This is a genomic window from Kribbella sp. NPDC031520 (assembly GCF_055580825.1).
Genome location: NZ_JBVIKS010000003.1, coordinates 555,493 through 611,748 on the forward strand (window position 1 = coordinate 555,493; position 56,256 = coordinate 611,748).

Sequence of the window (56,256 nt, forward strand, 5' to 3'; positions counted from 1 at the left end):
GTCCAGCAGTGCGCCCAGCTCGGGTACTCCGGCGGCGGCACGTACGCGCTCGGCGCCGCCGCCCTCCTCGGCGATCGGGTCACCGCGGCCGCGACGCTCGCCGCCATCGCGCCGTACGACGCGGCGGGTCTCGACTGGTACGACGGCATGATCGCCTCCGGTCTCGCCTCGCTGCACGCCGCGGCGGACGGCCGGGAGGCGCGGATGGCGAACGAGGCCCTCGAGTACGACCCGGAGTTCACCGCGACCGATCTCGCGATGTTCGACGGCCCGTGGGGCTGGCTCGGGTCGGTGGCCGGCGGACCGCACGGACCGGACGGCCCGGTCGACGACGACTGTTCGTACGTGCTGCCGTGGGACTGGGCAACGATCACCGCGCCGACGCTGCTCGTCCACGGCACCGCCGACCGGATCATCCCCTGCTCACACGGGCGCTGGCTCGCGGAGCACCTGCCGACCGCGACCCTCGACGTCCACCAGGACCTCAGCCACATCACGATCCTCGGCCAGGCCGAGCACGCCCTGCGCTGGATCTGGGAGCAGTCCGGCTGAATCGAAGGCCGTCCGCGGGGTACCGGGTGGGGGTGCTACTTGCGCAGCGCTACCGCACCATCGAGATCCTCGGCCATGGCGGGATGGGCGAGGTCTATCGCGGGTGCGACGAGCGTCTCGGCCGCCCCGTCGCGGTGAAACTGCTGCGGCCCGACCTGCGCGATCCGCTCGCAGCCGAACTGTTCCGGCACGAGGCGCGGGCCGCCGCGGTGGTGCGGAACCCGCATGTCGTCGCGGTCTACGACTTCGGGCACTCCAACGGTGCGTACTACCTGGTGATGGAGCTGGTGGAGGGCCGCACCGTCGGCCGCGAACTGACACGGCACGGGCCGTACGACCCCGAAGCCGCCCTCGACATCGTCCGCCAGGTGGCCGCCGGACTGACGGCCGCGCACCGCAACGGCATCGTGCACCGCGACATCAAGCCGGACAACCTGCTGATCGATGCCGACAGTTCGGTGAAGATCGCCGACTTCGGCGTCGCCCGCTCACAGGCGGATCCGATGACCACAGCGTCCGGCCTGATCCTCGGGACCAGTCTCTACCTCGCGCCGGAGCGGGCCCTGGGGCATCCCGCCACGCCGGCCTCGGACGTGTACGCACTCGGCTGTGTGCTGTACCAACTGCTGACCGGACATCCGCCGTTCGAGGCGGACAACCCGACCGAGATCATGTCCCAGCACGTCGAAGCCGAGCCGGTCTTCCCGGACGAGCTCCCGCCGTCCGTGGCGGACCTGCTCCAGCGGATGCTGTCCAAGGACCCCGACGACCGGCCCTCCACGGCCGAGGTCGCCACCTGGACGTACGACCCGACCTCCGATGCACCGACCGCGGAACTCGCGGCCCTCCGGTGGAGGCCGAACTGGCGCAAACTCCTCGCAGTCGTGGCCGCGCTGATCGAGCACCACGGCAAAGCCAAGTCGAAGCCGAAGAAATCCGGCGAGCACTGATATTCCAAGCAATGCCTTGACATCTCATTCAGCCCGGCGCATATTCCAAGCATGTCTTTGGAGAAGGATCCACGCCGGTTGCGGTTGCTCGACGATCCACTGGCGATCCGGGCGATGGCGCACCCAGTACGGCTGGACCTGCAGTCGCTGCTCGGACGCGAAGGGCCGATGACCGCGGCGGACGCGGCGCGCCGGCTGGGGATCAGTCAGGCGCTGGCGTCGCACCACCTGCGTCAGCTGGCGAAGTACGACTTCGTCGAACCGGCGCCGGGCAAGGACAACCGCGAGCGGCCGTGGCGGCTGGTGTCGACCTCGCAGTCCTGGGAGGACGCGCTGAAGACGCCGGACGGCGCCGCGGCGGCCGAGGTACTCGAGCAGCTGATGGCCGAGCGCGCCCTCGACTCCCTGGCGAAATGGCAGCAGCGCCGGCCCGACGCCGATCCGGTCTGGCGGGACAACTCGGGCATCGGGCGGACCGGGATCTACCTGACCGGCGAGGAGCTCGCCGAAATCGTTGGCCAGATCAACGACCTGCTGCAGCGCTGGGTCGACGAACGCCCGATCGACGACAAGTCCACCCGCCCGCCGGGCAGCAAGTACGTCTCGTTCACCCAGATCGTCACGGTCGCCGAGGAGGAGTAGATGAAGGACTTGTGGGGCGTCCTCGCCCGGCAGCGCGACTACCGGCTGATGCTCAGCGCCGGACTGATCTCGCTGGTCGGTGACTGGTTGCTGCGGACCGGGCTCGCGTTCCAGATCTACGTACTGACCGGATCCACGCTCGCCTCCGGCGGGTTGCTGCTGGCGTCGTTCCTGCCCGCCGTACTGCTCGGCTCGCTGGCCGGTGTCTTCGTCGATCGCTGGAACCAGCGGACCACGATGATCGTGACGAACGTCCTGAACGCGATCGTCCTGCTGCCGCTGATCGCCGTCCACGACGCGAGCATGATCTGGATCGTGTACGCCGTGGTGCTCGCGCAGAGCTGCCTGCAGCAGTTCTTCACACCCGCGGAGCAGTCGCTCGTACCGCTGCTGGTGAGCTCCGAGCAGCTGGTGACCGCGAACGCGTTGAACAGCCAGATCCGCGACCTCGCCCGGCTGATCGGGGCTGCACTGGGCGGCGTACTCGCGGCCGCCGGCGGGCTCACGCTGCTCGCCCTCGGCGACGCGGCCACGTTCCTGGTGGCGGTCGTACTGATCGCGACGATGCGGCACCGGCAGGAGCGGCCGGACCGCACCGAGGAATCGGCCGGGGGTGCGATCAAGCGGCTGAAGCAGGAGTGGACCGAGGGGCTGCGGCTGTGCGTCGCCGGGCCGGCGATGCGGCTGTTCTTCGTGTTCTGCCTGGTCACCGGGGTCGGTGAAGGCATCATGAGCACGCTGTTCGCGCCGTTCGTCAGCGCCGACCTCGGTGGCGACGGGAAGGTGTACGGCCTGATCGTGTCCTCGCAGGCGATCGGCGGGATCATCGGCGGCCTGGTCGCCGCCGCGATCGGCAACCGCCGGCCGGCCGCGACACTGTGGGGTGCCGGCGCGTTCGCGTTCGGGCTGATCGACACCGCGCTGTTCCTCTATCCGCTGGCGTCGGACAGCCTGATCCCGGCGTTCGTCTGCATGATCGTCGTCGGCCTGCCCGGCGCGCTCACGATCGCCGGGATGATGACGGTGTTCCAGAACCTCACCGTCGACGGCACCCGCGGCCGGATCTACGGCGCGGTCGGCGCCGCGGAGAGCGTCGCGGTGCTGATCGGCATCACCACGGCCGGTGTCCTCGGCGACGCCGTCGGCATCATCCCCGTCCTGGTGTTCCAGGGTCTGGGGTACGTCGCGGGCGGGCTGGTGGTGCTCAGTCGGCGGCGGGTGCTGGTTCCCCGGGGTGTTGCTCAGCCGGTGTGACCCGGTGCAGGCGGACCCGGGCGACCCGGCGGCCGTCCATCTCGGTGACCGTCAGCGTGTGAGCGTCGATCGGTACTTCGTCACCGGTCGACGGGACCTTCCCGAGGGCGGCAGCGAGGAACCCGCCGACCGTCTCGTACGGGCCGTCGGGCAGCTCGATCGTGGTCGCGTCGGCGAAGTCGTCCAGGTTCAGCAGGCCGTCCATCTCGATGTCGCCACTGCGCAGGTGGGTCGTCTCGGCCGGTTCCTCGTCGTACTCGTCCTTGATGTCGCCGATCAGTTCCTCGACCAGGTCCTCCAGCGTGACGATGCCGGCCGTACCGCCGTACTCGTCGAGGACGATCGCGAGGTGCGTACTGCGGCGGCGCATCTCGGTCAGCGTCGGCAGCAGTTTCGCGGTGTCCGGCAGCATCAGCACCTCGCGGGCCAGGTCACCGACCCGGACCGAGCGGGTCGCGACCGCCGGGTCGAACAGGTCCCGGACGTGCACGAACCCGACGATGTCGTCGGCCGAGCCGTTCATCACCGGGTACCGCGAGTGCGGCCGTTCGGCGGCGAACTTGACCGCCTTGTAGGCCGGCATCTCGGCGTCGACGAAGTCCACCTCGGTGCGCGGCAGCATCAGCTCGCGGAGCTGGCGGCTGCCGGCCTCGAAGACGTCGTCGACGATCTTGCGCTCTTCCTCGCCGAGCGACTCGCTGGCGGTGACCAGGTCGCGGAGCTCCTCGTCGCTCATCACCTCGCGGTTCGCGTTCGGGTCGCCGCCGAGCGCGCGGACCACCAGGTCGGTGGACCTCGACAGCAGCCAGATCACCGGGCGGGCGCCGGACGCGAGCCGGTCCACCAGCGGGCCGAGCGCGAGCGCGAGGACCTCGGCGCGCTGCAACGCGAGACGCTTCGCCGCCAGCTCGCCGATCACGATCGACACGTACGAGATGCAGATCGTGATCAGCACCAGCGCGACCGTACTCGCCACCGACTCGGGCAGGCCGAGCTTCTGCAGGTGCGGCGCCAGGCCGTCGGCCAGTGTCGCGCCACCGAAGGCCGCGGACAGGAAGCCCATCAGGGTCACGCCGATCTGCACGGCGGACAGGAAGCGGTTCGGGTTGGCGGCCACCTTGGCGACGATCTCGCCGCGCCTGCCGCGGTGCGAAAGGGCCTTCAGCTGGCTTTCCCGCAGTGACACGAGGGCCATCTCGGCGGCGGCGAAGACGCCACCGATCAGCACGAAGACCAGGATCAGAACGATGTTGAGCAGGGTGTCGTTCATGGCTCGGAGTTCCTAGCGCCCTCTCGTCAGATGGCGAGAGGGCGTGCGTTGGGCGTAGTCGTCCATTTATCTACTCTACCGGCGAGGGGTGGCACGATGCATGTTCGAGTTTGTTGGTTTACGATGATTCCTGGCCGGACACGTCGTACGGCCGGGAAGGTCACACGATGAATACACCCCGCGGTGTCCGCCGTACCGACGCCACCCTGTCGGACGGCCGCGAGCTGATCTACTACGACCCGGCCGACACACCTCCGCGAGTGCCGCTCGAGGACACCCGTGGCCTGCCCGCACCGCAGCCGCAGGTGGACATGCGTACGGACCCGCTGACCGGTGACGTGATCACGTACGCGACGCATCGCAACACCCGGACCTACCTGCCGCCGGCGGACCAGTGCCCGCTGTGCCCGAGCAAGCCCGGCAACCCGACCGAGATCCCGGACCACGACTACAACGTCGCCGTCTTCGAGAACCGGTTCCCGTCCTTCGCCGGTCCCGGCCGGACCGAGGTGGTCTGCTTCACCAGCGACCACAACGGCTCGTTCACCGGCCTCTCGCAGGGTCAGGCCCGGCTGGTCGTCGACACCTGGGCCGACCGGACCGCCGAGCTCGGCGCCCGCGACGACGTCGAGCTGGTGTTCCCGTTCGAGAACCGCGGCCGCGAGATCGGCGTCACGCTGAACCACCCGCACGGCCAGATCTACGCCTACCCGTTCGTCCCGCCGCGGATGGCGAACCTGTTGCGGCAGGCGCGCAAGCACCAGGAGGTTGCCGGGAGCAACCTGTTCGCCGACGTACTGGCCGCCGAGCGCAAGGAAGGCACGCGCGTGATCGGGGAGAACGGCAACTGGACCGCGTTCGTCCCGGAGGCGGCGCGCTGGCCGGTCGAGGTGCACCTGTACCCGCACCGTCAGGTCGGCGGCATCGACGAGCTGTCGGTCGGCGAGCGCGACGACTTCGCCGAGCTGTACCTGGACGTCCTGCAGCGCCTCGACGGCCTGTACGGCGAACCCCTGCCGTACATCGCCGCCTGGCACCAGGCCCCGGTCCGGATCGACCGCGAGCTCGGCTACCTGCACCTGGAGGTGTTGTCGATCCGCCGGGCCAAGGACAAGATCAAGTACCTGGCCGGCTCGGAGTCCGGCATGGGCGCGTTCATCAGCGACACCCGGCCGGAGGACGTGGCCGAGACTCTGCGGAAGGTTGGCTCGTGAGCTCTTCTTTTGAAGCCGTTTTCGGTACGGCACCTGACGGCAGCTGGCGGGCCCCGGGACGGGTCAACCTGATCGGCGAGCACACCGACTACAACGACGGCGTCGTACTGCCGATCGCCCTGCCGAACCAAATCGTGGTCACCGCCGGCCGGCGTACCGACGGCCGGGTGGCGGTCGCGTCCGGCGGGCACGCCGATGTGATCGAGTTCGCGCTGGACGAGCTCGCACCCGGATCGGTCGGCGACTGGGCGGCGTACCCGGCCGGTGCGGCCTGGGTGCTGCGCGAGGCCGGGTACCCGATCGGCGGCGCGAACCTCCGCTTCGAGTCCGACCTGCCCTCAGGCGCGGGGCTGTCGTCGTCCGCAGCGCTGCTCTGCGCGACCGCCATCGCGCTGCTCGGACTCGCCGGCGTGGACGTCGATCCGGCCGAGGTGGCCCGGCTCGCCCAGCGCGCGGAGAACCAGTACGTCGGCGCACCCGTGGGCCTGATGGACCAGACCGCGTCAATGTGCTGCACGGCCGGTCACGCGCTGGCCTTCGACATCCGTTCCGGCGCCCTGGACCAGATCCCGTTCGACCCCGAGGCCGACGGGCTGCGGTTGCTCGTCGTGGACGTGAAGGCACCGCATCGGCACGCCGACGGTGAGTACGCCGCCCGCCGGAAGAGCTGCGAGCACGCCGCGGCAGTGCTCGGCGTACCGGCGCTGCGTTCGGTGGACTACGCCGAACTGGACGCCGCGCTCGCGCGGCTCGACGACGACGTCGACCGGCGCCGCGTCCGGCACGTGGTGACCGAGATCAAGCGCACCGAGGACGCGATCGCGCTGATGCGCGTCGGCCGGCTGCGCGACGTCGGGCCGCTGTTCACAGCGTCGCACGTCTCGCTGCGCGACGACTTCGAGATCACTGTGCCCGAACTGGATGTCGCGGTCGACGCCGCTCTGGACGCCGGCGCGCTCGGCGCCCGGATGACCGGTGGTGGTTTCGGCGGGTGCATCATCGCGCTGGTCGAGGAGTCTGCGGCCGAGTCCGTGCTCGCGGCGATCGAGAAAGCCTTTGCGGAACACGGTTTCGCGGCCCCTTCGTCGCTCGCGGCAACTCCGTCGGCGGGCGCTTCCCGGGTCAGTTAGCGGTCAGTTAGCGGTCAGTTAGCGGTCAGTTAGCGATCACCAGGTCGCAGCCCGTGTCGCGCATCGCCTTGCGGGCTGCGGCCGACAGGCCGTTGTCGGTGACGATGACGTCCAGGTCGGACCAGGTGGCGAACGTACTCAGACCGACCGTGCCCCACTTCGTGTGGTCGGCGACCACGACCACCTCACGGCTCGCCGCGATGAAGGAGCGGTTGGTCTCCGCCTCCATCAGGTTCGGCGTACTGAGACCGTGCTCCGCGTCGACGCCGTGCGCGCCGAGGAACAGCAGGTCCAGGTGCAGCGAGGCCAGCGCGGCCGTGGCGATCGGCCCCACCAGTGCGTCGGACGGCGTCCGGATGCCGCCGATCAGTACGACCGTGCGGTCCGAGCGGCCGTTGCCGTGGAACACGTCCGCGATCCGGGCCGAGTTCGTCACCACGGTCAGGTTCTCCACCCGGAGCAACTGACGGGCCAGCGCGTACGTCGTCGTACCGGCGCCGATGCCGATCGCGCTGTCGGGCTGCACCCGGGTGGCGGCCTCGGCCGCGATCGCCTGCTTGGCCGCGGACTCCTGCGTCAGCTTCGCGTCGAAGCCCGGCTCGTGCGCGGACCGGAGCCCGACCGAGGTCGCGCCGCCGTGCACCTTGTGCAGCAGGCCGCTGGAGTCCAGGGCGTCCAGGTCGCGCCGGATCGTCATGTCCGAGACCCCGAACCGGTCGACCAGTTCGGCCACCGTGATCGCACCCCGGCTGTTGACCTCGGCAACGATCGTGGCCTGCCGCTGGGCGGCCAACTGGCCACCGCGACCGCGGGGCGGCTCTGCTCCGGCTGCGTTCACGTGCCCAGCCTAGTTCCTCGACGAGGTACTCGGTGTCGAAACGTCTTCGTGTCAGTGAAATGCGTTGCCGACGCGGTGGCGGCGCGGCACCCTGAAGCATGCGTTTTCCCGAAGATGTTCCCGTGCTGACCGACGACGCAGTGACCCTGCGTGCGCACACCGCCGACGACATCGAGCCCGCGTACCGGATGTGCCAGGACCCGGTGATGCAGCAGTGGACCACGATCCCGGTCCCGTACCTGCGCGAGCACGCGGTCGGCTACCTGACCGAGGTGATCCCGGCCGGCTGGCGCGCGAACACCTCGTGGACATGGGCCATCACGTACGCAGGGAAGTACGTCGGCGCCATCGACCTGCGCGACGGTGAGGGCGGTGCCGGCGAGGTCGGGTTCGCGGTCTCGCCGGAGGTCCGCGGGAACGGGGTGATGACCCGGGCGCTGCGGCTGGTGGTCCGGTACGCGTTCGACGAGCTGGGCTGGGAGCGGGTGATCTGGCGTGCGTACGTCGGCAACTACGCGAGCCGCCGGGTCGCCTGGAAGGTCGGTTTCCGCGGCCTGGTGACGATCCCGGGTGGCGGCCTTTCGCGCGGGGTCCGCAAGGACGAGTGGGTCGCGACGGTCGGCCGTGACGACAAGCTCGAACCGCAGGGCAACTGGTGGTCCGTGCCGGTGCTGGAAAACAACGGGATCCGCTTGCGGGAACTGCGGGAAACCGATGCGCAGCGGGTGATGGAGGCCTGCAACGACGAACGTACGCAACGGTGGCTGTCGGGCATGCCGTCGCCGTACGGACTCGACGACGCGAAGGGTTTCATCGCGGGCCGTCCGCACGCGCAGGCCGTCGGCGAAGCGGTGTCGTGGGCGATCGCCGACGCGGCCACCGACGAGTTGCTCGGAAACGTCAGCGTCTTCAGCCTGAACGACCGGATCGACCGGACCAAAGGCGAGATCGGGTACTGGATGCACCCGGACGCGCGCGGCCGCAAGGTGATGTCGACCGCTGTCGAGCTGGTGATCGCCCACGCGTTCCGGCCGATCGAGGACGGCGGCCTGGGCCGGCGCCGGCTGCTGGTGAAGTGCGCCGATGCGAACACAGCGTCCGCGCACGTTGCCGAGATCAACGGTTTCACGCTGGTCGGCAACGAACGTCGGGCCGACCCGCGGCGGGACGGCAGCTACGACAACCTGCTCACCTACGACCTGCTCGTGGACGAGCGCACCGGCCGCTGACGTCAGGGGTTGACCCCGGCCGAATGGCGGAGTATTGGTCACTGCCCGCAGGCAGTGATTCACGACCAGTTGGTGTCATCCGACACCGGTTCCCCTCGCCGTTGTGCGGCCTTACTGCTTGAATCGACGGGTGAGAGATCGTGAGGAACTCGTCCGCCGTTGGCAGGCCGGGTGGTCAGTCTCGCGGGGCTGGACCACGGTTGAGGAGGACAACGACGGCATCCTGATCGTCCGGGCAGGTGAGGAGAGCCGGCCGACCGAGTACGTCGTACTGGACGCGGACGGGAAACCGGAGCGGGTGGAACGCGCCGCCCAGCTGGCCCTGGCCGACGGCGGCGGACGTGGCTCGGGCTGGATCACGCTGGCCACCGACGACAAGGAAGCCCGGATCGAGCAGCTGGAGGAGCTGGGCCTCGAGGTCCAGCAGGATCAGGACTGGCTGATGACGATCCAGCTGTCGGAGCAGCCGGCGCTGAAGCTGCCCGAGCGCTATGCGTTGCACACCGAACTCGAGGACGACCTGATCATCAGCCGCGCGACGCTGCACGGCGGCGTGGTGTCCAGCGGCCGGATGGCCGTGGTCGGCGAGGACGCGGTCGCGGACCGGATCGAGACCGACCCGGCCCACCGGCGGCGCGGGCTCGGCAGCGCGGTGATGGCGTCACTGGTGGAGACGGCCGCCGCGAAGGGCGCCAAACGCGGCATCCTGATCGCGTCGATCGACGGCCTGCGACTGTACCGGAGTCTGGGCTGGAAGGTGATCGCGGACATCGTGATCGCCCGCTCGCGGTAACCCTTACGAGCTCTTTCAAACGCTTGCCATCGTCAGAGCTGTGTGAAGTGCTTGGCTTGTTGGAGTTGGCAACCGCTGACCTGGGCAAGGCTGCTCAGCATGACGAACCACAGACGGTCACCAAGTAAAGGTGTGGCCGGTCCCCTCCTCGCGTCGTTGTCCGCTCTTGTTCTGCTCGCGGGCGTCGGGTGGTTCGTCATGCGGCAGACCGGCACGCCCCGGGCGACCAGCCAGGACACGCCGATCACGACCCCGCTGCCTGCTGGCGGCGCCTCGTCGGCTCCGGCCGCCACACCGTCTGTGCCGTCCACGCCGTCGTACACGCCACCCCGCCGTACGTCGGCGACACCGACGAGGTCCACGACCGCGCCGAGCCGGGGTAATACGCGGACGCCTGCCCCGTCGACGTACGCACCGACGCCCCGGCACACCGCGACACCGACTCCTACGCGCACAGCCACACCGACGCCGACCAAGACCACCAAGCCGGCGAAGACGCCGAAGCCGGCCGGCGGATCGGGTCCGGCCGAGGAGCAGGTGCTCACGCTGACGAACCAGGAGCGGGCGAAGTCGGGATGCGGTCCGCTGAAGTTCAACCAGTCGCTGATAGAGGCCGCCGAGGCGCACGCCGCCGACATGGTCGACCAGCACTACTTCGCGCACGACAGCCTGGACGGCCGCAGCCCGTTCGACCGGATGAAGGCCGCCGGGTTCAGTGGTGGTTCGATGGCCGAGAACATCGCGGTCGGGTACAGTACGCCGGCCGCGGTTGTGGCAGGGTGGATGAAGAGCCCGGGACATCGTGCGAACATCCTGAACTGCGCGTACACGATGATCGGCATCGGGTACGACCCCGGCCAGGTCGAGCCGGCCTGGGGCAACGGGAGCTGGGTGCAGGACTTCGGCGGCTGACTTTCGGTCGTCAGCCGATTTCAGTCAATCGTTTTCTTCAGGAATCGTTAAGAGGGCTTACGCCCGCGTAACGATGACCTCGCGCGTCGGTTAAGGTCGCTGTTCGGTGACCAGGGGGGACCTGGCTGTACCACGGGGAACGACGCGCAGTTTCGGTATCACGAAGAAACGAAGAGGATTCGCCCACCCATGACGGATTCGCCAACCCCCCGGCGGCACCGCGGCAGTAGACGAGCTCCCCGGCGGAGCCGTGGCCTGGTCGGCCCGGTTGTCAGCGCGCTCTCGGTACTGGTCGCGATCGGCCCTGTGGTCTGGCTGATGTCGCACGACAACACCCGTACCGACGACGCCGCCAAGGTGCTGAACGTCTCCGAGGACACCAGGCTGAACGGCGGCTCGTCGGTGGAGGCCACCACGACCGGGGCGCCGCTGATCACGATCACGAAGACGCTGCCGAACGGCGTGACGACCACCGCCGTCGTCGGTACGCCGGCGCACGGCGCGAGCGTCGTGACGGGTACGCCGAGCACACCGGGCACGCCGAGCAGCTCGCTCACCACGCCGGCCACGCCGACCGTCGGGGTGACGACGGTGACCGTTTCGCCGACCGCGGCCCGCAGTACCAGCCGTACTCCGAGTGCCACGCCGACGGCCAGGCCGGCACACAGGCCGTCGAGTACGCCGACCAAGACCCGGACGACCGAGCCGACCCCGAGCGACACCCCGGAACGGCCGACCGGCGGAGGTGGGACGAACGCCCAGGAACGGCAGGTCCTCGACTACACGAACCAGATCCGCGAGCAGCAGGGCTGCGGCCCGCTGAAGCTGGACAGCGCCCTCGTCGAGGCGGCCGGCGTGCACGCCTCCGACATGGTCCGCCGGCACTACATGGACCACACCAACCCCGACGGCCAGGACCCGGGCGACCGGATGGCGGCCGCCGGGTACCGCGGGTCGACGTGGGGCGAGAACATCGCCGCCGGGTACGACACCGCGGAGAAGGTGGTCGCCGCCTGGATGCAGAGCGACGGGCACCGCAAGAACATCCTGAACTGCCGGTTCACCTCGATCGGCATCGGCTACGACCCGGGCCAGGTGAGGTCCGACTACGGGCCGGGCAGCTGGGTCCAGGACTTCGGCCGAAGCTGAGCGCCGTGACTGTCATTGTTTCGAAGACACCGAGTGTGGCGGAAACGTTGTCGTACCGTCACAATGTCCGGCCGCATCACGGCCGGTCGCGGCGGGTAGAACCGTCCTTGTCATGGTGCCGGACGTTCCTGGGGGGCTCCGGTGAGACGGCTGGTGAGGCACGTCTCGGGGGCGCGACTTTGAAGGGAACAACGAAATAATGTCCGAGTCCGGCAACGGCCGGTACAAACCACGCAGGAAGGCGACCCGGGCGGCCCGCTCGTCGCGTTCCGGCAACCGGTCCACTCCGCCGCCCGCGGAACCCACCCCGCCCGCGCCGCCCGAACCCCCGCGCTACGCCCCGCGCAGCGACGAGTCCCCGTTCTGGGCCAACGCGCCCAAGGGCGGCAACGAGTCACCGTTCTGGGCCGGCAGCAACCAGTCGCGTCCCGCCACCCCGCAGTACGCCCCCCGAGGCGCCCTGCCCAGCTACACCACCCCCGACACCACATCAGGCCTCCCCACGCGCCCGGCCGACGCCCACCCCACCGCGAGCCACACCGACCAGCCCAACTCCACCACCGGAGCCCGCGCAGGAGAAGCCGCGTCCGGCTACCCAACTGGAGCTCGCGCAGAGGAAACGGCCTCCGGCTACACCCCTGGAGTTCGCGCAGGGGAGGCAGCCTCCGGCTACAGCTCTGGAGTTCGCGCAGGGGAGGCAGCTTCCGGTTTGACGGCAAGCCGCTCCGAGGCCCTCTCCCCCCGCCGCCCCGCCGGCGGCACCCCCTCCTGGGTAGACCAGTCCATCGACACCGACCCAGAACCCACCCGAGCCCGCCGAGCCGCCCGCCGCGCCGACACCCCCACCACCCCGAGCCTTATCGGCGACACCACCAGCCCTTCCCTGGGCGACACCGGCCGCACGCCGCTCGGCGACACCACGTCCCGTACGTCCTTCGGCGACACCGGCCGCACGCCGCTCGGCGACACCACGTCCCGTACGTCCTTCGGCGACACCGGCCGCACTCCGCTCGAAGACCCCGCGTCCCGGAGCTCCCTCGGCGACACCGGCCGCTCCTCGCTGGGCGACGCCGCGTCGCGTGCGTCGTTCGGCGACTCGGCTCGGCGCGCCGCCCTGGGCGACACCACCGGTGACGCATCCCTGGGCGGATCCTCGTCGCGGGCCTCCTCGGGGGACGCCTCCGGCGGTGCGGCGCTTGGCGAGACTGCGGGCACCTGGTCGTCCCGCCGTGCTGCCGACGACTGGGCCTCCCTCGGCCCGGCTGCGACCACCTCCGCGACCTCGCCGCGCACCACACCTGACGCCACGGGCGGCAGCACGTCGGCGGCCGACAGCCTGTCCAGCAGGTCTGAGGCCGGCCTGGCCGCGGACGCAGCTGCAGGGCTCGCCGCGGCAGGCTCAGCCGCGGGCATCCTCGCAGCAGCAGGCGACGCCACCACCCGTGGTGCATCCAGTACGTCGAACACCGGACGAGCCACCACAGCCAGCGAGCACGACGCGGGCCTGCGCATCACCTCGTACGACGCAACCGGCATCGGCGCCTATGCGACCGCTGCAGGCACCGCGGCAGACCCAGCAGATGCCCGCAGCACATACGGCGCTGCGACTGCTGCCGGCGCATCCGCGGCCACTGCAAGCTCCGCCGCAGAAAGTCGTAGCGCGTACAGCGCCGCGGCCGGCGCTGGTGCGGCTGCAGCAGGCACTGAGACGGCAGGCAGTCGTAGCGCGTACGGCGCCGCGGCCGGCGCTGGCTTGTCCGCGGCAGGCGCTGAGACGGTCGGCGCTCGTGGAGCGTACGGCGCTGCGGCTGGTGCGGGTGCGTCGGGTGGTGTTGGGGCTGCTGGTGGTGATGGTCACCACAGTGCTCCACTTGGTGGTTCTCGGGTCGGCGGCCGCGGTGGCTCTGGCCCCGGTGGTTCGGGACCTGGTGGTTCGGGACCTGGTGGTTCGGGTCCTGGCGGGTCGGGTCCCGGTGGGTCTGGGCCTGGGCGGCGGAGTGCGGCTCGGGCTGCGGCCGGGGGGCGGGCTTCGCGGGGGCGGCGGACGGTTATTGCTGTTGCTTCGGCGTTGCTGGTGATCACGCCCATCTCGTGGATCCTGCTGCACCAGCCGCAGAACGACCCGGCGGACGCCTCGGTCCCGATGGTCACGCGTACGGACGACACCTACCCCACGCCGACCACCAAGGCAGCCGTCGCGACCCCGTCGGCGAAACCGACCACCGCGCCCACGAAGACCCCGACGGTCACGCCGACAACGACGCCGACCGACACGCCAACGGCGACCCCGACGGGCAGCCCCACCGACAACCCGACGGACACCCCAACCCGGGAGTCGACCCGGAACCCGACCACCGCCCCGACCTCGGCCCCCAGCTCGACCGATCCGACCACGGCCCCGACGTCCCCCGGCAACACGGTCACCTCCAAGCCGACCCCCAGCACCCCACCCACGACCACAACCCCTCCGCCCCCGGTCGACGGCGGCATGCAGGGCACCGAGAAGCAACTGTTCGACATGATCGACAGCGCCCGTGTGGACAACGGTTGCGCCGCGCTGAAGCAGGACCCGAGCCTGACCAACAGCGCGCGGTCGACGGCGGGCAGCCGCGCGTCGTCCGGCAACAACCTGAACAGCGGCTCAGGGTCGCAGGCCGGTGCCGGCGGGGACAAGATGACCGTGCAGCAGGCCTACAACCAGATGATGAAGAACAGCAAGAGCACGATTCTCAACTGCGGGTTGACCACCTTGGGGGTTGGTACCGCCTCGGCTGACCACGACAGCGGCATCCTCTGTCCGCTGCTCTGTGGGACGACCACGCGCTACGCGTGGGTGGCGAACTTCTCTTAGGACTTCGGCACGCTTCCCGCCGGTTGGTGGGACCATGGTTGGGCGACCTGGTCCACCAACCTGCGGGAGGCTGGATGTTCTTCGAGCGTGATGATGTGGATCGGGCCGGGCCGGCGCATTTCGGGATCCATCCGGACGCGCTGTCCGAGCAGCGGCCGGATCCGCGGCCGGACGAGGCCCGGCGGATGGGGCTGAGCCGGCACACCGAGGAAGGCGCCGTACTGTCCTTCGCCTCGTCCCTCGACCGCGGCAAACCCGGTCACCGGATGATGGCCTGGATCCTGCTGATCACGTTCGCGGCGCCGGTGGTCTACATCCTGCTCGTACTGCTGTAGAACTCCTGCCGGTGCCGTTGCGGCGTCGTACCGAGCACCGTGTGGAAATGGTGCCGGAGCGCGTCGCTGCTTCCGAAACCGCATTCTGCCGCAACTCGTTCGACCGACAGATCCGTTGTCTCCAGCAACAACCGGGCCCGGTCCAGCCGTTGCCGCAACAACCACGCCTGCCCCGAACTCCCGGTCCGCGCCCGGAACTGCCGGGTGAACGTACGCCGCGACAGCGCCACCGCCCCGGCCCACTCGTCCAGCGATACGGGCTGGTCGAGCCGCGCCCGCGCCCACACCATCGCCTTCTCGATCACGTCGTCGGCGGGGTCCGGCGGTACGGGGACCGGGATGTACTGCGCCTGCGACCCGCTCCGGTGCGGCGCCACCACGATGTCCCGGGCAACCCTCTCCGCCACCTCGAACCCGTGGTGCCGCCGTACCAGGTGCAAGCAGCAGTCCAGCGAGGACGCCGTACCGGCCGACGTCACAAGATCGCCCTGGTCCGACCAGAGCACGTCCGCGCGCACCTTCAGCGACGGGTACCGCGACTGCAGCTCGTCGGCGAAGCGCCAGTGCGTCACCACCTCGCGCCCTTCCGCGATCCCGCTCTCCGCGACCAGGAAAGCGCCGACGCACAGCCCGACCACGGTCGCGCCGCGGGCGTGCGCACGCCGGATGGCGTCCAGCAGTACGTCGGACGCGACCAGCCCGGGCTCCCAGCTCGGCAGTACGACGACGTCGGCCGTCTCCATCGCGTCGAGCCCGCGATCCACGGTGATCCCGAACCCGGCGCTGGTCGGGAACGCCCCGGGTTCCTCGGCACACACCTGTACGTCGTACCGCGGCGGCAGACCGCGCCGCTCGCCGAGGACCAGGCACGGTACGGCCAGGTGGAACGGGCTCATCCCGGGATACGCGAACACCGCGACACTCAACATGAGAACAGTATGGCCCGATCTTCGGAAACTATGGCTCCCGGGCCAATGGTGAGACGGGTCACCGGACGCCAGGATCGTGGTCATGGAGATCACGCACATCGGCGGCCCGACCGCCGTCCTGAACCTCGGCGGCCTCACCTTTCTCACCGACCCCGCCTTCGACGAGCCCCGCGACTACCAGCTCCCGGGCCGGGTGATGACCAAGCTGACCGGCCCGGCGATCCCGGTCGCGGACCTCGGCCCGGTCGACGTCGTACTGCTCTCGCACGACGAGCACAAGGACAACCTCGACGACTCCGGCCGCGCGCTGCTGCCGTCGGTCCCGACCGTTCTCTCGACGCCCGGAGCGGCGCTGCGCATCGAGGGTGTACGCGGCCTGAAGAACTGGGAGGCGATCGAGCTCCCGCGGCCGGACGGCGGTGTCGTCACGGTGACCGGCGTGCCGGCGCTGCACGGGCCGGACGGCGCTGAGGCTGTCGTCGGGTTCGTGACCGGCTTCGTGGTGCAGGGCGAGGGACTGCCGACCGTTTACGTGTCCGGGGACAACGCGTCGCTCGGTCACGTGAAGGAGATCGCCGACCGGTTCGCGCCGATCGACGTCGCCGTACTGTTCGCCGGCGCCGCCCGTACGCCGCTGCTCAACGGGGCGAACCTCACCCTCACCTCGGAGGACGCGGTCGAGGCCGCGCGCATCCTGGGCGACGCGACGATCGTGCCCGTGCACACCGAAGGCTGGAAGCACTTCACCGAGGGCCCGGAGCGTTTCCTGGCCGCTTTCCGGGAGGCCGGCTTGGAGGGCCGGGTGGAAATGCTCGAGCACGGTGTTCCGAAGACGGTTGCTTGAGAGCTTGACGAGCACGGAGCGTGACGGCTAGCGTGCGACCGCCGGGGGGAACCGGCAGCTTGAGTTCATCGGGCCGGGGGGACATCGGCCCACTGCCAAGGGGGACATTTCCTGTGTTCGTACAGCGTTTTCGCACGCTCTTCGCCGCCGCCACGGCCGCAGTGGTGCTGGCCGGTACCGCGGTCCTCGCACCACTGACGGCCGACGCGGCGATCACGGCCGTCCTGAGCGGGATCCAGTACGACCCGCCGGGCCCCGACACCCGGACCAACGCACAGCTCAACAACGAGTTCTTCACGGTCCGGAACATCAGCTCGCGGCCGATCAACCTGTCCGGGTTCCGCGTGCTGGACGCGGCGAACCACCTGTTCGTGTTCCCGCGCGGCTACATCCTCCCGGGGCAGTCGACGGTGATCGTCCGCACCGGCAAGAACCGCAACCGCGCACTCACCCTGTACTGGAACCAGAGCTGGTACATCTGGAACAACACCGGCGACACCGCCCGCTTCCAGACCCCGGCCGGCAAGACGTTCGATACCTGCACCTACAAGGCCGTCGCCGGTCGGTACCGGGTCGCCTGCTGAGCACAGGCCGGTTGTCAGGAACGGGTCGCCGGCGCCGGGTCCGCACCGTCCGGGATCCATTCCTGGACGGTGATCTCGTCGCCGACGGAAATGTTGCCGGAGGCAAGTACTGCGGCCTTGATACCGAAGCTGACGCCGCCGCCGTAGGCGGGTTCGCGCCGGTACGTCGCCAGCGTCCGGGTCGGTTCCGGCCCGGACTTGGTGCCGGTCGCCTGGTCCACGGTGGGTACGGCGCACCGGATCCCGCGGGCCGAGTAGCCGATCTCGACCGCCCCCGCGGTCATCCGCAGTACGGAGTCCTCGGTGTGCGGGTCGGGCCAGCCGGAGATGACGAGGTTGGGGCGGAAGCGGTTCATCGGGATCGGGTTACCGCCGCGTTCGAGGATGCGGGCGTTGAGGCCGTCGAGGGACGACTGTGACGTGATCATCAGCGCGTGCGCGTCGCCGTATCCGGTGAGGCCGCGGTGGGCGCCCCAGCCGGGGCGTTCGTGTTCGGGGGTGACGCGGACCAGAGCCGCAGGCGTGCCGAGTTGCGCGGTGAACCAGGCGTCGGCGGCCGGATCCTGAACGACGCCCTGGCCGAACCATTTGCCGAAGAGGCTGACGTCGCGGCGTTTGCCGTCGTACCGGATCTCGACGTCGAGGTCGTCGGCGTTCGGTCCGGAGAGGCGGAGCGCGCCGCCGTCCAACGCGGCCCGCAGGGTGGCCATCGCGGGGAGTTTTCGCTGGCTGAGGAACGTGCCGTCGGGCTCGACGAGCATGAACAGACGGTCGTTGAGCAACCCGGTCGGGCCGGCTTCGGCGGTTTCGACGGGGATCCCGGCGAGACCTTTCACCGGGTAGTAGTTCAGGGCGGCAACCTTCGCGACAGACACAGGTCAAGCCTAACCGGCGCTTGATCTGTTGAATCATGTTGAGTTATGTTTGAACACGTGGAGAGCGTCGAGGAGTTCGCGGCCGCGTTGCAACGAGTACGGCGGAACGCCGGGCTGACGTACCGCGAGCTGGCGGAGCGGGCGCACTACTCGCACCCGCACCTCATCCGCGCCACCAACGGCAAACACCTGCCGGCCTGGGAGGTCGCGGCGGCCTACCTGACCGGCTGCAGTGTCCCTAACGACCTGCTCCCTCTCTGGCACCGGCGCTGGCAGGCCGCCAGCCGCGATCCACGGGACATCGCCGGCCTGCTGGACGATGCCGACACGCTCGAGGAGCTCGGTGCGGCGGTCGCGGCCCTCGCCCGACCGCACTCGCTCCGGGCGCTCGAACAGCTGACCGGCATTCCCCGCGCCACGATCCAGGCGTGGCTCCAAGGCACCCGGCTCCCCGGACGCGACCGCCTGGACCACCTGGTCAGAACAGTCGGCGCGACACCGGCCGAGCGGTCAGCGGTCGCGCAGGCGATCGACCGGCTCAGCTCCGGAAGACTGCGGCCGGCGCCCGCGGCGTGACGAAACCTTCCGCATCGGTCAGCAGCGTCGCCTTCCCTGCCAGCTCCGCCAACGGCGCCACGTCGTACGGGGGCTGGGCTTGGCGCCCGGCGTCGGTGAGGTCGGGGACGGGGTGCCGGGAGGCGACGAGGATGACGTTGCCGAAGCCTTTGCCGCGAAGGATCTTTCGTTCGGCCAGAACTGCCCCTGGTCCGATCGCGGACTGGACCGTGGCCGCTGCGCGACGCATGAAGGGCAGGCCTGGCTGCCCGTCGATCAGGTTGGCCACCAGTACGCCGGTGGGGCGCAGTACGCGAGCGCACTCCGCGAAGAACTCGGTGGTCACGAGGTTCGCGGGCACGGCCTCGTGTTCGAAGGCGTCGAGGATCATCAGGTCCATCGAGTCGTCGTACAGCTCGGTGATGCCGGCCCGCCCGGTGACCGGCCGGACCTTGATGCCGGAGCGCTTCGGGAGGGGCAGTGCTTCGCGGACGAAGTCGGTCAGGTCTTCGTCGGGTTCCAGGACGATCTGCCGGGAGCGCGGGCGGGTCGCGGCGACGTACCGGGGCAGACTCAGCGCGGCGCCGCCGATGTGCGTGACCGCGACCGGCTGACGTCGCGGCGCGACGGCGTCCACGACGTCGCCGATCCGGCGCATGTACTCGAACGGCAGGTGGGCCGGGTCCGCGAGGTCGATGTGGGACTGCGGAGTCCCGTCGACCAGCAGTACGAACGTACCGTCGGCCTGCGCCTCGACGGCGGCGAGCCCGGAGGCGGTCCTACGTTCCACCCGCCCATCTTCGCAGTTCGTCCGAACGAACGCCGAATGTGAGCAACCCAGCGTTGGACGCGGGAGCGCGGCTTGCTAGCGTCCGAAGCACACAATCGGATGAGCTAGGAGCGAGTCGTGAGCACTACACCGGTGAAGGTGGCCGTTACCGGGGCCGCGGGGAATATCGGTTACAGCCTGCTGTTCCGGATCGCGAGCGGTGCGCTGCTCGGGCCCGACACCCCGGTGGAGCTGCGGCTGCTGGAGATCACCCCGGCGCTGAAGTCCCTCGAGGGTGTCGTGATGGAGCTCGACGACAGCGCGTTCCCGACGCTGGCCGGGATCGAGATCGGCGACGACCCGAACAAGGTCTTCGACGGCGTCAACGTCGCGCTGCTGGTGGGTGCGCGGCCGCGGACGAAGGGCATGGAGCGCGGCGACCTGCTGGAGGCGAACGGTGCGATCTTCACCGTCCAGGGCAAGGCGCTGAACGACCACGCCGCGGACGACGTCCGGATCACCGTCACCGGCAACCCGGCGAACACCAACGCGCTGATCGCGAAGAGCAACGCGCCGGACATCCCGGCCGAGCGGTTCTCGGCGCTGACCCGGCTGGACCACAACCGGGCGCTGGCGCAGCTGGCGAAGAAGGCCGGCGTGCACGTCACCGACCTGAAGAAGATGACGATCTGGGGCAACCACTCCGCGACCCAGTACCCGGACATCTTCCACGCCGAGGTGGCCGGCAAGAACGCCGCCGAGGTCGTGAACGACCAGGCCTGGCTGGAGAACGACTTCCTGCCGACCGTGCAGAAGCGTGGCGCAGCGATCATCGAGGCCCGGGGCGCGTCCTCGGCCGCCTCCGCCGCGGCCGCCACCATCGACCACACCCGCGACTGGCTGAAGGGCACCGCCGAGGGTGACTGGACGTCGATGGCGGTCGTCTCCGACGGTTCGTACGACGTACCGGAGGGCCTGATCTCGTCGTTCCCGGTGACCACGAAGGACGGGAACTGGGAGGTCGTGCAGGGCCTGGAGATCAACGAGTTCTCCCGCGGCAAGATCGACGCCTCGGCCGCCGAGCTGGGCGAGGAGCGCGACGCGGTGAAGGACCTCGGCCTGATCGGCTGACACAGCACCAGCACAGCGGGCCCCGGGAGCGATCCCGGGGCCCGCTGTTCGTTCTCACCGCAAGCTGTACGCGGCAATCACAGTTTGCTTGGTGCTGTTCCCGGCCGCGTCCGTTGCGGTGGACCGCAATGAGACGGCCGTACCGGCCGGTGTCGGGAAGACCGCCTTGCCGCCGGCGACAGACGCCTGGCGCCAGGTCGCTCCGCCGTCGCCCGAGTACTCGATCTTCACCTTCGTCACCCCCTGCACCTCGAACGGCAGCACGGTGACCGGTTTGCGCGCCATCGTGTTGTTCCCGTCCACGTCGGGCCGGAAGCCGACGGTGTGGATCGGGATGCGCGTCTGGTCCGCGGACGACGTGAACGTCGCCTCCAGATCCATCCGGGTCGCGAACGCCCACAGCTGCTGCGTACCGGTCGTGACCAGCTTGTACGACGCCTTACCGGCCGGCTGGTCCGTGACCTGGACGTAACCGAACCGGTCCTCGGACCCGACCTCGGTCCCGTCCCGGTACAGCTTGGTGCTGCCGGTCGTCTCGATCCAGCCGGCGTGCCCGTCCGCGTCGGTGAGCGAGTACAGCAAGATGCCGAGCGTGCCACCGGACCGCTGCGCGGCGTTCACCGACGGCACGAAGGCGGCCGCGTTCCACCGCTCCCGGTAGTGCCGGCCCGCCTGGTACGGCATCGACCGACCCACCAGCGACCACTTCCCGAACGGGACGTGCGAACCGTCGGTGTCCTCCTCGGTCGAGCCGCTGAAGCCGTACGGCGTCTCGTCGACGTAGTACCGGATGGTCCGCGGCGGGTCGAGCCGGATCACCCGCGCCCAGCCGCTGGAGTCCCGCGGCCCGGTCGGGTACAGCATCTTGAACACCCGCTTGCCGTCCGCGGAGTTGACGGTCGCGTCAACGGCCGCCAGGCCGGACTGCTTCACCTTCCGGTCGAACCCGGTCGGGAAGTCGCCGGCGAAGTAGTTCGCGATCCCGTACAGGTACGGCGTGTTGGTGAAGAGCCCGTCGTCGCCCGGGATGCCCCACTGCGACGTGACATGCCCGGTCAGCTCGTCCGCGGGCAGCTTCGGACCGGCGTTGTACGTGAACACCGTCCCGAAGGGGAACAAGCCGACCTCGTACGAGTACACGTCGCCGCCGACCGCCCGCTCGTACCCGATCGCCGAGTTGGCCTGCCTCGCGGTGGGATCCGGCACCGAGGTCGTCACCACCTTCGCCTTCCGCTGGTCCAGTACGACGGTCCGGTCCGCGGTCAGCTTCACACTCGGCGCGACCATGAGGAACGAGATCCAGTCGTCGGGCGCGCGCTCGAACTCCTGGTACGTGTCGACCAGGTACTCGCCTTGCGGCAGCCGGACCGTGTACGTACCGTTCGCATCCGGCATGTTCCCGAGCAGCATCACGTCGTTGTCGATACCGACCAGGTTCAGCGGGTAGCGCACGTCGGGCGTACCGTCCCGCATCACCATCTTGACGGTCAGGTTGTACGACGGACCCTCTTTGTTGACCCCGACCGGTACGGTGACGGTCTGCCCGCCACCGGTCGCGGTGATCAGCCCGCTGTACAGCCCGTCCGCGCCGCCGAGCGCGGTGTCCGACGTCGCCTGAACGGAGGCCGTACCACCGGCCGGAACGGTCACCGAGTCGGCGCTCAGCTTCAGCGCACCGGCCGAAGCCGCCGCACCGTCCGGCCCGTTCAGTACCGAGGTCAACGCCAACGTGACAGCCGAGTCGCCGAGGTTCCGGAACGACACGTCGCGGGTCACCGGCCGGTCGTCGTTGTGCGGGAACTCCGCGAGGCCGAACGACACGTTCCCCGCCTCGGAGACCACGCTCTGCTTGATCGCCGTGGTCAGGTTGATCCGCCCGGCGCCCTGCTGGAACGTCGTCTGTCCGGACGCGACCTTGGCCGACCCCATCAGCGCGGCCTTCAGCTCGGCCGGCGTCCAGGTCGGGTGCTCCTGCAGCAGAATCGCGGCAGCGCCCGCGGTGTGCGGCGTCGCCATCGACGTACCGGACAGCCGCAGGTACTTGTCGCCGACCGGCTCGCCGATCGTCGAGTCCTTGGACTTGGCCGCGACGATGCCGACGCCCGGCGCGGTCACGTCCGGCTTCAGCGCGCTGTCGCCGACCCGCGGACCGCGACTGGAGAAGTCGGCCAACTGGTCCTGCTTGTCGACCGCGCCGACGGTGAGCGCCGCGTCCGCACTGCCTGGCGACGCAATGGTCCCGTCCGTCGGTCCGTTGTTGCCCGCAGAAATGACGAAGAGCGTGCCGGTCTGTGCCGTCAGCCGGTTCACGGCCTCCTCGACCGGGTCGAGTTCGGGCGTGTCCTGCCCGCCGATACTCAGGTTGACGATCTTCGCCTTGACCTCGGTCGCGGCCCACTCCATGCCGGCCAGCACCGCCGAATCCTCGCAGCCGCTGACCTCGCAGACCTTGCCGTCGTAGATCCGCGCGTCCGGCGCGACCCCCTTGTACCGCCCGTCGGACGCGGCGCCGGTACCGGCGATCGTGGACGCGACGTGCGTACCGTGCCCTTTCACGTCGTCCGCGGTCTCGGTGGTGAAGTTCTTCTCGCCGGCGACCTGCGGTGCGAGGTCGGGATGCGTCGCGTCCACTCCGGTGTCGAGCACCGCGACCGACACGCCCTTGCCGGTGTACCCGGCCCGCCACGCGTCGGGTCCACCGATCTGCGGCACCGACTGGTCCAGCAGGATCTGCCGCTTCCCGTCCAGCCACAGTTTGCTGAACCCGGCCGAGCCGATGAAGTCCTTCGCACTGCTCTTGCTGACCTTCATCGCGGCGCCGTTGATCGACGGCAACTGCCGCGCGACCTTCGCCCCGGCGGGTACGGCGTGTTTCGCGACGGCGTTCCCGCTGTACGTCGCGAGTACCGGAATCGTGCTCGTCGACGCGTCGTCGTACCCGTCCTTCACCAGCTCGGCGACGTCGAACAGCCGGCGGTCGATCCGCCCGCTGCCGACGTCCTTGCTGACATCGGCCGGGATCACGTACGCGTGCCCGCGGACGCTCTGCTTCACGAAGCCGACGTGCTGCCGGCCCGCGCCGGGCTCGACGGTCAGCTTGGTGATATCGCCACCGGGCAGCAGCACCCGGTCACCGGTGATCAGCGTGACGCTGACATCTGTGGTCTTGTTCTTGTGAACGGGCGGCGCGAGCACTCCGGCCTGCGCCGGTGTCAGCACTCCGGCCGCGAGGCCCGCGAACGCCAGGACGGCGATCGCGGGCCGTGCTCGGCGCATGGATCTCGAACTCACAGGGCCTCCCCAGAAAAGTCGGTTGTAGGCCTTGTGTACGGTCGGGTCCGTTTGGTTCCCGGATTCGGCTATGGAGCAACGAGAGTGCTCGACTGCCCGGCGGCGGTCAGCGACGCGGCGACGAAGCCGTTCGCCTTCAGTTCGTCGATCAGGTCGCGGAGGTAGGCGACCGTCTCCTCGCTCTTGTCCTTCGTCGTACCGACGGCCTGCTGGATCTGCATGAACCGCTCGTCGATCAGACGGAGGTCGGGGTTCTCGGCGACGTACTGCGTGATCGGCTGGCGGATCCCCGCCGCGACTTCGAGCCCCTCGGCACGGAACACGTCCACACCATCGGCGCCCCGGATGACCTCGGCGTGCTGCACGGTCCTCGTCAGGTACAGGTCGTAGGCCGAGCCCTGCTTGACCCCGATCCGCACGCCCGCCGCGTCCACGTCGGCGACCCTGGTCAGCTTGGAGTCCTGCGGTACGGCGAAGACGCCTTCGATCACGACGTACGGTGCGGTGAATGCGACCTCGGCCGCCCGGGCCGGCTCGATCGCGAGGAAACAGAGGTCCGCCTGGCCGGTGGTCAGCGCCTCGAACGACTTACGCGCCGCGTCGAAGCAGACCAGCTCCAGCGGCAGGCCGAGCCGCTCGGCGAGTTCGCGCGCGAGGTCGACGGTGATCCCGGCCGGCGCGTCCGGCGTACCTTGCGCGAGCACCGGATTGCCGAGGTTGATCGAGGCGCGGAGGACGCCGGTGGGCGCGAGGTCGGCGGCAACAGTCGTCATACCGGCGACCTTATCCACGCCCTTGAACCTCGGCGCCGGACGAATGACGGATCTCGTCAGTCGTGCCAGTTTTCGTAGAGACATTGCGTAAGTCGGTCAGTGGTCCTACTGTGTGCGCAGGAACCGTCCGATAGGGGTGTCATGAGGCGTGGAAGTACGCTGCTGCTGCTGGCTGCTGCGATGGTCGTACCAACGACTCTCGCGGTGCCGGCGGAAGCGCACGAGAGCAAGCGTGTCGTCGGGTACTACACCAACTGGAGCGGGTACGGCCGGAACTTCCTGGTCAGCGATCTGGTCAAGAACGGGTCCGCGGCGCGGCTGACCCAGATCAACTACGCGTTCGGCTCCGTCGACGCCCAGGGGAACTGCACCAGCAGCGATCCGTGGGCGGACTACCAGCGGCCGTTCACCGCCGAGCAGAGTGTGAACGGCAAGGCCGACGAGCCAGGCCAGGTGCTCAACGGCAACCTGAATCAGCTGAGGGAACTGAAGCAGAAGTACCCGAAGCTGCGGATCAGTATCTCCCTCGGCGGCTGGACCGGCTCGGCGCACTTCTCCGACGTGGCGCTCACGCCGGCCTCCCGGGCCGCGCACGTGAAGTCCTGCATCGACCTATGGCTGAAGGGGAACCTGCCGGGGCTCCCCGCCGGTGCCGCGAAGGGCATCTTCGACGGTGTCGACCTGGACTGGGAGTGGCCGGCCAGCGACGGCAACCCGGGCAACGTGATCCGGCCCGAGGACAAGCAGAACTTCACCGCGCTGGTGCACGAGTACCGCAAGCAGCTGGACCGGCTGCCGGGACGGCGGCCCAACCTGACCGCGTTCCTGCCGGCGAACCCGGCGATGATCGACCGCGGGTTCGAGGTACGGCAGCTGTTCAAGGACCTGACGTTCGGTACGACGCAGGGGTACGACTACCACGGTCCGTGGGAGAACCTGACGAACCAGCAGTCCGCGATCGACGGGCCCGCGGGCGATCCGACCACGCCGGAGTTCAGCTCGCAGGTGACGATCGACGCCTACCTGTCCCGAGGTGCGCCGCGGAACAAGCTGGTGATGGGCGTGCCGTTCTACGAGCACGGGTGGACCGGCGTGACGAACCAGAACCACGGTCTGTTCCAGCCGTCGACCGGCCCGGCGCCGGGGACGTTCGAGGCCGGTACGGACGACTACCGGTACCTGAAGGCGCAGTTGGCGAACTACACCGTGTACCGCGACAACCAGGCCGGATTCGCCTGGCTGTTCGACGGTACGACCTTCTGGACCTGGGACGATCCGGTCGAGATGGCGCGCAAGGCGCAGTACATCTCGCAGCGCGATCTCGGCGGCGCGATGATCTGGTCGCTGGACGGTGACACCACAAATGGCGAGCTGATCTCGGCGTTGCACCGTAACCTTCGGTGAGTGGATCTCAACGCTCTTCAGGACAGGTTCGGCGCGGGTAGCGCCGAGCCTGTCCACGTCGGCTGCTCCGGCGCGACGGTCGTCCGGCTCGACCGTGGGCCGGAGCGCCTTTATTACAAGGCCGGTCCTGGCGTCTCCGATGAAGCGGACCGATTGGCGTGGCTCGGCTCGACCGGGTTCCCCTGCCCGCGAATCGTTGATCGCGGCAACAATTGGTTGCTGACTTCGGAGCTGCCCGGCCTGGACGCGTCGCAGCCTTGGCCGGCCGCTGACCGCCCCGCCGTCCTCGCCGCCATCGCCGATGGCCTCCGCCGGCTCGACGAGCTCAGCGGCTGTCCGTTCAGGTCCCTGTTCCCAGGCGCCGGCGAGGCGGTCACGCACGGGGACTACTGCGCGCCGAACGTTTTCGTCGACCCGGAAACGCTGCGCTTCACCGGCATCCTCGATCTGAGCCGGCTCGGCGCCGGCGACCGCTACATCGACCTCTCGCTGATGTTCTCGAGCCTGCGCGGCGAGTTGAACCCGCAGTACGGCGGCCTGCCGGCGGCACGGCGCTTCGTCGAACTGTACGGCGGCGACCCGGACGACCCGCGCATCGAGCACTACGTCACCCTGGACGTCACCGAAGGTTGATCAGGGTTTGTTCAGCTGCACCACGTTGAAGTCCGTACCAGGCGGTGCGCCGGGCCCGAGTGGCGGCGGGAAGCCGAGGTCGAAGCGGGCGTTGACCAGCGCGAGCCGGTGACCGTCCGCACCGATCGCCGTCGGTACCCGGAAGAGCGGATTGGTGGTGATCCCAACGATCCTTCCGGTACTGAGGTCCGGGGCGAGCTGGATCTTCACCAGCTGGTTGGCGAAGTTCTGCACCACCCACAGGGTCCGCCCGTCCAGCAGGATGCCGTCCGGCGTACCAGGCGTGAGTGCCCCACCGGTCAACGGAAGCGGACGGCTCGCGCCGGTCCGTGGATCGACCAGGTACAGCGCCCCCTGTGACGAGTGCCCGACGATCAGCACGTGCCCGTCACTCGGCGCCGCGATCCCGTTCAGGTTCGGGAAGTCGCCGATGAACGCCGCCGGACCGGTCAACCGGATCGTCCGCGGCCTGCCGATCCGGCTGCCCGGCCCGATCGGGACCTGGTAGATCACCGGCCGGAGCGAGTCGGTGAAGTACGCGGCGTGATTGGTGACCATCACGTCGTTGATCAGCGTCCCGGCACCGGTGCTCAGTACGAGGTTGGCCAGCGTGGCACCGTTGCGGGTGCTGTAGACGTAGGCATGGCCGTCGAACGCGCCGGCCACCCACAGCCGCTGCGCGGACGCCTCGACCTTCATCCCGGTCGCCGCGCGGCCCGGCGGTGCATCGACGAAGAGTGCGCCCTTTCCGGACCGCAGACTGCCGCGGTAGATGTCACCAGTGGTGATCGACCCGGTGTAGAACGTACTCTTCGGACCGACGGCGAGACCCTCCGGCTGGAAGTCGTTCGGCAACGGGATCGACGCCGGGAACGGCGCGGCCGCGGCAACCGTCAGTGCCACCGCGGACACGATCAGCGCAAGTTTCTTGAACATGACCAGACACCCCCTGAATCCCCTTGTTTTGAAGGTAGATCCGGGGGGCTCGGTCGTCCAGAGCAACTATTCGGTACTGCGCAGTTCGGTCGGCGCGCCGTGCACCGCGGGGATCGAGCCGAGCTTGCCGGCCTGGAAGTCCTCGAAGGCCTGGATCACCTCGGCGCGGGTGTTCATCACGAACGGCCCGGCCATCGCGATCGGCTCCCGGATCGGGCGGCCGCCGATCACCAGTACGTCGAGGTTCGGCTCCGCCTGCGGTTGGGTCGTACCGGCCGCCGTACGAAGGACGTCGCCCGGACCGAAGACTGCCAGCTGCCCCTTGCGGATCGGCCGCCGGTCGGCGCCGACCGTACCCTGGCCGGCCAGCACGTAGACGAGCGCGTTGTAGTCCGGCTGCCACGGCAGCACCAGCTCGGCGCCCGGGCTGACGGTCGCGTGCACCAGCGTGATCGGGGTGTGCGTCGATCCCGGGCCGTCGTGCCCGTCGACGGAGCCGGCGATCACGCGGACCAGCGAACCGCCGTCCGGGGTGCTGAGCAAGGCGGCGTCGCCGCCGCGGATGTCCTGGTACCGCGGCGGCGCCCACTTCAGCGCCTTCGGCAGGTTCACCCAGAGCTGGATGCCGTGGAACAGGCCGCCGCTGACCACCAAGTGCTCCGGCGGCGTCTCGATGTGCAGCAGGCCGCTACCGGCCGTCATCCACTGGGTGTCGCCGTTGGAGATGACACCGCCACCGCCGTTGGAGTCCTGGTGTTCCATGATCCCGTCGAGCATGTATGTGACGGTCTCGAAGCCGCGGTGCGGGTGCCACGGGGTGCCCTTCGGCTCGCCCGGCGCGTACTCCACCTCGCCCATCTGGTCCATGTGGATGAACGGGTCGAGGTCGCGGAGGTCGACGCCGGCGAAGGCCCGCCGGACCGGGAAGCCCTCGCCCTCGTAGCCGCTCGGCGCGGACGTCACCGACTTCACGGCGCGCTCGTGCACGACGGCAGGGTCCTGCGGGCTGATCCGGGGCAGGACGGTGATGTCGCTGACGGTCACGGCCGGCATAGCGTGCTCCTCGCTGGTTGGTAGTTCAAGAATAAACTATCTCCTCGAACCACAGCAAGAGCGCACGCATTCCCGCCTCATTGCAAGCTCCCAGCCCGGCACCACCCCACCCGCGGCTCGGGCAGGCTCGCGTTCGTGCGGTGGTCTGGCGAGAGGCGAGGCGGACCTGGGTCACTCACCAACTCCCGCGACCACCCGCGCTCTGGGGGCTCGTACGCCTGAGGGCAGTCGTCGCGCAGGCCGATGGTGAGTGGTGGACGTCCACGCCATCACATTCCACCGTGGCACGGCTCGCGCTCGCTCGGGCATCCGGCGGAAGGGCGATTGTGATGGCCTGGCGGACCGCAAGCTCGGGACGCCGGGAGCGGGAGGCGGACTCCGGCGTGGGAGACTCTTCGGGTGACGGCGCAGATTTTGGATGGCAAGGCGACGGCGGCGGCGATCAAGGACGAGCTGAAGGTCCGCGTCGCGAAGCTGGCCGAGCAGGGTGTGGTGCCTGGGCTGGGCACGATCCTGGTGGGCGACGACCCGGGCAGCCGGGCGTACGTCGCGGGCAAGCACCGCGACTGCGCAGCCGTCGGGATCGCCTCGATCCAGGTCGAGCTGCCGGCGACCGCGACCCAGGACGAGATCGCCGCGAAGGTGCGCGAGCTCAACGAGAACCCGGACTGCACCGGCTTCATCGTCCAGCTCCCATTGCCGAAGCACGTCGACACGAACACGATCCTCGGCCTGATCGACCCGGCGAAGGACGCCGACGGCCTGCACCCGGTCAGCCTCGGCAAGCTCGTCCTCGGGCAGGACGGCCCGCTGCCCTGCACCCCGAAGGGCTGCGTCGAGCTCCTCCGGCGGTACGACGTACCGATCGCCGGCGCGCACGTGGTCGTCGTCGGCCGCGGCGTCACCGCGGGCCGGCCGATGGGGCTGCTGTTCACCCGGCGGAGCGAGAACGCGACCGTCACCCAGTGCCACACCGGCACGAAGGACCTCGCCGCGGTGGTCCGTACCGGCGACATCGTGATCGCCGCCGCGGGTTCGGCCGGCCTGATCACCGCGGACATGGTGAAGCCCGGCGCCGTACTCCTCGACGTCGGCACCAGCCGCAGCGCCGAGGGCAAGATCGTCGGCGACATCGACCCCGCGGCCCGCGAGCAGGCCTCCTGGATCGCCCCCATGCCCGGCGGCATCGGCCCCATGACCCGAGCCATGCTTCTGACCAACGTCGTAGAAGCCGCCGAATCGAGTCTCGTTCGATGACCTCGAGCACGACGGCGCACGGGTTCGTGCTGGGTGGTACGACGTACCGGCTCGAGCTGGGTGTGACGTGCTGATGGCCGGCGAGGCTCAGCGCCGCAGCCAGTGGCCGCTGGCGTTGTCGCTCCTGGTCGCCCTCACCGGCCTGGTGGTCATCTGGTTCTACAACTGGCGCAACGGAGTACTCGTCTTCGCCGGCTCACTAGGCCTCGCCGCCGTCCTCCGAGCCACCCTCTCCGACACAGCAGCCGGCCTCCTCCACGTCCGCAGCCGCATGTTCGACACCACCTTCCTCCTCCTCACCGCCACCGCCATCACCGTACTGGGCCTCATCGTCCCCAACTGATCAACGATTAGTACTTTTAGGTTCTAGAACCTAGAGGTACTATTGTTCTCGAATGGCGTTCACGATCGTCTACACAGACGACTGTTACAAATGGTTGGACCGGTTGCCGCGAAGCGATCGGATGCGCGTGCTGGCCAGGGTCAATTTGATCGCCGAACAAGGCCCAGGACTTGGTAGGCCGGTCGTCGAGACGATCAAGGCGTCGCGTCATCCGAACATGAAGGAGCTCCGCAGTGGCACAGTCCGGGTGCTGTTCGCGTTCGATCCCGTGCGCCAAGCCGTGTTGTTGATCGGCGGTGACAAGGTCGGGCAATGGGAGGCGTGGTACCGACGGAACATCCCGATCGCCGACGAGCTTTACGACGAATGGCTGGACGAACTCGAGAAGAACGAGAAATCCTGACTCGGAGGGAGGAGAACTGGTGAAGTACAGAACGCATGACGAGGTACTGGCCGAGTTCGTCAAGACGCCTGAGGACAAGGCCGAAGTTGCGGCCTTGAGTGAAGAGGCACTCGCCGAGGTGCGTGCGCATCGGCTTGCTGATGTGCGTCAACAGCACGGCCTCACCCAGACCGATGTTGCCGACCGGCTGCACATCACGCAGACCGCCGTCTCGAAGATCGAGCGCGGAGAGTTGGCGCGCTCGGAGCTGAGCACCATTCGTCGGTACGTCGAAGCCCTCGGCGGCAAGCTCGAGATCATCGCCGACTTCGGCGACGAACGCCTCGTGCTCGGCTGAGCCGATAACTACCTGCGTCCCGGGCCAGGCGCCGGGATAATCGGGTGGATGGTGAGGATTCGTCGGGCGGTTGCTGGGGATGGGGCGGAGGTTGCGCGGGTTTATGTGGACTCGTCGAACGACGGGTTCAAGGGGTTGTTGCCGGCGGCGGTGCTGGATGACGGGCGGATCGCTCGGTGGACGGCAACTGTTGCTGGGGGCAACTGGTGGGTGGCGGAGGTGGACGGGCGGATCGCCGGGGTTGTGGGGATCGGGGCGAGCCGGGATCCGGTCGACCCGGAGCTCGGGGAGCTCGACACGATCGCGGTCGACAGGCCGTACTGGCGTCGCGGCGTCGGGACCGCGTTGATGGCGAAGGCGCTCGAGGAGCTGGCGGCGCGGTACGACGAAGCGATCGTGTGGACGTTGGCGAACTATCCCCAGGGGCAGAACTTCTACGTGAAGACAGGCTGGACCCTCACCGGGCAAACCCGGGACGAGGGGCGGCAGGTGTCGTACGGATGCAGGTTCAGGTAGTTGCCCTGGCCGACCTTCTGATAACCACCATCGGCCTCTGCCTGCTGACCACCGGTTGACGTACGAAAGCCGGACCGAGAGAACCTCGATCCGGCTTTCGGAGGTTGTGGCTCAGTGGAAGAAGTGGCGGGTTCCGGTGAAGTACATGGTGATGCCGGCCTTGTTGGCGGCTTCGATGGCGGCTTCGTCGCGGATGGAGCCACCCGGCTGGACCACTGCCTTCACGCCGCCCTCGATGAGGACCTCTAGGCCGTCGGGGAAGGGGAAGAACGCGTCGGAGGCGGCTACCGAGCCGGTGGCGCGGTCGCCGGCGCGGGAGACGGCCAGGCGGCAGGAGTCGACTCGGTTGACCTGGCCCATGCCGACCCCGACGGACGCGCCGTCGGAGGCGAGCAGGATGGCGTTGGACTTGACGGCGCGGCATGCCTTCCACGCGAAGGCCAGGTCGGCCAGCACCTCGTCGGACGCCGGGGCTCCGGCGGCCAGGGTCCAAGCGGACGGGTCGTCCCCCGGGGCCTGGAAGCGGTCGCGGTGCTGGAGCAGGAGGCCGCCGCTGATCGCGCGCAGTTCGACCGGCTCGTCCGCGGTCACGGCCGGCGCGACCAGCAGGCGGATGTTCTTCTTCGCCTGCAGGATCTCAACGGCGCCGTCCTCGAAGGCCGGGGCGACCAGGACCTCGGTGAAGATCTCCGCGACCTGCTTCGCCAGGTCCACCGTGACGGGGCGGTTCGTCGCGATCACGCCGCCGTACGCCGACACCGGGTCGCACTCGTGCGCACGCCGGTGCGCCTCGGCGATGTCCTTGCCGACCGCGATACCGCACGGGTTCGCGTGCTTGATGATCGCGACCGCCGGCTCACTGAAGTCGTACGCGGTACGACGGGCCGCGTCGGCGTCGACGTAGTTGTTGTACGACATCTCCTTGCCGTGCAGTTGCTCCGCCGCCGCAAGACCGCCGCGGCCGTTCAGGTACAGCGCGGCCGGCTGGTGCGGGTTCTCGCCGTACCGGAGTACGGCGGCCTTGTCCCACGAGGCGCCGACCCACGCCGGGAAGCCGGTACCTTCGCTGGAGTCCGTGAGCACGCTGCCCATCCAGGACGCGACAGCGATGTCGTACTCAGCCGTGTGTACGAAGGCCGCCGCCGCGAGCTTCTGCCGCTCCGCCAGCGAGAAGCCGCCCTCGCCCAATGCAGCCAGCAAATCCGAGTACTGCGAAGGAGAGGTCACCACGGCAACGCTCGCGTGGTTCTTGGCGGCGCCGCGCACCATCGACGGCCCGCCGATGTCGATCTGCTCGATGCACTCGTCGACCGACGCACCCGAGGCGACCGTCTCCGAGAACGGGTACAGGTTGCTGACCAGCAGGTCGAACGGCTCGACCCGCATCTCCTTGAGCTGTTCGACGTGATCCGGCTTCCGCAGATCCGCGAGCAGCCCCGCGTGCACGAGCGGGTGCAGCGTCTTGACCCGCCCGTCGAGGCACTCCGGGAACCCGGTCAGGTCCTCGACCTTGGTCACCGGTACGCCGGCCGCCGCGATCCGGGCCGCGGTGGAACCGGTCGACACCAGCCGGACACCGGCGGCGTGCAGCGCCGAGGCGAGCTCCTCCAGACCGGTCTTGTCGTAGACGCTGATCAGCGCGCGGCGGATCGGCCTGCGGTCGGTGCTCACTTCAGTCGAACCTTTCGTCCGGTGATGGTCCAGCCGTCGCGGACCAGCCGGCCGACCCACTCCACCAGCTGGCGCCGTTCGACCTCCTTGATCCGCTCGGTCAGGGTTTCTTCGGTGTCGTCGTCCTCGACCGGTACGACGACCTGCGCGATGATCGGCCCGGTGTCGACGCCGCCGTCCACGAAGAACAGCGTCGCCCCGGCGACCTTCACGCCGTACTCCAGCGCGTCCCGGGGACCGTGGATCCCGGGGAAGGCCGGCAGCAGCGCGTTGTGGGTGTTGATGTAGCGGTCGCCGAACGCCTCGAGGAAGTCGTCGCCGACGAGCTTCAGGAAGCCGGCCGACACGACCAGATCCGGCTTGTACTCCAGGACCGACGCCGTCAGCGCACGATCCCAGTCTGCGCGCGAGGCGTATGACTTCACCTTGTGCACGAAGGTCGGCACCCCGGCGGCCGCGGCGCGGTCCAGCCCGGCGATGCCGTCGCGGTCGGCGCCGACGGCCACGACCTGAGCGCCGTACGCCGGGTCGGCGCAGGCGTCCAGCAAGGCCTGCAGGTTCGACCCCGACCCGGACACGAGCACGACCAGGCGTGCGGAACCGGAGTCGGAAGAAGCAGCAGTCACGGCGGGCAGCCTATCGTCAGGCCTCGGGCTCCCCGTCGGGCGGGCGGCGCGCGGACACCACCGCGGCCGTGATCGCCGCCCCGATCGCCATCCCGGCGACCAGGACGCCGGCCGCCGGCAATGCCCCCGGTACGCCGACCACGGACATCCGCCCGGGCCCGGCCGAACCGCCCGACATCGCCAGCAGCGCGAACAGGATCACGCCCGCGAGCACCGCCGAGATCGCGCCGCGCAGCGCGAAGGCGTCCCACCCGAGCGCGTCCGCGTCCCGCTCCGTGAGCCCCCGCCGTACGACGACCAGTCCGGCGACGACCCCGGCCGCCAGCGGTACGAGGGCCGTCAGCGCCAGCAGGTACGTCGGCGTCGACCCGTCGGCCGGTACGGCGGCCAGCAGCGGGAGCGCCGGCAGGTTCCCCACGTCGACGCCGGTCGGCGCGATCGTCGTACCGGTCCCGAGCTGGAACCCGGGCCCGGCGAGGAACGCGATCACGTACAGGATCATGTTCGGCACCAGCATCAGGCAGATCGCGAACAGTACGACCGACCCGATCACGCCGGCGTCGAGCAGTTCGAGCATGCCGGTGATGCGGGAGAAGTGGATCGCGAGGAGTACGGCGTACAGCACCGAGGCGAGCGCGACGATCGTGAGTACGGCGGCCAGCGCGGCCGGTACGGTGTCCCGCAGCCCGGCCGGGGTGGCGTCGGCGATGTCCTCGCCCGCACCGGACTCGACGACGACGCCCGCGAGACCGGCGACCAGCGCCAGCGAGAACGTGCCCAGGAACGCCGAGAACACCGACACCTTCAGTGCGCCGTCTGCCGTGAGCAACGCCACGAGCAGCCCGCCGAGACCGTAGACGACCGCGAACCCCAGGGCCAGCGTGATCAGGTCCCTGGTCCGGTCGGCGCCGCTGGAGCGGGCCGCCGACTTGCCGCCGCGGTACAGGCACCAGGCGAAGAACAGCGTCAGGCCGAGCGGCGCGACACTGATCCTCCCGGTGCCGATCGTCACACCGGCCTTGTGCGCCACCAGCCAGGCTGCTGCACCGGCCCGTACCGCGCCGGAGGCGCCACCGAAGGTCGCACCCAGCCAGCCGATCACGGCGACCGCGGCGCAGGTCAGCACCCCGGTGAGCAGGCAGGCTCCGGCGGAGATCACGGCCGACACCAGCAGCGGCTTGGTCGGGGCGGCGGCGATCTCCGACGTGGGCGTCTCACCGTCCCGCGCGCCCGGGCGGCTCAGCATGTCGGTCATCTGACTCCCATCGTCTCCCCGGTCCCGGACACCTCTCGTCCTGACACGCCGGATGTGGGAGACTTCAGCCCGCCTGCTCACGGACAGTTTTCCTGTGTTCGGCTGGTGGTAGCTGAATGGGAGCGGCACGGGTCCACCGGGTACTGTCGGGTGGAATCAGTCAGGAGGTCGAGCTTTGGCCGGTTCCCACCGTGGACAACGCGGCGGCTCACGCGCCGCTGCCCGGGAGGCGCGGCGCCGCCAGGCGCGTAAGCGGAACCAGACGATCGCCGCGGGTGCGGCCGTCGTGGTGCTGGTCGGCGGCGGTGGTGTCGCCGCGCTGAACGCCTTCGGCGGCGACAACGGCTCCGGACCGAAGGCCGGCAGCAGCCCGAGCGACGACAAGTCCAGCCAGTCGAACGTCCTGGCCGACGCCAAGGTGCTGCTGGACGCCACCGGCGCGAAGGCGCTCGGCGCGACCGGCGCTTGGACGGTCACCGGTACGGCGGGCGGCGACTCGGCCCCGGACACCTCGTTCGCATGCCAGCTGCAACGGTTCGCGGACCCGTCCGGCCTGCGGACCTGGGTCCGTACGCTGCAGAACGCGACCACCAAGGACACCGCCGTGCAGTACATCGACGTGTCCAACGACAAGACCACCGCAGCGAAGACGTACAACACGGTCGTCCGCTGGCTCAGCCAGTGCACCACCCCGCAGACCCGGCTGTCGGCCGGGTACATGACCACCGGCGTCGGCGACAGCGGCGTGATCGCGGTCTTCGGACAGGTGCCGGGCGCGAAGACGACGAAGTACAAGACGGTCTCGGTGACGCTGGCGGGGCAGGCGACGATGGTCGTCGAGCACGACACGACCGCCGCGACCCCGCCACGGCCGGATCTCGTACTGGCCGCCACCAGCGCGGCGGCGAAGAAGATCTGCTCCGAGACCGGCGGCTGCGGGACCGGCGCGCCGCTGGCGAAGCCGGCCCTGCTGCCGAACGTCGACACCCCGGGTTTCATGGCTCCGGTCGACCTGCCGCTGCTCGCCGAGGTCGACAAGGCGTGGGTGAGCGCCCCGGCCCAGACCATCGACGGCACCGGCTGCGAGAAGCTCAGCATGAAGAAGGCCAAGGCGGAGAAGTACGGCACGATCACGTACGTGACGCCGGAGGCGAAGGTGCCGACCGAGTTCGGGCTCGACGACACGGTCGCGAGGTTCCCGACCGCCGCGGCGGCCGCGGCGTTCCTGGACAAGATCCGGAAGAACGTCGACGCCTGCGAGAAGAACGTCTCGAACGCGCAGGTCGAGTCGACCGGCACGGTCAAGACCAGCACGGTCAGCGGCAAGAGCTGGAAGGCGACGTACGACAGCGGCGACGGGAAGAAGTTCCACTACCGGATCGGGATCGCCGGGGCCGGGGACCGCGTGGTCTACCTGCTGTTCCCGGTCCTGAAGGACCTGGACATCACCGACACCGCGTTCAACGAGACCTTGGTCCGCGCGGTGGACCGCTCCGCGGCCTACAAATAGAAGACGGGGCCTGCCCCCGAAGAGACAGGCCCCGCATCAGGGCTTTTACTTGCTCAGGCCCTGCATGATCTCGCGCATCAGGTTGGCGGTCTCGGACGGCGTCTTGCCGACCTTCACGCCGACGGCCTCGAGGGCCTCCTGCTTCGCGGCCGCAGTGCCGGACGAGCCGGACACGATCGCGCCGGCGTGACCCATGGTCTTGCCCTCCGGCGCGGTGAAGCCCGCGACGTACCCGACGACCGGCTTGGTCACGTTCTCCTTGATGAACGCGGCCGCCCGCTCCTCGGCGTCGCCACCGATCTCACCGATCATCACGATCGCGTCGGTGTCCGGGTCGTCCTGGAACGCCTGCAGCGCGTCGATGTGGGTGGTACCGATGATCGGGTCGCCGCCGATCCCGATCGCGGTCGAGAACCCGAAGTCCTGCAGCTCGTACATCATCTGGTACGTCAGCGTGCCGGACTTGCTGACCAGGCCGATCCGGCCCTGGCCGGCGATGCTGGCCGGGATGATGCCGGCGTTCGACTCGCCCGGGGTGATGATGCCGGGGCAGTTCGGGCCGATGATCCGGGTCTTGCCGGAGGCCTGCGCGGCGGCGAAGAACGCGGCGGTGTCGTGCACCGGCACGCCCTCGGTGATCACCACGACCAGCGGTACCTCGGCCTCGACGGCCTCCAGTACAGCGTCCTTGGTGAACTTCGGCGGTACGAAGATGACCGACACGTTCGCGCCGGTCTCCTTGACCGCGTCCGCGACGGTGCCGAACACCGGCACCGACTTGCCGTCGAAGTCCTGGCTCTGGCCCGCCTTGCGCGGGTTCACGCCGCCGACGATGTTGGTGCCCGAGGCGAGCATCCGGGTGGTGTGCTTGGTGCCCTCGGAGCCGGTCATGCCCTGGACGATGACCTTGCTGTCCTTGGTCAGGAAGATAGACATTTGTTCGGCGATCCCTTACTTCGCAGCCAGCTCGGCGGCGCGCTTGGCGGCGCCGTCCATCGTGTCGACCCGCTCCAGACCGGCGAGGCCCGCCTCGTCGAGGATCCGGCGGCCCTCCTCGGCGTTGTTGCCGTCCAGCCGGACGACCAGCGGCTTGGTGACGTGCTCACCGCGCGAGCCCAGCAGCTCGAACGCCTGCACGATGCCGTTCGCGACCGCGTCACAGGCCGTGATACCGCCGAAGACGTTGACGAACACGCTCTCCACCTGCGGGTCGGAGATGATGATCTCCAGGCCGTTCGCCATCACCTCGGCGCTCGCGCCACCACCGATGTCGAGGAAGTTGGCCGGCTTCACGCCACCGAACTCCTCACCGGCGTACGCGACGACGTCGAGCGTGGACATGACCAGACCCGCGCCGTTGCCGATGATGCCGACCGAGCCGTCCAGCTTCACGTAGTTCAGGCCCTTGGCCTTGGCCGCCGCCTCCAGCGGGTCGGCCGCCGAGACGTCCTCGAACTCGGCGTGCTCCGGGTGCCGGAAGTCCGCGTTCTCGTCCAGCGTGACCTTGCCGTCCAGCGCCTCGACGTTGCCGTCCTCGAGCTTGACCAGCGGGTTCACCTCGACCAGCGACGCGTCCTCGGCGATGAACACCTCGTACAGCTTGACGATCTCCGGTACGACGGCGTCGATCACGTCGGCCGGGTACTTCGCCGCGGTGGCGATCTCCCGCGCCTTCGCCTCGTCCACCCCGGTGGCCGGGTCGATCGAGATCTGCGCGACCGCGTCCGGGTTGGTGTGCGCGACCTCCTCGATCTCCATACCGCCGGCGGCGGAGGCGATGCACAGGTAGTTGCGGTTGGCCCGGTCGACCAGGAACGAGAAGTAGTACTCCTCGGCGATCGCCGCGGCCGGGACGATGTTCAGGATCTTGACGACGTGACCCTTGATGTCCAGCCCGAGGATCTCGCGGGCCTTCTCCTCCGCCTCGTCCGGGCTCGAGGCCAGCTTGACGCCGCCGGCCTTGCCGCGGCCGCCGGTCTTGACCTGGGCCTTCACGACCACCCGGCCGCCGATCTTCTCGGCTGCCGCGCGCGCTTCCTCCGGAGTCGTGACGACCTCACCCACGGTCGTCCGCACCCCGTGCTTGGCGAAGACCGTCTTCGCCTGGAATTCCATCAGATCCACGAGTGTGGTCCCTCTCTCGCCTGTACGGATTCCTGACACTAGCCACCCTTGTGCCGAGAGCAACAGCCGGGGTACTGGCTGAGACGACGGTCACAGGCCCTCCCACGGTCGTGCGAGGCTGGTTCGCATGACCGATCCTCAAACCAGACCAGCTGACGACTGGTGGCGTAGTGCCGTTGTCTACCAGGTGTACCCGCGTTCGTTCGCCGACGCGGACGGTGACGGCACCGGCGACGTGAACGGGATCCGCGCCCGGCTGCCGTACCTCGCCGACCTCGGCGTGGACGCGATCTGGATCAGCCCGTGGTACCCGTCCCCACTGCTCGACGGCGGGTACGACGTCGCCGACTACCGCGACATCAACCTGGAGTTCGGCACCCTGGCCGACGCCGACGCGCTGATCGCCGAGGCGCACGCGCTCGGCCTGCGGATCCTGATCGACCTGGTGCCGAACCACTGCTCCTGGGAGCACCCGTGGTTCAAGGCCGCGCTGGCCGCCGGAAAGGGCTCGCCGGAGCGCGACCTGTTCTGGTTCCGCGACACCGAGGACGGCAAGCCGCCGACGAACTGGCCGGCCGCGTTCGGCGGGCCGGCCTGGCAGCAGATCGACGACGGGCAGTGGTACCTGCACCTGTTCGACATCTCGCAGCCCGACTGGAACTGGGACCACCCGAAGGTGATCGAGGAGTTCGACTCGATCCTGCGGTTCTGGTTCGACCGCGGTGTGGACGGGTTCCGGATCGACGTCGCCGACTCGATGGCCAAGGACGCGAGCCTGCCCGACGTACCTGTGGAGAACGGCGAGCCGACCCGGGAGAAGTACGTCGGGAACCCGTTCTACGACCAGCCCGGGGTGCACACGATCCACCAGCGCTGGCGGGCGATCGCCGACGAGTACGCCGACACGCCGCAAGGACCGCGGGTGTTCGTGGCCGAGGCGTGGCTGTCGCCGGCCGAGCGGCTCGCGCAGTACGTCCGCCCGCACGAGCTGCACTCGGCGTTCAACTTCGACGCGCTGCGGGCGAAGTGGGACGCGAAGGAACTGCGCGAGGTCATCGACCACACCACCGACAACCTGTGGGCGGTCGGCGCGCCGGCGACGTGGGTGCTGAGCAACCACGACACGATCCGGCACCGCACGCGGTACGGCCGCGAACTGAAGGACGCCCTGGAGGGTGCGGGCGTCGTACCGACGGATCTCGCGCTCGGTCTGCGCCGGGCCCGGGCCGCTGCGCTGCTGGAGCTGGCGCTGCCGGGTGGCGCGTACATCTACCAGGGTGACGAGCTCGGTCTGCCCGAGGTCGAGGACCTGCCGGAGGACAAGCTCGACGACCCGACCTGGGAGCGCTCCGGGCACACGGTCCGCGGGCGCGACGGCTGCCGGGTTCCGATCCCGTGGTCCGGCGCGGAACCGCCGTACGGCTTCGGTCCCGGCACCGGCCAGCCCTGGCTCCCGCAGCCGGCCGACTGGTCCGGTCTGACCGCGGAAGCACAGGCAGGCGACCCCGACAGCCACCTGAGCCTGTACAAGGCGGCCCTCCGCATCCGCCACGACCACCCCGCCCTGGGCGAAGGCCGCCTGACCTGGGACCCCGACGCCCCCGAAGGCGTCCTGTCCTTCACCCGCGACCCCGGCTTCCGCTGCGTCGTCAACCTGACCGACGCCCCGGTCCCCCTGCCCACGCACACGAAGGTCCTGCTCAGCAGCGAGCCGCTCCCCAACGGCGAGCTACCGGTCGACACCACGGTCTGGCTGCAGGTCTGACCAACGAGAAACGGCCGGAGCCAATGGGCTCCGGCCGTTTCTCGTTCAGCGGTATCTGTCGCGGTCCCGGAGTTCCCGGTCCCGGCGGTCCCGGTCCTCGCGGTCCCGGCGGGCGCGATCCTCCCGGTCCCGGCGCTCCCGGTCTTCGCGGTCGCGGCGGGCGCGGTCGTCGCTCACTTGACACCACCTGCCGTCAGGCCGGCGACGATCCGCCGCTGGAACAGCAGTACGGCGATGACGAGCGGGATCGTGACCACCACACCGGCGGCCATCTGGCTGCCGAACGGCTGGTCGCGGCCCGTCGTACCGGTGAACTGCGAGACGATCACGTTCGCGGTCTGGATCGACTTCTTGTTGGTCATGCTCAGCGCGATCAGGAACTCGTTCCAGGCCGCGATGAACGTGATGATCGCGGTGGTGAACACACCCGGTGCCGCCAGCGGAATGATCACCTTGCGGAACGCCTGGGCCGGCGTACAGCCGTCCACCATTGCCGCCTGCTCGAGCTCCTGCGGCATCTGCCGGAAGAACGCGGTCAGGTTCCACACCGCCAGCGGTAGTGCGAACGACAGGCTGGGCACGATCATCGCCTGGTAGGTGTTGATCCAGTGGATGTTCACGAACAGCTTCAGCAGCGGTACGACCAGCGAGATGCCGGGGAACATCGACGTGGTGATGATGATCGCCAGCACCACGTTCTTGCCCGTGAAGTCCAGCCGGGCCAGCGTGTACGCCGCGACCATGCCGATGACCAGCGTCAGGATCGTCACCGTCCCGGCCACGATCAGGCTGTTCAGCAGACCCCGGCCGAAGCCGTTGTCGCCGCTGAACACGTCCTTGAAGTTCTGGATCGAGAACGGCGCCGGGATGAACTTGTTCGAGAACTGGTCGGACGGCCGGCGGAACGCCGACACCACCATCCAGTAGAACGGCGCCAGGCAGTAGATCACGATGAGCGCGACGCCGACCAGCGGCAGCCAGCGTTTGACCGGGCTGACCTCCGCGGCCCGGACCTTGGCGATGTCGGCGCGGGGTTGTGCAGTTGCGGTAGCCATCAGACACCCAATCCTGTGTTGCTCGCCGCGGCAGGAGCGATCGAAGGAGCCGTTTCGCGCTCACGACGCCGCTTCCCCTTGCCTCCGCCGCCACCCGGCTTCTTGGCCCTCGCCTCACCGATCACGTCGGCGCCGAGGATCTTCACGAACAGATACGCCACCACGGCGACGTAGACGAACAGCACCGTCGCATAGGCGGCCGCAGGGCCGTAGCGGACGTTGTTCGCCTCGTCGAACGCCAGCATCGAGAGCGTCTCGACCGAGTTCTTGTGCGCACCGACCAGGACGAACGGCAGGTCGAAGATCCGCAGCGTGTCGAGGATCCGGAACAGCACCGCCACCAGTAGCGCCGGCTTCACCAGCGGCAGCGTGATCCTGGTGAACGTCTTCCAGGCGTTGGCACCGTCCACCTTGGCGGCCTCGTAGACCTCGGCCGGGATGGTCTGCAGCCCGGCCAGGACCAGGAGGCCGATAAACGGTGCGGTCTTCCAGGTATCGGCGATGACCACCGAGAGCTTGGACTGCCAGCCCTCCGTCGACCACAGCACCTGGCTGCCGATCAGGCTGTTGGCGACACCGTCGGCCTGGAAGATCCACTTCCACAGCAGCGCCGAGATGACCGTCGGGATCGCCCACGGGACCAGGATGCTGGCCCGGACGATACCCCGCCCCTTGAACGCCTTGGCCATCACCAGCGCCATCGCGACGCCGAGGACGGTCTCGAGGATCACGCAGACGATGGTGAAGAACGTCGTGTTGTAGAAGGCGTTCCAGAACCGGGTGCCGGTGTCACCGCGGAAGATGTCGGCGTAGTTCTTCAGCCCGACGAACTGCGACCCCTGGACGACGAACCCGTTCGCGTCCAGGTGCTGGCCGCTCTGGAACAGTGATTCGCGCAGCGCCGAGATGATCGGGAACAGGACCACGACGGCGAGCACGAGCAGCGTCGGCGAGAGCAGGGTCGCGGCCAGCCGGCCGGTGCCCTCGTCGAAGCGTTGTGGGCGCTTTTCTTTCTTGGCCGGACGTTCGACGACCGGCGCACTTGCAGTCACCTGAGACTCCTTTGCTCCCCGGGCGTCACCCGGGCACGGACTGGCCGGGGCCGGTGCGTGGTAACAGCAGCACCACTCACCGGCCCCGGCACGACGGTCAGTTCGTGATCAACGACTGCAGCTTGGTCTGCAGATCGGCGAGCGCCTTGTCCGGCGCGACCGTGCCGTTCAGCGCGTCGTACGCCGCCTGCTGGATCGCGGCCGTCACGTCGCCGTACTTGACCACCTTCGGCCGCGGCTGGGCGCCGAGGATCGAGGCCTTCAGCGGGGCCAGGTACGGGAACTGCTTCTGCAGCGTCGGGTCGTCGTACAGCGACGCCCAGGTCGGCGCCTGCGACGTGGCCGTGATGTTCGCCTTCTGGCGGGCTTCACTGGCCATGAAGTTGATGAAGTCGACGGCGGTCGCCTTGTTCTTGGCGAACGAGCTGATCGCGTAGTCGTGCCCACCGAGCGAGGAGACACCCGGACCGGTCTTGCCCGGCAGCGGCGCGACCGCGAACTTGCCGGCGATCTTCGAGGATCCGTCGGTCTTGTTCGCCAGCGAGTAGACGTACGGCCAGTTGCGCAGGAAGAGCAGCTTGCCGTCCTGGAAGGCGCGGCGGCTCTCCTCCTCCTTGTAGGTGATCGCGGCCTTCGGGATGGCGCCGGTCTTGAACCCGTTCACCAGTTCCTCGAGGCCGGCCTTGGCCTCCGGGGTGTTGACGTTCGGCTTGCCGTCCTTGTCGACGATGACGCCGCCGGCCGAGTTGATCGCCTCGGAGAAGTTCACCGTCAGGCCTTCGTACTTCTCGAACTGACCCGAGTAGCAGCTCATGCCCTTGGCCTCGGGCAGCGCGGCCACCTTCTGGCAGTCGGTGAGCATGTCGGTCCAGGTCGCCGGCGGGGTCGTGACACCGGCCTTGGTCAGCAGATCCTTGCGGTAGTACAGCAGGCCGCCGTCGGACGTGATCGGCACGCCGTACAGCTTGTCGCGGTACTTCGCGGTCTCCACCGTCGCCGGGATCAGCTTGCTCAGATCGGGAATCTTGTCCTCGGGGATCTGGGTGATCCACTGGTTCGCGGCGAACTCCGAGGTCCAGACCACGTCCATGTTGAGCACCGTGAACGCGTCGGACTTGGCCTGCGCGTTCTGGACCATCTGCTGCCGCTGCGCGTCCGCGTCCTCGGGCAGCTCCTTCAGCTCGACCTTCTCGTTCGGGTGCGCCGAGTTCCACGCCTCGATCTGCTTCGGCAGAAAGCCGGACGTGTCCTTGCCGGTGGCAAACGTGATCGGGCCCCGGCCGTCGAGTGCGCCGGCCGAGCTGCCCCCGCTGCTGCTGCTTCCGTTGTTGCCACTACCACACGCGGCGGCAAGCAGCACCAGGCTGCCTGCGACGGCGACGAACGCCGTCCCACGTGCGTGTGATCGTTCAAACCTCATCGTTTACCTGCCCTCTCCCGATTCGGGACGTCGCTTGGGTCCTACGGCGACAGTTCGCAGTCCCCCACCGCGCTGCGATCCGCCCTGTCCGGACAGTAACCGAGAATCGGCCGATGTGTTCTGAGCCACACACAGCCTCACCCCGGTCTCTGAAACGGTCAGCCGTATGGCTGTATGCGACCGCGTTTGGGAAGCCCGCACAACCGGGCATTTCCTAACGATTCGGTATTACCGATTAGTAACCTTGCTGAAACGGGGATAGCTGTTCAGAAGTGTTCCGATCGGTCACGCTGTGGTGGAGGCGTCGCCCACGTTCGTCCGGACCCACTCGACGATCTCGGTGGTGGTCGCCCCGGGCGTGAAGATCTTGTGGACGCCGAGCTCGGCCAGCGGCTCCAGGTCGGCGTCCGGGATGATCCCGCCGCCGAACACCACGATGTCCTCGGCCTCCCGCTCGGCGAGCAGTTCGCGGACCCGCTTGAACAGGGTCATGTGCGCGCCGGACAGCACCGACAGCCCGACCGCGTCCGCGTCCTCGGCGATCGCGGTCTCGACGATCTGCTCCGGGGTCTGGTGCAGGCCGGTGTAGATGACCTCCATGCCCGCGTCCCGCAGGGCGCGGGCGACGACCTTCGCACCACGGTCGTGACCGTCCAGACCAGGCTTGGCGACGACAATGCGCAACGGGCTCGTAGCAGGCATGGGGGCAGGCTAACCCGCCCCTTCACTCACGGATAAGACACGGACGCGTGTGTTCCCCCACACGGTTGGTGGGAACCGGTTACCGTTGAAAGTGATCGGACCATCGGGGGGTCTGGTTTGGTGAGGAGTCGCCCATGACTAGCTGGCAGGACGACGTCCGCGGCGCGCTGGACGGACTCGCGTACGGTGCCCGCTCGGCGCTCTCGCCGAGCGTGCTGCACGGTGCGGCGGTCGAGCTCGGCTGGCTGACCACCCACCTGGCGATGTACCCGCTCGGCCTGGTCGGCCGTACGCCGGCGCTGCCCGCCCGGCTGAACCTGACCGGCCTCGGCCCGGCGCAGCGCGGCCTGCTCGTCAACGACGTCCGGGCCGCCGGTACGCCGATCCTGCTGGCGCACGGGATCATCGACAACCACACGGTCTTCGCGCTGATGCGCCGGCACCTCGCGCGGCGCGGGTACAGCAGCATCCACACGTTCTCGTACTCGCCGCTGACCCTGGACGTACGCCGCACCGCCGAGCGGATGGGCCGTGAGATCGAGGCGATCTGCGAGGCGTCCGGCTCCGACCAGATCCACGTCATCGGCCACAGCCTCGGCGGCCTGATCGCGCGGTACTACGTCCAGCGACTCGGCGGCGACGCCCGCGTGCACACCTGCGTCACGCTCGGCACGCCGCACGAGGGCACGATGGCCGCCAAGCTGCTGCCGTGGCCGCTGGTCAAGCAGGTCCGGCCGGACAGCGACCTGATGGCGGAACTGGCCGAGCCGGCACCGGACTGCCGGACCAGGTTCATCGCGTTCTACAGCGACGTCGACCAGTTGATCGTGCCGCAGCGCCGGGCCCGGATCCGGCACGCCGACCTGCTGGCGAGCAACGTCCGGGTGCACGGCGTGGGCCATCTGTCCCTGCCGTTCCACGGCGAGGTCGTGCACCGGATCACCGGAGCCCTGGCGCACCTGGACGAAGAGCCCAGAACTGCCTGACCGGGAAGCGTTCTGGGCGCTCCGAGCGGATGCACGTGCAGCCGCGCATGCAAAAGTTTCGTGAAGGCGCGCCGGAAAAGTGGGTGGCGGGGTTTGTCACCCCGTGACCCTTCCGTTATGGTCTGTGAATCCTCCCGGGAACAAACCCTCCGGAAGGCCGGAGAAGAGCACCCCTAGCTCTCCTCGAGCCCCTCCCCTGTGACCGAAAGGCCACGTTGTGTCCCAGCACCGTGCCGCGGGAGACCGCGTCACGCCCGGCAACGCTGCGCGCAAGAACGGCGCAGGACGTCACAGTGCCAAGCATCGCGTCGCCAGGCGTAACACCCCCAGCAGTACCCAGATCGTCGGTTTGACCGCCGCGCTCGCCGCGGCAGCCGGAGCTGTCGGCTTCAGCCACAGCTCGCTGGCGTCACCGACCCAGGCGAACTCCGCGGTCAACCTCGCGGCCCTCAGCCTGGACAGTGGGCAGCAGCTGTCCGGTATCACCACGGCACGCATCCAGGCGCGCCAGCTCGCCACCCGTGACTCCTCCCGGGTCCAGCTGGCCGACACCAGTACCAAGAAGCAGTCCGCGGCCAGTGCACTCGCCAAGGCCCGGGCCGCGAAGCTGACCGCCAGCCAGGCCCTCACCGCCAAGCGGGCGAGCGCGCTGGCCCTCGCGAAGGCCAAGGCCGAGGCCGCCGAGCAGAAGGCCCGCGAGTCCGCCACCCGCTGCCAGATCATGCTCACCGGCTACCACATCACCGCCACCTTCGGGCAGGGCGGCAACCGCTGGGCGCACAACCACACCGGCCTCGACTTCGCCGCCCCGATCGGTACCCGGATCGGCGCGGTGATGAAGGGCGTGGTGATCTTCGCCGACTGGGCCGGCCCGTACGGCCGCCAGGTCCAGGTCCGGCACGAGGACGGCACCGTCACCTGGTACAACCACATGTCGAAGTTCAGCGTGTCGGTCGGCGAGACCGTGTACGCCGGTGACCAGGTCGGCGCGGTCGGGATGACCGGCAACACCACCGGCCCGCACCTGCACTTCGAGGTGCACCCGGACGGCGGCCCGGCCGTCGACCCGGACCCGTGGCTGCGCAACCACTGCGGACTGAACCCGTACACCTCCATGTGACACACCCCCACCCGGCTAAGCTGCGGCGCATGCGCCCGGCAGCCGGTGAGGTCCTGCACTTCTCCGAAGATCCCACGATCACGACCTTCAAGCCGTACGTCGCCCGGACGAACGGGGAGGTCACGCCGTTCGTCTGGGCGGTCGGCCACGACCGCGCTCCGGACTACTGGTTCCCCCGCGACTGCCCGCGGGCGCTGGCCTGGGTCGGGCCGGACACCACCACTGAGGATTGCGAGCGGATCATCGGCTCCGGCTCCGGGACCCGCGTCCACGCGGTCGAGTACGGCTGGCTGGATGCGATGCGATCCGTCTCCCTTTACGCGTACAGGTTGCCCGCCGAGCCATTCGTCGAGCACGACGCCGCTTTCGTTTCGAGCTCTGAGGTCCAGCCGCTCGGTCCGCCGGAGCGGGTCGGCGACCTCTTCGGGCTGCACGACGACGCGGGCATTCAGCTCCGGGTGCTGCCGCGGCTGCACGACTTCTGGGCCGCGGTGATCGCCAGCACGCTCGAGTGGAGCGGCATCCGGCTCCGGAACGCCCGGCCATGACGTACGGCGCTCTCGCTGAGACGGCGTGGTCCTGGGTGCTGGACCAGGTCCGATGGGACGACGACGGCCCGTGGATCACCGAGTTCGCCGGCCACGACCGGTCCGACGACGACCACGACGGCATGCACCGCGGCATCGGCGGGCTGGCGTACGCGCTCGCGGAGATCCGCCTGACCCGCCGGTGGACACGGACCGAGCAGGACCTGGCCGCCGCGATCGGCGACCGCCTCCGCGCCGCAATCCCGGCCCAGACCGAGACCACCTTCTTCGGCGGGCTGGTCAGCTCGATCGGCGTGCTGACGGCGCTCGACCAGCCCGGTACGGCTGCCTGTGTGGAACGGCTGCGCGCGTTGGAGACGAGCAACGGTTGGCCGGAGAGCTTCCTGGACCAGCCTCGGTACGCGCCGGGCGCGGTCGCGAACGACGTCACGCTGGGGACCGGTGCGGTGCTGCTCGGCGCGCTCTGGGCGATGCGGCACGGCACCGACGCCGCGGACCTGGCCAACCGGGCTGCGGACCTGGTTCTGGCTGAGCGGGAGGAGCTGCCGACAGGGGTCAACTGGCAGTTCGTGTCGCGGCGGTTCCGGTCCGACGAGCCGACCGAGATGCCGAACTTCTCCCACGGGCTCGCCGGGATCGTGGCGGTGCTCGCGATCGCGGGCGCCGACCTCGGCCGGTCCGACCTTGTCGAGGTGGCGCGGCGCGGGGCCGAGCACCTGGTGACGCTCGGCATCAGGGACGACCGCGGGTTCCGGGTGCCGCGGGTGATCCCGTGGGCAGAGCGGCACGGCGACGAGTACACGTACAACTGGTGCCACGGCGGTGCCGGTACCGCGCTCGCGTTCAGCGCCCTCGAGTACGCCGGTGTACCTGCGATCGCCGGTGAATCGCCGTGGACGTGGCGCCGGCGCTGTCTGGACGGCGTGCGGTACTCCGGGATCCCCGAGCGCCTGCATCCGGGTTTCTGGGACAACGACGGCCGCTGCTGCGGTACGGCGGGAGTCGGCGACGCGTTCCTCGACGCGTGGTTGCGCGACGGCGAGAAGGCCGACCTGGAGTTCGCCGTACGGATGGGTGACACGCTGGTCGAGCACGCGTACCCCGAGGGCTACTGGCGGTTCGTCGAGCATCACAACGAGGACCCGCTACTGCCGCCCGGCGTCGGCTGGATGCAGGGCGCGGCAGGCATCGCGGCGTACCTGTTCCGGCTCCAGCGAATGCTCGACGGCGATCAGCGGACGGTCGAACGGATGGAGAACTGGTTCAGCTTGTGATCAGCCGGTGATCAGCGCTGCCAGACTTCGGCGGTGGTGAGGAAGGCTGAGGAGCCGGGGCGGTCCGGGGAGCCGTCGACCTGGACGAAGCCGGGGACCGAGGCGCCGCCGATCGAGACGGTGGCCGAGCGGACCGGGGCGATCACCAGGCTGAGGCTGTGGTTGCCCTCGGCGAGCTGGAAGTTGTCGGTGGCGAACAGCCGCCGGTCCAGCACCCCGCCCATCTCGATCTGGATGTCCGCGGCTTTGGCGCTCAGCCCGTCGGCGAGGTTCATCGAGACCTGGACCAGGTCCCGCTCGACGGCCGGCTCGTGCCACGGCAGACCCTGGACCTCGAGGAACGAGCGGACGAAGTACCGCTCCAGCCAGGCGGCGAGGTCGACGTCCTCAGAGACCACCCGGACGATCCCGTCGAACCACAGGACCACAGCCGTACCGGAGCCGCGGATCGACCAGTCCACCATCCAGATCGACGCGTACGCCGTGACCTTGCCGTGCTCGTCGAACAGCCGGAGCCCAGGATTGGCTCCCGCCAGGATGATCCGGCGGTTGGCGGCCGACGACTTGGGCATAGGGGCGCGCTTCCGGGAGGGGCCGAAGATCCTTGATTGTCTCAATCTCCGGCCCAGATGCAACGCAACCGGTCCAAAACTTGACAAATCTCCCGGCAAACGCCCGTTTAGGCGGGTCGCCAGGGCGCGGCGCGCTCGGCGGAGGCGACCGGATCGTCCGGCCAGACGATCGGGTGGGTCGCGGTGCCGGGGCGGCCGGGCAGGGCCAGGGCGGACTCGACCGCGGTCAGCAGCGCGGCCGACGTGATCGCGTCCGAGTAGCGTTCCCGGACCCACTCCCGGGCTTCGGCCCGGACGGGGTCGTCCGCCGGTACGTCGACCAGCTCGAGCGCACGATCCGCGAGCAGGTGCGGCCGGGCGTCGTCGATCCGCCAGGTGCCCGGCGCCTCGAACAGCTCCTCGCCACCACCGGCCGGGTACCCGACGACCAGGCAGCCGGCGGCCAGCGCCTCCGCGACCGGTAGGCCGAATCCTTCCGAGATACCGAGCGCGACGAACACCGACGTACCGCCGAGGGCCGCCGCGACCTGCGCCTCGGTGAGCTCGGCGAGGACGGCCAGGTCGACGCCGCCGGACCGCGGGTCGTTGCGCAGCAGGCGATCCAGTACGGTCGCCTCGAGCGGCCGGCGCCGCGGCATCCACGCGATCCGCCGCGCCCGCGACACGGCCGGCCGGAACAGCTCGGTGTCGACGGGATTCGGGATCAGGCGCACCGGCAGCTCGGGATGCAACCGCCCGAGGACGTCCCGGCTCTCCCGCGACACCGCCCACACCTCCGGCACCGGATCCCAGCCGGGATAGTCGCTGGTGTCACGCCAGGACCAGTACGTCAGGAAGTGGTTCTGGTTGAAGATCACCTTGCGGACACCGGGCGCCGGATCCACGCCCGGCAACAGGTACAGCTCCGGTACGACGAGCAGGTCGTCGGCGCCGAACTCGAGCTGATCGCCGCCGACGACCGGTGCGGTGGTACTGAACCACGGCGGCCGGTACCCGGGCTTGCGGAACCACAGCGCCGCATCGATCCCCGCCGCCCGGAGCAGCTCGACGTGTTTCGCCTGGACGCGGATCCCGCCGCCGGGCGACTCCGGCTCCTTGACCGCGTAGACGACCCGCGGACTCAGATCTTCTCCACCGGTGCGTACCGCAGCAGCAGCCGCTTGACGCCTTCGGACCCGAAGTCGATGTCGGCCTGCGCTTGCTGGCCTTCACCGCGGACCACGACGACGGTGCCCATGCCGAAGCTGTCGTGCACCACGCGGTCGCCCGGGTTGAGGCTGATCACGGGCTTGTCGGACGCAGTCTTGCGGGCCGGCTCGTACCGGCTCGGGATCCCACTCCCACGGGTCGTGCCGGTGCCGGACCAGCGGGTGATCGCGGACTCGTCCCGCCGCCAGTCGAGCAGCTCGGCCGGGATCTCCTCCAGGAACCGGGACGGCGGGTTGTGCTGCGGAGCGCCGTACGCGGAACGCACGGCGGCCCGGGAGATCGCCAGCCGCTGCCGCGCCCGGGTGATGCCGACGTACGCGAGCCGCCGCTCCTCCTCGAGCTCCCTCAGGTCGGTCAGCGACCGGGAGTGCGGGAAGACCCCGTCCTCCATGCCGGTCAGGAACACCACCGGGAACTCCAGGCCCTTCGCGGTGTGCAGCGTCATCAGCGTGACCACGCCCTCGGTGGCCGCGTCCGGGATCTGGTCCGCGTCCGCGACCAACGCGACCCGTTCCAGGAACGCCTGCAGGTCGGCCGGCTCACCCGCCGCGGTCCGCTCCTCGACGAACTCCCGGGCCACCGAGATGAACTCGTCCAGGTTCTCCAGGCGGGTCTCGTCCTGTGGATCGGGCGACTTCTGCAGGGCTTCGTGGTACCCGGAGCGGTGCAGCGCTACGTCGAGGATGTCGTCCGGCGGGGCGCCCGAGTCGACCATCGCGGTCAGCTCGTCGAGGATGTCCACGAACGCCTGCACCGCGTTCAGCGAGCGGGACGCCATCGCCGGCGCGTCCTGCGCCCGGCGCATCGCCCGCGCGAACGAGATCCGCTCGCGCTGCGCGAGCGCCTCGATCGCGGCCTCGGCCCGGTCGCCGATCCCGCGCTTCGGCTCGTTCATGATCCGGCGCAGCGAGACGGTGTCCTCCGGGTTCACCAGCACGCGCAGGTACGCGAGCGCGTCGCGGACCTCCTTGCGCTCGTAGAACCGGACGCCGCCGACCACCTTGTACGGATGGCCGGTGCGGATGAAGACTTCCTCGAAGACCCGCGACTGCGCGTTGGTCCGGTAGAACACGGCGACGTCGGACGGCCTCACACCCTCGGCATCCGCGAGCCGGTCGATCTCGTCGGCGACGAACTGCGCCTCGTCGTGCTCGTTGTCGGCGACGTACACCGCGATCTGCTCGCCCGCGCCCTGGTCGGACCAGAGGTTCTTCGCCATCCGGCCCTCGTTGCGCGCGATCACCGCGTTGGCCGCGGTCAGGATCGTCTGCGTGGAGCGGTAGTTCTGCTCCAGCAGGATGGTCTCGGCGCCGGCGAAGTCCTCCTCGAAGGCGAGGATGTTCCGGATCGTCGCGCCACGGAAGGCATAGATCGACTGGTCCGAGTCGCCGACCACCATCAGCTCGGCCGGCGGCGCAGTCGGGCCGTTGTAGTCCGCCGGATCCTCACCACACAGCTCGCGGATCAGCGTGTACTGCGCGTGGTTGGTGTCCTGGTACTCGTCGACGAGCACGTGGCGGAAGCGACGGCGGTAGTACTCCCGGACCTCGGGGAAGGCCTGCAGCAGGTTGACCGTGGTCATCAGCAGGTCGTCGAAGTCCAGTGCGTTCGCCTGGGCGAGCCGCTCCTGGTAGATCCGGTAGCACTCGGCGTACGTCTCCTCGAGATGGTTCTCCGCCTTCGCGGCGGCCGTCTCGTGGTCGATCAGCTCGTTCTTCTGGGTCGAGATCCAGTTCAGCACGGCGCGCGGGTTGTACCGCTTGACGTCCAGGTCGAGCTCGCGGCAGACCAGCGTCATCAGCCGGCGCGAGTCGGTGTCGTCGTAGATCGAGAACGTCGAGTTGATCCCGAACCGCTTGATGTCGCGGCGCAGGATCCGCACACAGGACGAGTGGAACGTCGAGACCCACATGATCTTCGCCCGCGGACCGACCAGGTCCACCACCCGCTCGCGCATCTCCGCGGCGGCCTTGTTGGTGAACGTGATCGCCAGGATCGATCCCGGGTGCGCGTCCCGCGCGGCCAGCAGGTAGGCGATCCGCCGGGTCAGCACCCGGGTCTTGCCCGAGCCCGCACCGGCCACCACCAGCAGCGGTTTCCCGGCATGCACGACCGCCGCCCGCTGCTGCGGATTCAGCCCTTCGAGCAGCTTGTCCGGGTCGGGGCGGGACGTCTTGGGCTCCTCCAGCGGCACCGGGAGCTCATCAGGCGAGAACAGCGTAGTCATCACCCAACACCTTAGGCGCTCCCGCCGACAGTTACCGAAAACGACGGTGCCGAGCGTGGATTTGCTGTCGGCAGACTTGCCGTCAGCAGAAAAGCTGGGATGTACGGGCCGGCGCGGACAACCCTTGAAGACATGGCAGAAGACATGAAACCCCCGCTGTTCAACGAGAGCGCGCGGCAGCGGCTGTTCGAGCAGCGGATCGTCGTACTGGACCGGGCGCTCGACGACGACCTCGGAACCCTGCTGGCGACCCAGATCCTGACGCTGGCGGCCCAGGACCCGGCCACCGACATCGCGTTCTGGATCCACTCCCCCGGCGGCTCGGTGCCGTCGATGCTGGCGATCCGGGACGCGATGCGGCTGGTGCCGTGCGACGTGTCGACGCTGGCGATCGGGCTGGCCTGCAGCGCGGGACAGTTCCTGCTGTCGGCCGGTACGCCGGGCAAGCGGTACGCCCTGCGGCACGCCCGCGTACTGATGCACCAGGGCTCGGCCGGGATCGGCGGCTCCGCGGTGGAGATCGAGATCCAGGCGAACGACCTGCGGCACATCCGCGACACCGTGCTCGGGCTGATCGCGACCGACACCGGGCAGCCGTTCGACGTGATCCACGAGGACTCGCTGCACGACCACTGGTACACCGCGGAACAGGCCCGCGAGTACGGGTTCATCGACCACATCGTCGAGTCGTTCGACCAGGTGATGCCAGGGAGGGCAGCGGCATGAGCAGCTACACGATTCCCAATGTGATCGCGTCGCACCCGCGGGGTGAGCGGATCATGGACGTCTACTCGCACCTGCTGACCGAGCGGGTCATCTACCTCGGTACGGCGATCGACTCCGGTGTCGCGAATGCGATCATCGCCCAACTCCTGCACCTGGAGACGGACAGTCCCGAGTCGGAGATCAACCTCTACATCAACTGCGAGGGCGGCGACATGTCCGCCATGCTGGCGATCTACGACACCATGCAGTACATCCAGTCGCCGGTCGCGACGTACGGCGTCGGCCAGGCGATCTCCGCCGGGGCGGTGCTGCTGTCGGCGGGTACGGCGGGGCGCCGGGCGATCCTCCCGCACGCGCGGGTGGTCCTGCACCAGCCGGCCGGCCGCGGCCAGGGCACCATCCCGGATCTGATCCTGCAGGCCGACGAGGTGGTCCGGGTCCGCGGCCAGGTCGAGGAGATCCTCGCGCGGCACACCGGCCAGACCGTCGAGCGCCTACGGCACGACACCGACCGCGACCACGTCCTGACCGCCGAGGGCGCCAAGGAGTACGGGCTCGTCGACCACGTGATCGCCGAGCGGGCACCACTCGCGGCATTGACGTGAGGCCCGAACGACAGGAGGTGCCGGGCTCGATCGACCGAGCAGCAGCGTGCGGCGAAGGTCGGGCAGGCCGCTGAGGGCGACACCTCCTGTTGTTAGGTCCCCGCCGCCTCCAGCACCTTGTCGGCGACCGCGGCGTGGTGGGCGAGGTCGGCGTGGGGGCGGCCGACCCGGTTCGTCAGATAGGCGTACGCGATCCGGCGGTCGGGGTCGGCCCAGCCGATGCAGCAGTTGCTGCCGTTGTGGCCGAACGTACGGGGGCTGCTCAGCGACCCGAGCGACGTCCGCGCGCCTTCCAGCCAACGTGGTCCGCCCAGCTGGAACCCTTGTGACCAGCGGATCGGCGCCCGAGCAGTTCGGTCCATTTCGCCTTCGCTGCTCGGCTCGACCGCGACCGCCAGCGTCGCCGGGGCGAGCAGCGCGCCGACCAGCAGCCCCTGGTAGAACGTCGCCAGGTCCCGCGCCGTCGTCGACACCCCGGCCGCCGGTACGACCGCCGCGCGGGTACTCCGCCGGTTCAGCACCGACTGGAGGAACGGCCCGGCCGCACCGGAGGCCTTGATCGGTACGTACTGGTCCAACCGCTCGGCGGGCACCCCGAGGAAGGTGTCGCCGAGCGCGAGCGGTTCGAGGATCCCCCGCCGTACCAGTTCCTCGATCGGCACTCCACTGCACCGGCGGGCCACCTCGGCGAGGACGAACCCGAACGCCAGCGGGCTGTACGCGACCGTCCCGATCGGCCAGCGCAGCTTGGCGTCCTCGATCCGGCGCAGCGACCGCTCCCAGTCGCTCATCGCCCGCGCCTCGCCCGCGTACGAGCCGGCGTGCGACAGCCCAGACCGGTGCCGCAGGACCTCGCGGACGGTGATCTCGCGCTTCCCGTTCCGCGCGAACTCCGGCCAGTACGCCGCCACCGCGTCGTCGAGGTGCAACCGACCGGCCTCGACCAGCTGGTGGATCACCACCGCGACGAACGGCTTGCTCGCGGAGAAGAGCCAGAACAACGCGTTCGGTGAACACCCGAAGGAGCGGTCGAGCACCACGCGCCCGTCCCGGACGACGCACAACTGCGCGATCCCGCCGCGCGCCTCGATCAGCCCGATCGCCTCCGCGAGCCGATCGGGATCGAAGCCGGCGTCCTCTGGATCGCAGGTGCCACCGAACTCCATGAATTCCACTGTGCCCGCCCGCACCAAGAGTTATGGTCAGCCCCGTGACTGAACCACGACCTGACAGTGAGATCGAGCGGATCCTCGTGGTGGTCGCGCACCCCGACGACATCGACTTCGGCGGCGCCGGCACCGTCGCGCTGTGGACAAAGGCCGGCATCGAGGTGCAGTACTGCATCGTCACCGACGGTCAGGCCGGCGGCTTCGAACCGGAGCGGGACCGCGCCGAGATTCCCGCCGTCCGACGGGCCGAGCAGACGGCCGCCGCGCAGCACGTCGGCGTCCGCGAGCTGCACTTCCTCGGGTACCAGGACGGCGCCGTCGAGCCGACCGCCGGCCTGGTCCGCGACATCAGCCGGGTGATCCGTACGGTCCGCCCGCAGCGCATCCTCACCCAGTCCCCCGAGCGCTCGTGGAACCGCCTGCAGGTCTCCCACCCGGACCACCTGGCCGCGGCCGAGGCGACGGTCCGCGCGTTCTACCCGGCCGCCGGCAACCCGTACGCGTACCCGGACCTGCCGGAAGAGGCCTGGGACGTCGGCGAGCTGTGGATGATCGACCACCCGACGGCCAACCACTACGTCGACATCACCGACACGTTCGATCAGAAGCTGGCCGCGCTGATGTCGCACACCAGCCAGCACCGCGACCCCGAGGGTCTCCGCACCGGCATCCGCGCCAACTTCGCCCGCGTCGCTGCCACCGCAGGCTTTCCGGCCAACCACTACGCGGAGGCGTTCACCGTCGTTCGCGTGTAATCGATTTGCCGCACAAGCCTCCCGGCAGGGAGGGTTCAGCCATGACGATTTCTCATGCAGTGACCGGGGACGGCCCGGATTTGTTGCTGGTGCACGCCGGCGTTGCCGACTCACGGATGTGGGCACAGCAGGT

Annotated in this window: 57 protein-coding genes (2 of these 57 cut by a window edge); 33 read left to right on the forward strand and 24 right to left on the reverse strand. The window is 69.3% G+C overall.

Annotated elements, in window-relative coordinates; genetic code table 11:
* The 4 genes in view from ACZ5BU_RS18030 to ACZ5BU_RS18045 are tightly spaced (at most 51 nt apart) and all read left to right on the forward strand, a layout consistent with a single transcriptional unit that may run on beyond the window.
* Positions 1–552, forward strand: partial view of an alpha/beta fold hydrolase gene (locus ACZ5BU_RS18030; protein ID WP_465700208.1) — the 3' portion only. It extends 270 nt beyond the left edge of the window; the window shows 552 of its 822 coding nt (coding positions 271–822); the start codon falls outside the window, past its left edge; its stop codon occupies positions 550–552.
* Between the two features lie 26 nt (positions 553–578).
* Positions 579–1,502, forward strand: a complete 924-nt coding sequence (locus ACZ5BU_RS18035) for a serine/threonine-protein kinase (protein WP_465700210.1) — start codon at positions 579–581, stop codon at positions 1,500–1,502.
* Between the two features lie 51 nt (positions 1,503–1,553).
* Positions 1,554–2,144 carry a helix-turn-helix domain-containing protein gene (locus ACZ5BU_RS18040; RefSeq protein ID WP_465700211.1) on the forward strand — a complete coding sequence of 197 codons (591 nt, stop codon included), beginning with the start codon at positions 1,554–1,556 and terminating at the stop codon, positions 2,142–2,144.
* On the forward strand, positions 2,145–3,398 hold the full coding sequence (locus ACZ5BU_RS18045) for an MFS transporter (protein ID WP_465700213.1): 1,254 nt from the start codon (positions 2,145–2,147) through the stop codon (positions 3,396–3,398).
* Here ACZ5BU_RS18045 and ACZ5BU_RS18050 read toward each other — a convergent pair.
* Positions 3,349–4,668, reverse strand: coding sequence for a hemolysin family protein (locus tag ACZ5BU_RS18050; protein WP_465700215.1), 1,320 nt, complete (start codon positions 4,666–4,668; stop codon positions 3,349–3,351). The genes ACZ5BU_RS18045 and ACZ5BU_RS18050 overlap by 50 nt on opposite strands.
* Positions 4,669–4,835: 167 nt before the next feature.
* Between ACZ5BU_RS18050 and galT the strand changes: the two genes are divergently transcribed.
* Together galT and galK are read left to right on the forward strand one after the other, a co-directional pair.
* Positions 4,836–5,882, forward strand: coding sequence for a galactose-1-phosphate uridylyltransferase (gene galT, locus ACZ5BU_RS18055; RefSeq protein ID WP_465700217.1), 1,047 nt, complete (start codon positions 4,836–4,838; stop codon positions 5,880–5,882).
* Positions 5,879–7,012, forward strand: coding sequence for a galactokinase (gene galK, locus ACZ5BU_RS18060; protein WP_465700219.1), 1,134 nt, complete (start codon positions 5,879–5,881; stop codon positions 7,010–7,012). The genes galT and galK overlap by 4 nt, the downstream gene beginning before the upstream one ends.
* Before the next feature lie 25 nt (positions 7,013–7,037).
* On the opposite strand, the gene ACZ5BU_RS18065 is transcribed toward galK, so the two are convergent.
* Complete coding sequence (locus tag ACZ5BU_RS18065) at positions 7,038–7,850, reverse strand: DeoR/GlpR family DNA-binding transcription regulator (protein ID WP_141858401.1); 813 nt, start codon at positions 7,848–7,850, stop codon at positions 7,038–7,040.
* A gap of 122 nt (positions 7,851–7,972) precedes the next feature.
* Here ACZ5BU_RS18065 and ACZ5BU_RS18070 point away from each other — a divergent pair, with 122 nt between their 5' ends.
* Both ACZ5BU_RS18070 and ACZ5BU_RS18075 read left to right on the forward strand, forming a co-directional pair.
* Entirely contained in the window at positions 7,973–9,079 is a 1,107-nt protein-coding gene (locus tag ACZ5BU_RS18070) for a GNAT family N-acetyltransferase (protein WP_465700221.1), read from the forward strand.
* Positions 9,080–9,209: 130 nt separating this feature from the next.
* A complete protein-coding gene (locus ACZ5BU_RS18075) occupies positions 9,210–9,872 on the forward strand; it encodes a GNAT family N-acetyltransferase (RefSeq protein WP_465700223.1) in 663 nt (220 codons plus the stop codon).
* A 32-nt stretch (positions 9,873–9,904) separates the two neighbouring features.
* Here the strand turns inward: ACZ5BU_RS18075 and ACZ5BU_RS18080 are convergent, their stop codons facing one another.
* On the reverse strand, positions 9,905–10,417 hold the full coding sequence (locus tag ACZ5BU_RS18080; RefSeq protein WP_465700225.1) for a hypothetical protein: 513 nt from the start codon (positions 10,415–10,417) through the stop codon (positions 9,905–9,907).
* Here ACZ5BU_RS18080 and ACZ5BU_RS18085 point away from each other — a divergent pair.
* The 4 genes from ACZ5BU_RS18085 to ACZ5BU_RS18100 all read left to right on the forward strand — a co-directional run bounded on the left by ACZ5BU_RS18085 (position 10,410) and on the right by ACZ5BU_RS18100 (position 15,119).
* The gene (locus tag ACZ5BU_RS18085; RefSeq protein ID WP_465700227.1) at positions 10,410–10,784 is read left to right on the forward strand and encodes a CAP domain-containing protein; all 375 of its coding nucleotides are present in this window, start codon (positions 10,410–10,412) and stop codon (positions 10,782–10,784) included. The genes ACZ5BU_RS18080 and ACZ5BU_RS18085 overlap by 8 nt on opposite strands.
* Positions 10,785–10,973: 189 nt before the next feature.
* On the forward strand, positions 10,974–11,933 hold the full coding sequence (locus ACZ5BU_RS18090; protein WP_465700229.1) for a CAP domain-containing protein: 960 nt from the start codon (positions 10,974–10,976) through the stop codon (positions 11,931–11,933).
* 199 nt (positions 11,934–12,132) lie between these two features.
* Complete coding sequence (locus ACZ5BU_RS18095) at positions 12,133–14,784, forward strand: spore germination YkwD domain-containing protein (protein WP_465700231.1); 2,652 nt, start codon at positions 12,133–12,135, stop codon at positions 14,782–14,784.
* Positions 14,785–14,858: 74 nt separating this feature from the next.
* Positions 14,859–15,119 carry a hypothetical protein gene (locus tag ACZ5BU_RS18100; RefSeq protein ID WP_465700233.1) on the forward strand — a complete coding sequence of 87 codons (261 nt, stop codon included), beginning with the start codon at positions 14,859–14,861 and terminating at the stop codon, positions 15,117–15,119.
* Here the strand turns inward: ACZ5BU_RS18100 and ACZ5BU_RS18105 are convergent.
* Entirely contained in the window at positions 15,095–16,048 is a 954-nt protein-coding gene (locus ACZ5BU_RS18105; protein WP_465700234.1) for a GlxA family transcriptional regulator, read from the reverse strand. The two genes, ACZ5BU_RS18100 and ACZ5BU_RS18105, sit on opposite strands and share 25 nt — an antisense overlap.
* A gap of 82 nt (positions 16,049–16,130) precedes the next feature.
* Between ACZ5BU_RS18105 and ACZ5BU_RS18110 the strand changes: the two genes are divergently transcribed.
* Both ACZ5BU_RS18110 and ACZ5BU_RS18115 read left to right on the forward strand, forming a co-directional pair.
* On the forward strand, positions 16,131–16,892 hold the full coding sequence (locus tag ACZ5BU_RS18110) for an MBL fold metallo-hydrolase (RefSeq protein WP_465700235.1): 762 nt from the start codon (positions 16,131–16,133) through the stop codon (positions 16,890–16,892).
* A 113-nt stretch (positions 16,893–17,005) separates the two neighbouring features.
* Positions 17,006–17,476 carry a lamin tail domain-containing protein gene (locus ACZ5BU_RS18115; RefSeq protein ID WP_465700237.1) on the forward strand — a complete coding sequence of 157 codons (471 nt, stop codon included), beginning with the start codon at positions 17,006–17,008 and terminating at the stop codon, positions 17,474–17,476.
* 14 nt (positions 17,477–17,490) lie between these two features.
* Here the strand turns inward: ACZ5BU_RS18115 and ACZ5BU_RS18120 are convergent, their stop codons facing one another.
* Entirely contained in the window at positions 17,491–18,351 is an 861-nt protein-coding gene (locus tag ACZ5BU_RS18120) for an MOSC domain-containing protein (RefSeq protein ID WP_465700239.1), read from the reverse strand.
* Positions 18,352–18,408: 57 nt separating this feature from the next.
* On the opposite strand from ACZ5BU_RS18120, the gene ACZ5BU_RS18125 reads away from it, so the two are divergent.
* Positions 18,409–18,927 (forward strand): helix-turn-helix domain-containing protein, encoded by a 519-nt coding sequence (locus ACZ5BU_RS18125; RefSeq protein ID WP_465700240.1) that lies wholly within the window; start codon positions 18,409–18,411, stop codon positions 18,925–18,927.
* On the opposite strand, the gene ACZ5BU_RS18130 is transcribed toward ACZ5BU_RS18125, so the two are convergent.
* A complete protein-coding gene (locus ACZ5BU_RS18130; protein WP_465700241.1) occupies positions 18,890–19,696 on the reverse strand; it encodes a spermidine synthase in 807 nt (268 codons plus the stop codon). The two genes, ACZ5BU_RS18125 and ACZ5BU_RS18130, sit on opposite strands and share 38 nt — an antisense overlap.
* A gap of 117 nt (positions 19,697–19,813) precedes the next feature.
* Here ACZ5BU_RS18130 and ACZ5BU_RS18135 point away from each other — a divergent pair, with 117 nt between their 5' ends.
* Entirely contained in the window at positions 19,814–20,806 is a 993-nt protein-coding gene (locus tag ACZ5BU_RS18135; RefSeq protein WP_465700243.1) for a malate dehydrogenase, read from the forward strand.
* 54 nt (positions 20,807–20,860) lie between these two features.
* On the opposite strand, the gene ACZ5BU_RS18140 is transcribed toward ACZ5BU_RS18135, so the two are convergent.
* Together ACZ5BU_RS18140 and ACZ5BU_RS18145 are read right to left on the reverse strand one after the other, a co-directional pair.
* Entirely contained in the window at positions 20,861–24,097 is a 3,237-nt protein-coding gene (locus tag ACZ5BU_RS18140; protein ID WP_465700244.1) for a S8 family serine peptidase, read from the reverse strand.
* Positions 24,098–24,165: 68 nt separating this feature from the next.
* Positions 24,166–24,870, reverse strand: a complete 705-nt coding sequence (locus tag ACZ5BU_RS18145; RefSeq protein WP_465700246.1) for a transporter substrate-binding domain-containing protein — start codon at positions 24,868–24,870, stop codon at positions 24,166–24,168.
* Between the two features lie 141 nt (positions 24,871–25,011).
* Here ACZ5BU_RS18145 and ACZ5BU_RS18150 point away from each other — a divergent pair, with 141 nt between their 5' ends.
* Positions 25,012–26,274: a glycoside hydrolase family 18 protein gene (locus tag ACZ5BU_RS18150; protein WP_465700247.1), complete on the forward strand. Its 1,263-nt coding sequence runs from the start codon at positions 25,012–25,014 to the stop codon at positions 26,272–26,274.
* Entirely contained in the window at positions 26,275–26,907 is a 633-nt protein-coding gene (locus ACZ5BU_RS18155) for a phosphotransferase (protein ID WP_465700249.1), read from the forward strand. It begins immediately after the preceding gene.
* On the opposite strand, the gene ACZ5BU_RS18160 is transcribed toward ACZ5BU_RS18155, so the two are convergent.
* Both ACZ5BU_RS18160 and ACZ5BU_RS18165 read right to left on the reverse strand, forming a co-directional pair.
* A complete protein-coding gene (locus ACZ5BU_RS18160) occupies positions 26,908–27,843 on the reverse strand; it encodes an SMP-30/gluconolactonase/LRE family protein (protein WP_465700250.1) in 936 nt (311 codons plus the stop codon).
* 66 nt (positions 27,844–27,909) lie between these two features.
* Positions 27,910–28,896: a pirin family protein gene (locus ACZ5BU_RS18165; protein WP_465700252.1), complete on the reverse strand. Its 987-nt coding sequence runs from the start codon at positions 28,894–28,896 to the stop codon at positions 27,910–27,912.
* A 399-nt stretch (positions 28,897–29,295) separates the two neighbouring features.
* Here ACZ5BU_RS18165 and ACZ5BU_RS18170 point away from each other — a divergent pair, with 399 nt between their 5' ends.
* The 5 genes from ACZ5BU_RS18170 (at position 29,296) to ACZ5BU_RS18190 (ending at position 31,752) form a co-directional block, all read left to right on the forward strand.
* Positions 29,296–30,153, forward strand: a complete 858-nt coding sequence (locus tag ACZ5BU_RS18170) for a bifunctional methylenetetrahydrofolate dehydrogenase/methenyltetrahydrofolate cyclohydrolase (protein ID WP_465700253.1) — start codon at positions 29,296–29,298, stop codon at positions 30,151–30,153.
* A gap of 73 nt (positions 30,154–30,226) precedes the next feature.
* On the forward strand, positions 30,227–30,496 hold the full coding sequence (locus ACZ5BU_RS18175) for a DUF3017 domain-containing protein (RefSeq protein WP_465700255.1): 270 nt from the start codon (positions 30,227–30,229) through the stop codon (positions 30,494–30,496).
* 52 nt (positions 30,497–30,548) lie between these two features.
* Positions 30,549–30,899 (forward strand): type II toxin-antitoxin system RelE/ParE family toxin, encoded by a 351-nt coding sequence (locus tag ACZ5BU_RS18180; protein ID WP_465700256.1) that lies wholly within the window; start codon positions 30,549–30,551, stop codon positions 30,897–30,899.
* A 19-nt stretch (positions 30,900–30,918) separates the two neighbouring features.
* Positions 30,919–31,236, forward strand: coding sequence for a helix-turn-helix domain-containing protein (locus ACZ5BU_RS18185; protein WP_465700258.1), 318 nt, complete (start codon positions 30,919–30,921; stop codon positions 31,234–31,236).
* A gap of 48 nt (positions 31,237–31,284) precedes the next feature.
* Complete coding sequence (locus ACZ5BU_RS18190; RefSeq protein WP_465700259.1) at positions 31,285–31,752, forward strand: GNAT family N-acetyltransferase; 468 nt, start codon at positions 31,285–31,287, stop codon at positions 31,750–31,752.
* A 111-nt stretch (positions 31,753–31,863) separates the two neighbouring features.
* Here ACZ5BU_RS18190 and purH read toward each other — a convergent pair whose 3' ends face one another.
* The 3 genes from purH to ACZ5BU_RS18205 are packed head-to-tail and all read right to left on the reverse strand — an operon-like array spanning position 31,864 to position 35,304.
* Positions 31,864–33,423 (reverse strand): bifunctional phosphoribosylaminoimidazolecarboxamide formyltransferase/IMP cyclohydrolase, encoded by a 1,560-nt coding sequence (gene purH / locus ACZ5BU_RS18195; protein WP_465700261.1) that lies wholly within the window; start codon positions 33,421–33,423, stop codon positions 31,864–31,866.
* Positions 33,420–34,049 carry a phosphoribosylglycinamide formyltransferase gene (gene purN / locus ACZ5BU_RS18200; protein WP_465700262.1) on the reverse strand — a complete coding sequence of 210 codons (630 nt, stop codon included), beginning with the start codon at positions 34,047–34,049 and terminating at the stop codon, positions 33,420–33,422. The genes purH and purN overlap by 4 nt, the downstream gene beginning before the upstream one ends.
* Positions 34,050–34,065: 16 nt before the next feature.
* Positions 34,066–35,304, reverse strand: a complete 1,239-nt coding sequence (locus ACZ5BU_RS18205; protein WP_465700264.1) for a cell division protein PerM — start codon at positions 35,302–35,304, stop codon at positions 34,066–34,068.
* A gap of 175 nt (positions 35,305–35,479) precedes the next feature.
* Here ACZ5BU_RS18205 and ACZ5BU_RS18210 point away from each other — a divergent pair, with 175 nt between their 5' ends.
* A complete protein-coding gene (locus tag ACZ5BU_RS18210; protein WP_465700265.1) occupies positions 35,480–36,814 on the forward strand; it encodes a hypothetical protein in 1,335 nt (444 codons plus the stop codon).
* A 45-nt stretch (positions 36,815–36,859) separates the two neighbouring features.
* On the opposite strand, the gene sucD is transcribed toward ACZ5BU_RS18210, so the two are convergent.
* Complete coding sequence (sucD, locus tag ACZ5BU_RS18215) at positions 36,860–37,750, reverse strand: succinate--CoA ligase subunit alpha (RefSeq protein ID WP_344199493.1); 891 nt, start codon at positions 37,748–37,750, stop codon at positions 36,860–36,862.
* A gap of 15 nt (positions 37,751–37,765) precedes the next feature.
* Entirely contained in the window at positions 37,766–38,938 is a 1,173-nt protein-coding gene (gene sucC / locus ACZ5BU_RS18220; RefSeq protein WP_465700266.1) for an ADP-forming succinate--CoA ligase subunit beta, read from the reverse strand.
* 127 nt (positions 38,939–39,065) lie between these two features.
* Here sucC and ACZ5BU_RS18225 point away from each other — a divergent pair, with 127 nt between their 5' ends.
* Positions 39,066–40,703 (forward strand): glycoside hydrolase family 13 protein, encoded by a 1,638-nt coding sequence (locus tag ACZ5BU_RS18225; protein ID WP_465700268.1) that lies wholly within the window; start codon positions 39,066–39,068, stop codon positions 40,701–40,703.
* Between the two features lie 45 nt (positions 40,704–40,748).
* On the opposite strand, the gene ACZ5BU_RS18230 is transcribed toward ACZ5BU_RS18225, so the two are convergent.
* The 5 genes from ACZ5BU_RS18230 to ACZ5BU_RS18250 all read right to left on the reverse strand — a co-directional run bounded on the left by ACZ5BU_RS18230 (position 40,749) and on the right by ACZ5BU_RS18250 (position 44,932).
* Complete coding sequence (locus ACZ5BU_RS18230) at positions 40,749–40,880, reverse strand: hypothetical protein (protein WP_465700269.1); 132 nt, start codon at positions 40,878–40,880, stop codon at positions 40,749–40,751.
* A complete protein-coding gene (locus tag ACZ5BU_RS18235; RefSeq protein ID WP_465700270.1) occupies positions 40,877–41,758 on the reverse strand; it encodes a carbohydrate ABC transporter permease in 882 nt (293 codons plus the stop codon). The genes ACZ5BU_RS18230 and ACZ5BU_RS18235 overlap by 4 nt, the downstream gene beginning before the upstream one ends.
* Entirely contained in the window at positions 41,758–42,810 is a 1,053-nt protein-coding gene (locus ACZ5BU_RS18240; protein WP_465700272.1) for a carbohydrate ABC transporter permease, read from the reverse strand. Before ACZ5BU_RS18240 ends, ACZ5BU_RS18235 begins: the two co-directional genes overlap by 1 nt.
* A gap of 97 nt (positions 42,811–42,907) precedes the next feature.
* Positions 42,908–44,230 (reverse strand): ABC transporter substrate-binding protein, encoded by a 1,323-nt coding sequence (locus ACZ5BU_RS18245; protein WP_465700274.1) that lies wholly within the window; start codon positions 44,228–44,230, stop codon positions 42,908–42,910.
* Positions 44,231–44,515: 285 nt separating this feature from the next.
* A complete protein-coding gene (locus ACZ5BU_RS18250; RefSeq protein ID WP_465700275.1) occupies positions 44,516–44,932 on the reverse strand; it encodes a cobalamin B12-binding domain-containing protein in 417 nt (138 codons plus the stop codon).
* A 134-nt stretch (positions 44,933–45,066) separates the two neighbouring features.
* On the opposite strand from ACZ5BU_RS18250, the gene ACZ5BU_RS18255 reads away from it, so the two are divergent.
* The 4 genes from ACZ5BU_RS18255 to ACZ5BU_RS18270 all read left to right on the forward strand — a co-directional run bounded on the left by ACZ5BU_RS18255 (position 45,067) and on the right by ACZ5BU_RS18270 (position 48,860).
* The gene (locus ACZ5BU_RS18255; RefSeq protein ID WP_465700276.1) at positions 45,067–45,918 is read left to right on the forward strand and encodes an esterase/lipase family protein; all 852 of its coding nucleotides are present in this window, start codon (positions 45,067–45,069) and stop codon (positions 45,916–45,918) included.
* 217 nt (positions 45,919–46,135) lie between these two features.
* The gene (locus ACZ5BU_RS18260; RefSeq protein ID WP_465700278.1) at positions 46,136–47,038 is read left to right on the forward strand and encodes a M23 family metallopeptidase; all 903 of its coding nucleotides are present in this window, start codon (positions 46,136–46,138) and stop codon (positions 47,036–47,038) included.
* A 29-nt stretch (positions 47,039–47,067) separates the two neighbouring features.
* The gene (locus ACZ5BU_RS18265) at positions 47,068–47,586 is read left to right on the forward strand and encodes a DUF6886 family protein (protein ID WP_465700280.1); all 519 of its coding nucleotides are present in this window, start codon (positions 47,068–47,070) and stop codon (positions 47,584–47,586) included.
* On the forward strand, positions 47,550–48,860 hold the full coding sequence (locus ACZ5BU_RS18270; protein WP_465700281.1) for a lanthionine synthetase LanC family protein: 1,311 nt from the start codon (positions 47,550–47,552) through the stop codon (positions 48,858–48,860). The genes ACZ5BU_RS18265 and ACZ5BU_RS18270 overlap by 37 nt, the downstream gene beginning before the upstream one ends.
* Positions 48,861–48,871: 11 nt before the next feature.
* On the opposite strand, the gene ACZ5BU_RS18275 is transcribed toward ACZ5BU_RS18270, so the two are convergent.
* The 3 genes from ACZ5BU_RS18275 to pcrA form a co-directional block, all read right to left on the reverse strand.
* Complete coding sequence (locus ACZ5BU_RS18275; protein ID WP_465700283.1) at positions 48,872–49,432, reverse strand: hypothetical protein; 561 nt, start codon at positions 49,430–49,432, stop codon at positions 48,872–48,874.
* Positions 49,433–49,539: 107 nt separating this feature from the next.
* On the reverse strand, positions 49,540–50,316 hold the full coding sequence (locus tag ACZ5BU_RS18280; protein ID WP_465701065.1) for a glycosyltransferase: 777 nt from the start codon (positions 50,314–50,316) through the stop codon (positions 49,540–49,542).
* 236 nt (positions 50,317–50,552) lie between these two features.
* On the reverse strand, positions 50,553–52,868 hold the full coding sequence (pcrA, locus tag ACZ5BU_RS18285; RefSeq protein ID WP_465700284.1) for a DNA helicase PcrA: 2,316 nt from the start codon (positions 52,866–52,868) through the stop codon (positions 50,553–50,555).
* A 132-nt stretch (positions 52,869–53,000) separates the two neighbouring features.
* On the opposite strand from pcrA, the gene ACZ5BU_RS18290 reads away from it, so the two are divergent.
* Positions 53,001–53,594, forward strand: coding sequence for a ClpP family protease (locus ACZ5BU_RS18290; RefSeq protein ID WP_465700285.1), 594 nt, complete (start codon positions 53,001–53,003; stop codon positions 53,592–53,594).
* Positions 53,591–54,199, forward strand: a complete 609-nt coding sequence (locus tag ACZ5BU_RS18295; protein WP_465700287.1) for a ClpP family protease — start codon at positions 53,591–53,593, stop codon at positions 54,197–54,199. Before ACZ5BU_RS18290 ends, ACZ5BU_RS18295 begins: the two co-directional genes overlap by 4 nt.
* A 92-nt stretch (positions 54,200–54,291) precedes the next feature.
* On the opposite strand, the gene ACZ5BU_RS18300 is transcribed toward ACZ5BU_RS18295, so the two are convergent.
* Positions 54,292–55,365, reverse strand: a complete 1,074-nt coding sequence (locus ACZ5BU_RS18300) for a serine hydrolase domain-containing protein (protein ID WP_465700289.1) — start codon at positions 55,363–55,365, stop codon at positions 54,292–54,294.
* 44 nt (positions 55,366–55,409) lie between these two features.
* Here ACZ5BU_RS18300 and ACZ5BU_RS18305 point away from each other — a divergent pair, with 44 nt between their 5' ends.
* On the forward strand, positions 55,410–56,123 hold the full coding sequence (locus tag ACZ5BU_RS18305) for a PIG-L deacetylase family protein (RefSeq protein ID WP_465700291.1): 714 nt from the start codon (positions 55,410–55,412) through the stop codon (positions 56,121–56,123).
* Positions 56,124–56,164: 41 nt separating this feature from the next.
* Positions 56,165–56,256, forward strand: the beginning of a protein-coding gene (locus ACZ5BU_RS18310; protein ID WP_465700292.1) for an alpha/beta fold hydrolase. Its footprint extends 634 nt past the window's final position; only the first 92 of its 726 coding nucleotides appear in the window; its start codon is at positions 56,165–56,167; the stop codon falls past the right edge of the window.

Bases quoted from the DNA above. Each gene is read 5' to 3' on its own strand.
- ACZ5BU_RS18040 (WP_465700211.1), top strand. From the start codon at position 1,554: ATGTCTTTGGAGAAGGATCCACGCCGGTTGCGGTTGCTCGACGATCCA.
- ACZ5BU_RS18045 (WP_465700213.1), top strand. From the start codon at position 2,145: ATGAAGGACTTGTGGGGCGTCCTCGCCCGGCAGCGCGACTACCGGCTG.
- ACZ5BU_RS18050 (WP_465700215.1), bottom strand. From the start codon at position 4,668: ATGAACGACACCCTGCTCAACATCGTTCTGATCCTGGTCTTCGTGCTG.
- galT (WP_465700217.1), top strand. From the start codon at position 4,836: ATGAATACACCCCGCGGTGTCCGCCGTACCGACGCCACCCTGTCGGAC.
- ACZ5BU_RS18090 (WP_465700229.1), top strand. From the start codon at position 10,974: ATGACGGATTCGCCAACCCCCCGGCGGCACCGCGGCAGTAGACGAGCT.
- ACZ5BU_RS18095 (WP_465700231.1), top strand. From the start codon at position 12,133: ATGTCCGAGTCCGGCAACGGCCGGTACAAACCACGCAGGAAGGCGACC.
- ACZ5BU_RS18100 (WP_465700233.1), top strand. From the start codon at position 14,859: ATGTTCTTCGAGCGTGATGATGTGGATCGGGCCGGGCCGGCGCATTTC.
- ACZ5BU_RS18105 (WP_465700234.1), bottom strand. From the start codon at position 16,048: ATGTTGAGTGTCGCGGTGTTCGCGTATCCCGGGATGAGCCCGTTCCAC.
- ACZ5BU_RS18110 (WP_465700235.1), top strand. From the start codon at position 16,131: ATGGAGATCACGCACATCGGCGGCCCGACCGCCGTCCTGAACCTCGGC.
- ACZ5BU_RS18145 (WP_465700246.1), bottom strand. From the start codon at position 24,870: ATGACGACTGTTGCCGCCGACCTCGCGCCCACCGGCGTCCTCCGCGCC.
- ACZ5BU_RS18150 (WP_465700247.1), top strand. From the start codon at position 25,012: ATGAGGCGTGGAAGTACGCTGCTGCTGCTGGCTGCTGCGATGGTCGTA.
- ACZ5BU_RS18160 (WP_465700250.1), bottom strand. From the start codon at position 27,843: ATGTTCAAGAAACTTGCGCTGATCGTGTCCGCGGTGGCACTGACGGTT.
- ACZ5BU_RS18165 (WP_465700252.1), bottom strand. From the start codon at position 28,896: ATGCCGGCCGTGACCGTCAGCGACATCACCGTCCTGCCCCGGATCAGC.
- ACZ5BU_RS18175 (WP_465700255.1), top strand. From the start codon at position 30,227: ATGGCCGGCGAGGCTCAGCGCCGCAGCCAGTGGCCGCTGGCGTTGTCG.
- ACZ5BU_RS18180 (WP_465700256.1), top strand. From the start codon at position 30,549: ATGGCGTTCACGATCGTCTACACAGACGACTGTTACAAATGGTTGGAC.
- ACZ5BU_RS18190 (WP_465700259.1), top strand. From the start codon at position 31,285: ATGGTGAGGATTCGTCGGGCGGTTGCTGGGGATGGGGCGGAGGTTGCG.
- ACZ5BU_RS18205 (WP_465700264.1), bottom strand. From the start codon at position 35,304: ATGACCGACATGCTGAGCCGCCCGGGCGCGCGGGACGGTGAGACGCCC.
- sucD (WP_344199493.1), bottom strand. From the start codon at position 37,750: ATGTCTATCTTCCTGACCAAGGACAGCAAGGTCATCGTCCAGGGCATG.
- ACZ5BU_RS18225 (WP_465700268.1), top strand. From the start codon at position 39,066: ATGACCGATCCTCAAACCAGACCAGCTGACGACTGGTGGCGTAGTGCC.
- ACZ5BU_RS18235 (WP_465700270.1), bottom strand. From the start codon at position 41,758: ATGGCTACCGCAACTGCACAACCCCGCGCCGACATCGCCAAGGTCCGG.
- ACZ5BU_RS18245 (WP_465700274.1), bottom strand. From the start codon at position 44,230: ATGAGGTTTGAACGATCACACGCACGTGGGACGGCGTTCGTCGCCGTC.
- ACZ5BU_RS18250 (WP_465700275.1), bottom strand. From the start codon at position 44,932: ATGCCTGCTACGAGCCCGTTGCGCATTGTCGTCGCCAAGCCTGGTCTG.
- ACZ5BU_RS18255 (WP_465700276.1), top strand. From the start codon at position 45,067: ATGACTAGCTGGCAGGACGACGTCCGCGGCGCGCTGGACGGACTCGCG.
- ACZ5BU_RS18265 (WP_465700280.1), top strand. From the start codon at position 47,068: ATGCGCCCGGCAGCCGGTGAGGTCCTGCACTTCTCCGAAGATCCCACG.
- ACZ5BU_RS18275 (WP_465700283.1), bottom strand. From the start codon at position 49,432: ATGCCCAAGTCGTCGGCCGCCAACCGCCGGATCATCCTGGCGGGAGCC.
- pcrA (WP_465700284.1), bottom strand. From the start codon at position 52,868: ATGACTACGCTGTTCTCGCCTGATGAGCTCCCGGTGCCGCTGGAGGAG.
- ACZ5BU_RS18290 (WP_465700285.1), top strand. From the start codon at position 53,001: ATGGCAGAAGACATGAAACCCCCGCTGTTCAACGAGAGCGCGCGGCAG.
- ACZ5BU_RS18295 (WP_465700287.1), top strand. From the start codon at position 53,591: ATGAGCAGCTACACGATTCCCAATGTGATCGCGTCGCACCCGCGGGGT.
- ACZ5BU_RS18300 (WP_465700289.1), bottom strand. From the start codon at position 55,365: ATGGAGTTCGGTGGCACCTGCGATCCAGAGGACGCCGGCTTCGATCCC.